Genomic DNA, 53,291 nt, shown 5'->3' with positions numbered 1-53,291 from the left:
GCCTTTTGGTTGATCCTATTCCAGAGCTCTAAGAAGGCTTCCTTTTCGAGATTCTTCCGGCGCACCTCTGGCATAACCGTCTTTCGGCCATTCCCGGTCATCCGGCGAAGCGCAGTTTCGTCAAATACGGTATCGACTAATGCCACGTACTCGGCGGCATGCTCTAGCAGGGTGTAGGGGAAGCTCGCCCAGATGGCCTGGGCTTCGCTCGATGCCTCCCCGATTTTGCCCGAAGCTCCTGCGGAAACGGCTTCAGCAATGGTTTCGCGGTTCTCGTGCCACTTCGTCGTGATGTGCCGCGCGGGATCGATAAAGCGCTCGCCAATCAGCCAGTATTCGAGCTCTGAGGCCTCGGCCTGCGTGACTTCTTGCGACCCCGTTGGCGTAGTGATCGACAGGGTCTGGAAATACGCCGCTGTCGCCTCGCGCTGCCGTCCCTTGAGCGCGTCGGCCATTTCGTCTTGGAGCGCCTTGGCGAAGTCATCATAGCTTTCTGAGGCGATGACGGTGAGAACATTGATCTGGTGCACGACACTCTTGTCGTCAGTGCGGTGGCCGTGTGCGTCGACGCTGATTCGCAGACCGCGACCAACTTCCTGCCGCTTGCCGATTTCATGGTCGGACTGCTTGAGCGTGCAGATCGTAAAGACGTTCGGGTTGTCCCAGCCCTCGCGCAATGCAGAGTGCGAAAAAATGAAACGCTTTGGTTCATCGAGCGACAGCAGGCGGCCCTTGTTCTTCAGGATCAGGTCGTAGGAAGACTCGTCCTTTGCCTCGCCCTTCTCGTCGCCCGTCTTGTTGATCTTCGGATCGGTCATGTGACCTTTCTTGTCGATCGAGAAATAGCCGTCGTGCACCTCATGTGGCTGGTCGCGCTTCACATAAGTCAGCCAGGCTTGGTCGGTCGTGTCGAGCTCTTTCATCTCGTCGAGCGCGCGCTGGTATTCTTCTTCGAACATTTGAGCGTAGAGGCCGTTCTCCTTCTCTCCATCTTCGCCATAGAGACGGTACTTCGCCACCTCGTCGATGAAAAACAGCGAGAGAACTTTGATTCCGCGTGCATGCAGCAGCCGCTCGCGCTCGAAGTGGGCGCGGATCGTCTCGCGGATTTGCACGCGGCGCACGGCGTTCTCGCTGGTGTCGCCAGTAACGCGACCTTCCTCCAACACCTCGCCATTGGTGAATTCGACCGTACGCTGCGTCACGTCGATGTTGGAAACGGTGTAGCCCGCATATTCGGCCAGCCCGCCGGACTTCTCCTCCAGCTTGTCGCCATCGCGCAGCCAGACAGGCTTGCGCTTCACCTGACCGCCCTTAAGGCCATGCTCGATCATCACCCTCGCTTCGGGCTTGCGACCATCGGTGAAGGTCCGAAAGTTCGACAGGTAGAGATAGCCGTCGAGCCCCGGCAGGCCCTTGGTCGTCACCCCCTTTACCTGGATCTTCTTCACCAGCTTGCGGTTGTAGGCGTCGAGCGCATCGAGCCGGTGGACGAGGTTGTAGCGGGTCCTGTGCGTCGCCGAGAAACGCAGCGCCAGCGGCGACTGGAAATGCGTCATCGCAGCCTGCGTCTTCGCGCCTTCCATCCGCTGCGGCTCGTCGAGGATCAGGATCGGGCGGTTGCCCGCGATCACGTCGATCGGGCGGCGGCTCTGGAAGCTGTCGGGCGTATCGAAAATGATCCGCCCTGCGCCGCGCCCGGTATCGCCTGCGCGCACATCGGCGGTGAAGGCCTGCGTGTTGATGATCATGCAGTGCAGCCCGCCATCCTCGCTGAACGAGGTGAGCTTGTTGAGCTGGCCGCTATTGTAAACGAAGTGCCGGATCTTGTGGCCGTAGAGTGAATGGAACCAACCCTCGGTATCCTCCAGCGTCTTCTTCACGCCTTCGCGGATCGCGATGCTCGGCACGATGATGATGAACTTCGACCAGCCATATTCGGCAAAGAGCCGGTACATGGTGTCGATATAGACATAAGTCTTGCCCGTGCCGGTCTCCATCTCGACGTCGAGATTGACCTGCGCAGCCTTGCTGGTCGCAAGCTCGCCAGTGGGCGGAAGGTGCTGCGCCATCTGCACGCTGCGGATATTTGCGAGCAGGTCCGCGTCGGAGAGTTTGAGCGGCGCGTTGCGCAGCCCTTCCTCGAACATGCTCGATTGCGCGGCGGCATCCTTGCCCGGATCGATCTGGTACTGCACGCCCTCGATGCGCGGTTGCCCGGCAAAGCAATCGACCACGGCCTGCGCGGCCTTGGCCTGATAATCGAGCGGCTTGAATATCTGCCTGGTCATGCGCTCAGAGCACCCTGACCTGGGTGTCGGGCGCGCGCTGCTGGAAGCGGCTGTGGACGTTTTCCTTGGTCGCGTCGTCCGCAAAGCCATCATCGCAGAAAAGGACGCGCAAGGGGGCAAGCTCGGCCATAGCGTCGGCCAGTTCGGTATCGACCCCGCCCTTCCCGCTGCTGCCGGGCTTGGCGAAGCAGGCGATCAGCGCAGCGCCTTTACCGCTTGCGTCTTCCGGCGCATCGACTAGCCAGACTTTGCGCCCTGCCAGCTCGCGCTGCTCAATCGGAAGGGTGATATCGACGCCCCAGCGCAGAAGCGCTCCGAAAAGCAAATCCTCCTCGCTACGGTCGTCCTTGATATGGCTGACCATGCCGAGGAGCGCATCCTGCGTTGCTTCCTTTGGCGTAACGCTGGTGTCGACGAAGTTGCCTCTGTCGGATCAGACGCATAGTAGTTCCTCAATGACGGACGTCTTGATTCACCATTAAACCGTACCGGACGTCTAGGGATTAGCAGGGAACCGGTTCCCTCAGCTTGCTCAATCGGTTCCCACGTGTTTCAAGATATGGGCCACCGTCTTGCGCGGATCTTTGACTGGGTGACCTGATTCTTCGAAGAGCAAATCCATCACGCGAACGAGATCATCAGTTGCCCGGGCAGTTATGCCATAGCCCACAATCTCAAGCTGCTTGGAAACCCTGAGTACAAAATCGGCGCGCGGACCTGGTATGTGTCGGCGGTCCCTCTCCAGACCGCCTTTTTGATATCCAGTAGAAAGCCTTACAAAAACCCGTAGGAATTTAGTCAGAAGCTCCGGCAGCCAAAGTTGGCGACCACCGAATGATACTCGACCGAACGAAAAAGCGGTCCATTGGGCGTTCTCAAGCTCGGTCAAGAATGCTTGTGACGTCTTTGTAAGGCGAGCCACCTCATCTTCCCACTTCGCGTCGCCATGTTCTTCTTGGATGCTCATCTGTTGCCGGAAGATATGCGCTGCTGCCTCAGTAACCCTCACATCAAGTTTAGGCCAACGGCGTTCAATTTCTTGCCGACCTCGGTCTGACAGCTGCCACTCATGCAGAGCTTTGGCACTCTCAGCCACGCAAGCGTCGCTCGCGCCTTGCCGCAAGGTTCACTACTTTTTGACCGGTGGGATCAACTGTGTCATCGAAGGAGATCAATGCACCGCCATTGCGAAGCTGATCAAGATAGTCGCTCCACCATTGATGCATATCGACTCGCTCGTTCCAATAGGTTCCGCGGCTGTACGTGCCACGGATTTGGTTACGGTCTGTGTGGGCGAGCGATCGCTCGATGGCGTCCTCGTTCCACTTGCCGCTCTCGTTTAACAGCGTCGAGGCGGTCGCGCGCCAACCATGGGCAGTCATCTCGTCCTTGGTATAACCCATCCGGCGAAGCGCTTGGTTCATGGTGTTCTCGCTCATCGGCCGTTTCCAAGTGTGAAACGCCGGAAACACAAACCCGGTTGGGCCGGTTAGCTGTGCAAGTTCGCGAAGGTAGGCGATCACTTGCCTCGAGAGCGGCACGAGGTGCGGTTTGCGCATCTTCATGCGCTCAGCCGGAATTCGCCACTTGGCATTCTCTAGGTCGAACTCTTGCCAGTCCGCCATGCGCAGTTCGCCTGGCCGGGCCATCACATGGGGCGCGATCTGCATCGCCAGCCGAGTGATCAAACTTCCCGGATACTCATCAATAGACCGGAGCAAGTCGGCAACCTGCTCGGGCTTTTGAAACGCCGCGTGATGTTTTGTCTTTGGGGTCCTGAGCGCACCTCTCAACACGGCTGCTGGATCGTTCTCAGCTCGCAAAGTGGCGACTGCGAACCGAAATACTCTGCTCACAAATGAGCGGCACCGCCGCGCCGTTTCATATTTACCTTGAGCCTCGATGCGCTTGAGCGCGGCTAGGACATCGGCCGGGCGGATCTGACCAACAGGAAGCGGCTGCAATGGTTTGAGTTGCTCCAAAAACCATAGGCTCTTGTCGATGGTGGTCTGGGCGCGCCCATCAGCTGCCATCTTTTCAATGAACTCGCGCGCTACAGAATTGAATGTGGTCTCTGCGGTGAGCGCTGCGACCAGTTTAGCTTGGCGGCGTTCGATCGCCGGATCGCGGCCGGCGCTGATAAGGGCTTTGGCTTCATCACGCAGTTTGCGCGCCTCGGCCAGCGAGACCTCGGGAAACCTACCAAAGGATTGGCGCTTCTCGACGCCATATAAACGGTATTTGAAGCGCCATAGCTTCGAGCCGCTTGGCATGACCTCGATATAAAGCCCACGCTCGTCAGCTCGTTTGTAAGATTTTTCTTTTGGCTTGAGCGCATTCAGCGCGACATTCGTGAAGGCCATGATCCAACTCCCTTGTCGGAGCCCAAGAAGAGTTTGGGATAACAGCCAGACCGGTTTTGGGGGCAGATCCGCTTCGACAGGTGGATTCCAAATTGCCCACTTGCCCCCAAGTTGCCCCCAAAACCGGTCTGGCTGTTATCGCATCTTGCTGGACATTCCGGGACTAACAATGGCTCAAGAATGGCAGAACTCTGCCGTTTTGTCGAGTTCTTATGGTCTATCTTGGAATGTTGTATTGGTGCCCAGAAGAGGACTCGAACCTCCACGCCCTTGCGAGCGCCGCCACCTGAAGACGGTGCGTCTACCAATTCCGCCATCTGGGCACCGGAGCAGGCTGGTCATCGGATGCCGCCTGCGTGGTAGGGGCGCGCAAGTAAGGCAGGCTTGGGCTTGAGTCAACGTGGCTTTTGCTCCTGCACTCTCGATTTATCCGTTGAACACCACTCCGGAAGCGAAGCGAAATGAGGTCCGCACGTAATCGGGGCATTGCCCGCAGCTGTGTGCCTGTGCATAGGACCGGGCGCACAACTCATTTCCATCCGCCAAAGTAGGTAGTCATGGCCAAGACCTCCCCCCTCGAAGGAAAGCTCGTCACCCTGATCGGTGGCAGCGGGTTTATCGGAACGCACGTGGCGCAGGATCTGCTCGAGTGCGGTGCGCGGGTGCGCATTGCTGCGCGCGAACCGGAGAAGGCCTTTTCGCTGAAGCCGCTGGCCAATTTAGGGCAGCTCCAGTTCGCTCGCTGCAACGCGATGGACAAGCGCAGCATCGAAGCCTGTGTCGAGGGGTCCGACGCGGTTGTCTATCTGATCGGCACATTCGAAGGTGACCAGCAAGCGCTGCAAGCCGATAGCGCTGGCCATGCCGCCAAATGCGCGCGCGACACCGGTGCGACGGGTTTCGTATACATCTCCGCCATCGGTGCCGAGCCTGAGGCCGCGACCGGATATTACCGCACAAAGGCCGATGGCGAACGGCAAGTGCTCGAGGCATTTCCAAAGGCAACCATCATCAGGCCGTCTGTGGTATTCGGCGAGGAAGCGGGACTTGTGCCCATGTTTGCCGATATGGTGCAGATGATGCCGCTCATGCCGGTTTTCGGCGCTGAATCGCAATTCCAGGTCGTATGGGTCGATGATGTGGCGGCGGGCATTGTCGCCGCACTCGAAGACCCGGCCAGGCATGGCGGCAAGGCGTACGAGGCAGCCGGGCCGGAGGCATTGTCGATGATGCAGATCAACGAGATGATCGCCGAGGCCCAAGGGCGCCAGCGGACTTTCTTCGCCATGCCCGATCCGCTTGCCAGGATCATCGCAGCCCTGCCGCTGACGCCGATCAATTCAGACCAGCTGGCCATGCTCGAGAGCGGCAGCACGGCCAGCAAGGGCACGCCGCAACTCGACAAGTTGGGAGTCGATCCCAAGCCGCTGTCGCTGTTCCTCGATCGCTGGATGGTGCGCTATCGCCGCCACGGCCGGTTCACGGAAACGCGCGCCTGAGAGATCGGCGCGCCCCGGCGTGACGCAATGGAAGAAAACTTCGCCGCGACGGGTGGCGGAATACGGGCAAGCGCGCCTATAGAGTAGGCAATCTCCGCCAGCCGAAACCAAGGGACCACGCCGCCATGCAATTCTTCGTCGACACCGCCGAAATCGCCGACATCAAGGAACTGGCTGCCACCGGTCTGCTGGACGGGGTGACGACCAATCCCAGCCTGATCGCCAAGTCGGGCAGGGACTTCATGGAAGTCACCAGGGAAATCTGCGAAATCGTGGATGGTCCGGTCAGCGCGGAAGTCGTCGCACTCGATCATGATACGATGATGAAAGAGGCCGAAGTCCTGCGCAAGATCGCGGACAATGTATGCATCAAGGTGCCGCTGACGGTTGACGGGCTGAAGACCTGCAACGCACTGACGGGTGATGGCACGATGGTGAATGTCACGCTGTGCTTTTCCGCAAACCAGGCGCTGCTTGCCGCCAAGGCCGGCGCAACTTTCGTTTCGCCTTTCGTGGGACGCCATGACGACAATGGCACTGACGGGATGGACCTGATCCGCGACATCCGCCTGATCTACGATAATTACGCCTTCGAAACCGAAATCCTCGTCGCCAGCGTGCGCCATGTGGTCCATGTACTCGAGAGTGCTCGCATCGGAGCCGATGTCATGACTGCGCCGCCAAAGGTCATCCATGACCTATTCAAGCACGTGCTGACCGACAAGGGCATCGAAGGTTTCCTCGCGGACTGGCAGAAGACCGGGCAATCGATCCTCTGATGGTCTGCCAGGCTGATGCACCCGCGTGGGCTCCGCGCATCCCCTTGGCGCCTTAGGCGCGGCCCGAGGGTCTTATCCAGACGGTCCTGGAATTCTTTGTCCAAATCCTGATGGCGCTATTCGGCGCCATCGGAACAGCACTGGCAATGTTCGGGCTGGCAGGGCTCCTGTGCGGCGGCGGCCTGCTGGGCGGCAACTGGTGCTGGCGATACTGGCGCGGCAAGCGTGCAAGCCGCAAGCCGCCCAAACGCTGACAGCTTGCGCGCTCAGCCCCCGGTTGCAGCCTCCGGTTGGTGCTCGGCAAGCCACTGGTCGCGCAGTTTGAACTTCTGGATCTTGCCCGAACCGGTAAGCGGCCATTCGCTGACCTGCTCCCAATAGGCCGGGCATTTCTGCGGCGAGATTTGCGATCGGCAATGCGCGCGCAAGGCTTCGGGGTCGAACTCCGCCCCGTCTGCCATGCGAACATAGGCTGCCACGGCCTCACCCAAGGTTTCGTCCGGCACGCCGAACACGGCACATTCGGCAACGTCTTCGTGCTCGAGCAGGATATTCTCGATCTCGGCAGGGAACAGGTTCTCGCCGCCGCGAATGATCATTTCTTTCACCCGGCCGGTGATCCGCACGAAGCCGCGATCGTCCATCGTGCCCAAATCGCCGGTGTGCAGCCAGCCTTCCGCATCTATCGCTTCTGCCGTCGCTTCGGGATTCTCGTGATAGCCGAGCATTGTCGCATAGCTGCGGGAGCGGATTTCGCCCACGGTGTCGCATGCCACGATTTCATCTGTGGCGGGGTCGAAGATTCCGACTTCGCAGCCGAGCGCAGGGCGACCGATCGAGGTGGTTATGTCTGCCATCGCATCCTCTGGCCGCGCGCTGGTGATCACCGGGCTGCTTTCGGTCTGTCCATAGGCGACGAGCGATTTTGCTCCCAATACGGCCTGGGCAGCCTTCGCCAGCTCGGGCGCGACCATTGCGCCGCCCATGCCGATGACTTTCATCGATGAAAGGTCGCGCGGATTGGCCTTCTGCATGGCAATCATCGCCACCGCCATCGTCGGCACGGCCAGCGTCCAGGTGACCTTCTCGCGCTCCATGATGTCGAGGGCGGCGTTGGGATCGAACAATGGTAGCGGAATGTATTTCGCGGCGGTCTGCAACGCGCCAAGCACGCCCATCGAGCAACCCATCGTGTGGAACAATGGCGTCAGGCCAATGGTTGACTGGCGGTCATCCAGATTGCCGGTCTTGGCGAAGATGCGGGCGTTATTGGTGATGTTCCGGTGCGAGAGGACGACGCCCTTGGGAAAGCCCGTGGTGCCGGAAGTGTACTGGATTTGCGCCGGATCGTTGGTTTCGACATCAGGCAGCGTGCCACTCGGGTCCGAGAACAATGCGTCCGGATCCTGCATGTCGATGACTTCGCGCAGTGCGGGGATTTCATCTGCGACTTCAGCCCCGATTGCGGCCATCGGGTTGCCACGCACCTCCTTGATAAGGAACAGGGCAACACTGCCCGATTGGCGCAGAACGTAGTCCAGTTCGCGCTTTTGGTAGGCCGGATTGACGGTGACGAGCGTAAGGCCGGCGAGCGCGCAGGCATATTCGACCAGCACCCACTCGGGAATATTCGGACCCCAAACGGCGATGCGTTCACCCGGCTGGAAGCGCGCGGCAAGTCCCTTGGCAAGCCGCTCGGCATCGGTGAGCAATTCGGCATAGGTCCAGCGACGCCCGGTGGTTCCATCCATCAGGCCTTCGACCAGCGCGTCCGCATCGGGATGGGCTTTAGCTTGTTCGCGCAGCAATCCGCCGATCGTCGTGTCGAGGATTTCCTCGTCAGCATACCAGTCGCAATGGGCCTTATCGAGGCGCCGCTCGGTCATAAGTCTCTCCGTAAGTGGCCAATCTCTGGAATCTTCGCCGGCCTGTTGTGGGGGCACTATACCCGGTTGTTGCGAGTGGCCAAGTGCGGAGGAAGAGAATCCGGCCACGCCGGGATTCCTGTCATCCATGGGATGCAAGAAAAGCCCCGCCAGCGAGTGGTTGGCGGGGCCAGGTGCTTGCGACCCGAGCAGGCTCGGGATGGACAAGTTTGGCCGGGCGGTCGCTCCCGGCGTTACAGGCCTCTTAGTCTTCTGGCTCTTGCATGATTGCCTGCACTGCCAGTTGCACGCGCTGGGCGACTGCCGGATCGTTGGTCGCGGCACTGCCGATGGCGGAATAGGTTTCCGGATCGAGCCCTTCATTGGCTATGATGATCTCGGCTTGCGCACGCTTGGCAAGATCATCCATCGCATCATCTGCCGTGAGCTCGCGCATCTGCAAGGCCGCCCGTGAAAAGGCATCTATCTGGCCATCGCTGAAGCTCGCATCTGCGGTGACGGATGGCTGTGCCGGTTCGGTCACCTGCGATGGCGGCACTTCATGCGTCTCGATCGGTTCGGGCACTGACATCGGCTCGGCACCATCCGCTGCGGGATCGGGCCCATCCTGCGCAAGGACACTTGTCGCAAGCAGGATTGTTCCGCTGCCACAAAGGGCAATCAGGGATTTCATTGTATGAGGCCTTCCAAAGACTGGCTTTACGCCCCCGGAAAGAATGCTGCGCCGCAAATGCCCGTGCGGCAATCGCCAAGCTGCTAAAATGCTTCAGCAAAAGGACGGCTCGAGAGAACCGTGCTGGATCCGCGATGAACCGCATCTAGGCTGCCGACTGGCGGGCGCGGCGCACTGCCAATTGCCACCCGGAGCACACAGTTCAGCGGCGCAAAGCGAATCACAACTCGCCCAGAAGGCCTTTCCAGAATGTCTTGGACGCAACCACGGCATCGGCATCGGACAGCTTTTCGTGGTTGACGCCGATCGCCGATTTCTCCCCGCCGGGCTTGTCTGAAAAATGCACCGTGACCTTGCTGCCATTGTCGAGATCGACGCGCCAGTAACGCCACTTGTCGCTTTTCGTGAGGCGCGGCTCCTCGCCTGTCACGGAACCTGCAAAATCGATCCGGTCGCCCACCAGCGCCTGCCATGCGGCAAGGGCAGCGTCCTTGTCGCCGGGGAAGGTCTTGGAGACATTTGCGGCAAAGCTCCCGGCGCAGGTCTGCCCGACCTCGCGCCGCCCGATCATCCGCTCATATCCGACCGTTACCATCTGCCGCCACCATGGGCTGAGATCCTCGTCCGCAAGCGAACGCACGATGGCTGCATGATCAAGGTCGGAAGCGCCGCGGGCATCGAGGGCGCGTTTCCAATGCGCCCAGTCATGCCCCGTGCCAGCCACGACGGCCTCTTCGCTCATACCTGGATCGGCCATGGCCTACAGCTCCGAATAGAGTGCCAACAAGGCAGTCCATGCCCGCTCGGCCTCCGCCTGGCTGTAAACCGGGCTGTCGAGCACGGTCCAGCCGTGGTCGCCAGAGTAAACTTCGACATCGACATCTGCTGCCGCCTCTGCAGCCGCGGCGCGCAGGGCTGTCTTCGCGTCTGGCGCCTGGGCATCGTCATCGCGGGCAATCGCGATCAGCACGTCTGCATCGTCCGCTAGTTGGTCCAGCAGGTTGACGGGTGCCATATCGCTATCGCCTACCAGACCGCCGCCGTGGAAACTTGCTGCCGCCTTGATCCGCTCTGGAACGGCGGCTGCGCAATAGATGGTCCAGCTACCGGTCATGCAATATCCCTGGTTGCCGATACCGCGCGTGCTGTCGACGGCATCCTGCGCATCGAGCCAGCCGACCGCGCTGCGAGCTGTGGCCATCACCGCTTCAGGCGCATTCACTTCGCGCCATGGGGTAACGCGGGCCCAGCCATCATTGGCGCGCCAATCGCTGAAATCTTCGAACTGCTGCCCTGCGACCGAGCGGTAATACGGATTGGCAACCAGGACAGCGTATCCCGATTCCGCCAGACGGCGCCCCATCTGGAGCTTGGCCGGGCGAAGGCCGGCAATATCGGGCCACAGGATTACACCGGGATGCGATCCGCTTGCAGGATGAATGAAAACCCCGTCCAGCGTGCCACCATCGGCTGCAAAGCTGACACCGGTTTCGACAAGCCCTGTGCTGTTGCCATCGGCGCTGGCCATCGGCGCACAAGCGACGACGGCTCCGGCCGCGCCCACCGCGCCCAGCTTTGCGAACTGTCGCCGGTCCAGCTGGTCCATCGCCGCAAGCTGTTGCTCATCACACATAGTCGAATTCCTTTCGCTGCCCGTCAATTCAGCGTGATAGCAGCCGCACCGACCGGCAGGCAAACCGCAACGCGGGTAAGAGGCGCAACGCTGCAAGCATCGCGCGAAATGTTCACCGGAGTGGACAGATGGTTTTCGTTTTCGACCAGCTTCGTGGTAATCTGCCAAACGGGCAGAGTGAGAAAGAGGAGGCGAAAATGCAACGCAGCGCAATCGTGTCGGCCGTCCTTGTGTTGACGGCTTGTTCAGCAGGGGAGCCAGAGGTGGCCGAGCCAGAGGAAGTAGCGGTAAGCGACTTCGTCACGGCCAACGGCTCGCCCCCCGGCGTGTACGAGTTTACCGGAGGGGACGGTTCTTCCTCGATTATCACGATCAACGCCGACGGAACGTTCTCGCAGATGACTCCCGAAGGGACACACGGGGCGGAAGGCTTTCTGGAAGTGATGGACGGAAGAACTTGCGCCCGCCTCGAGACGAGGGGTGCAGAACCCTTGTGTTACACCGAGACCGCACCTGCCGCGGACGGATCTTTCACGACTACTCCCGACGGTGGAGAGCCGATCGCAGTAAGGCCGCTTACGAATGCGGAAGTGAGTGCGTTGGAAGTCGGGACCCAAGCGGCAGAATAGACCCGAAAGGGGTTGGCCTCGATCGACCGCAAATCGCGAGTCGCGCAATTTCGGGCATTTCCGGCGCTCGATTTCACGTCTCGCACAAATATAAACCACTCTCACGCGAACGGAAATTTTCGAAAACAAAAAGTTTGCGACGTTAGTCGTTTCCAAATGGCATTTCGTAGAGAATGGCTAAAAAATGTCACAATCCGGACGTATTACTTCCCTCGCCTCTGGTGATCCGCAGACATCGGGGACGTGATCGACCTTGAATCGAACACGCCGAATTTTAAACGGGACGCGTTTGGCGCGAACATTCTGTGGCCGATCATCTTTTGACTAGAACGAAGGATGATCCAATGAAAACTCTACGTATCGCAACCATCGCACTTGCATCTGCAGGAATTGCACTATCGGCACCGCTTGCTGCCCAAGACCAAGACAGTTCGATCCTGGTCCAACCTTCATCCGAAACAACGGAATATGTTGCACGGGTCGCCGAGCAGCTCGATCAGAACCTCGCACGGGCACACATACCGTTCAGATCGCACGATAACGGCGTCGTCCGCGTGCGCTTTACCGCCAATGGCGCGGGCGAAGCGGAAGATGTGGAGATTGTCGGCCGGTCGCGCAGCCGTGACCTCGATCGCGCTGCACTCTGGGCGGTTAACCGGTTGAGCGACATCTCGCCGGACTTCGCCGGGCATTCCGAAGGCCAACTTATCCAGGCCAACATCATTTTTGCGAACACCGAACGGCAGGCTGAACGCATTGCCCGCAGGGTCGCCCGCGAAGATGCTGCGCAAATGGCATTGGCTCGGCAACGGGGGGAACCGCCGGTGCTGGCACTGACGATTAGCGGATCGGCACGCGCCCGCTAATCGGGCCTGACGAGCTTTGACGTCGTGCGAGACCTTGCTGCGGAGGGTCTTGCGCGGCGTCAAAGTGTGCCTGTTGTCTGTCGCCGCGAGAGCGGGATTGGTCGAACCGGCGTTCCATATCCCCACGTCCCTTGATATTGCCCGTATTTAGGGCAGTCTTGCTGGGCATATGGGAGTTTAGGAATGCCAAGCCGTTCAGAAGAAATCCGCGCGATGCTCAAGAAAGGGCCGCTGGACGAGAGCAATCCATCACTCAGGGTCAACCCGGAACCATCTTCGCCATTACCGACAAGCAGAACTGCCCCGGCAGGGTCGCGGATCAATTGTCCGATCTGCGACGAGGACATTTCGGCTCGCGCGCGCAAATGCCGTCATTGCGGTGAAACGCTCGACCCGGCGCTGCACCAGCGGGACATGATGCGGCAGGGCGCAGGCGTCCCGTACACCCGTACGAAAAGCAAAGTCGCCGCAGGCATTCTCGCAATCCTGCTCGGCGTTGTGGGGGTCCACAAATACTACCTCGGCCGGATCGGCCAGGGCATTCTTTACACGCTGTTTTTCTGGACCGGCATTCCAACGCTCCTCGGCATCATCGAAGGGATTATTTACTTGACGATGGACGACGAACGCTTCTGGACGAAATACGGCTGATCAGCGCCGTGTAAGCGCGGCTTCGCTTTCGGCCATCAGTTGCTGGATGATATCGGCGACGGGTTCTTCCTGCTTGACCATGCCGACGCTTTGTCCGGCCATCAGCGAACCGTTTTCGATATCGCCATCGATCACTGCACGGCGCAATGCCCCTGCCCAGTAATGTTCGATCTGAAGCTGTGCTTCGCCCATGTCGACTTCGCCTGCATCGAGCACGCCGGCGACTTCGCGCTGCTTGGCGGTGAATTCCTCGGTGCCCTTGTTCTTCAGCGCGCGTACGGGGATGACCGGCAGGCGCGGATCGACCTGAACGCTCGCTTCAGCGTCGCGCGCCTTGGCGCGGAAGAAGGCTTTCTTGAAATCGGGATGGGCGATGCTTTCGGTAGCGCAGGCAAAGCGAGTGCCAAGCTGCACGCCAGACGCGCCCATTTCCAGATAGCCCGCCATTGCCTCGCCGCGGCCAATGCCACCGGCGACGAATACCACGTGATCTTCGCTCAGCTCGGGCAGGAATTCCTGCGCCAGCACGCTGGTGGAAACCGGGCCAATATGTCCGCCAGCTTCCATGCCCTCGATCACCAGCGCATCGGCACCCGATCGCAATAGCTTCTTCGCCAGCGCCAGCGTGGGTGCGAAAACGATGACCTTGGCCCCGAAAGCCTTGATCGCCTCGACACTGCCTTTCGGCGGAATGCCGCCTGCCAGTACGACATGGGTCACTCCGTGCTTGCCGCAGACCGCAATCAGGTCGGTCAGGTCGGGATGCATGGTGATGAGGTTCACGCCGAACGGCTTGTCGGTCATCGCCTGGGTCGCGGCGATTTCTCCGTCGAGCAATTCGGGTGTCATCGCGCCGCAGGCGATCACGCCGAAGCCGCCGCCATTGCTGATTGCCGAAACGAGATTGCGCTCGGAAACCCAGCTCATCGCGCCGCACATTATGGCGTATTGCGTACCGAGAAATTCGCAGCCGCGCGCCATCAGCGCGGCAGTCTTGGGATAGGTGCTCATGCTGCGGCGCTTAGGGCGCAATCCGCCGCTCGGCAAGCATCAGCGCGCATAGGTGATCCGCACCTTGTCAGCCGAGGCCTTCGCCTTGCGCCGCGCCTCGTCGGTATCGCTTGCTGTCGCCAGCGCCACGCCCATCCGGCGGAAGGGGCGACTGGTGGGCTTGCCGAAAATGCGCAGGTCGGTGCCCGGCTCGCCTAGTGCCTCTGCCAATCCATCATAGCCAAGCGCATCGCTGTCGCGGTCCGCAAGCACTACTGCCGACGCCGAGGGGCGCGCGCGCAATTCTGCAGGAACCGGCAGGCCGAGGATGGCGCGGGCGTGAAGATCGAATTCGTTGAGGTTCTGGCTAACCAGCGTAACCATGCCGGTATCATGCGGGCGCGGGCTGAGTTCGGAGAAGATTACCTCGCCCCCCTTCACGAAGAATTCGACGCCGTACAGGCCAAATCCGCGCCCTGCCCCACCGAGGTTTTCTACCACTTTGCGCGCCATGTCCTGCGCCGCAACAAGCGCCGCGTCAGACATGGCCATGGGTTGCCAGCTTTCCTGGTAATCGCCGCGCTCCTGACGGTGGCCGATCGGCGGGCAGAAGGAAATGCCGGCCGCATGGCGGACGGTCAGCAGTGTAATCTCGTAATCGAAGTCGATAAACTGCTCGACAATCACGCGCAGGCGATCACCGCGCATGTTGGCTACGGCCATGTCCCACGCGCCCTCCAGTTCCGCTTCCGATGATACGGTCGACTGGCCCTTTCCGCTCGAAGACATGACCGGCTTGATCACGCAGGGAAAGCCAGTGTACGCCGCGCCTGCCCGCACTTCTTCCAGTGTTTGAGCATAGCGATAGCGCGAGGTCGTGAGGCCAAGCTCTTGCGCCGCAAGATCGCGGATCGCATCGCGGTTCATTGTCAGCTGGGTGGCTCGGGCGGACGGGACAATATTGAAACCTTCCGCTTCCAGCTCGGCCAGCACTTCGGTGCGGATCGCCTCGATTTCGGGCACGATATAGTCGGGCCGGTGCGCTTCGACGGCGCTGCGCAGCCGTTCTCCATCGAGCATCGAGAAAACTTCGCGCGCATCGGCCACCTGCATGGCTGGCGCGTCATCATAGGCATCGCAGGCGATGACATAGGCACCCAGCCGCTTGGCCGAGATCACGAATTCGCGGCCCAGCTCGCCCGAACCGAGGAGGAGGATCTTCGCGATATGGCTCATGGGGTTCTCTCCTCCCGTTTTCGATCGAGCTTGCCTATTCGGCAGCCGCGCCGATTTCGTCGGGAGCGTCGAGCCCGTAGGCCGTGTGCAGCACGCGCACCGCCAGTTCGGTCTCATCCTCGTCGATCAGCACGCTGACCTTGATTTCGGAGGTCGAGATGGCCTGCACGTTAATTCCGCGATCGGCCAGCGCCTTGAACATGGTGGCGGCAACGCCCGTATGGCTCTTCATGCCCATGCCGACCACGCTGATCTTGGCTACCTTGCTGTCAGTGATCACCCGGTTGAAACCGAGCGAACCCTTGCGGTCTTCCAGCAGGGCCTGGGCGCGCGCCAGTTCGGCCTGCGGCACGGTGAAGGTCACGTCGGTCTCACCCTTGTCGCGGCCTACGTTCTGGATGATCATGTCGACATTGATGCCGGCCTCGCCCAGCGGGGTGAAGATATCGGCAACCGCACCCGGCTTGTCGGGCACGCGGGTCAGCACGACGCGGGCCTCGTTCTTGTCATGCGCGATACCTGTAACCGATTGACGTTCCACTTGGCCTTCCTCCAGTAATTTCGCCATCTCCGCTTCGGAGACGATCATTGTGCCCGGCAAACTGTCCGCTGGCGGCGATTCATCATCGATGAAGGACGACAGAACCTGCACCGGCACATTATGTTTCATCGCCAGGCTGACAGAGCGTGTCTGCAGGACTTTCGCGCCCACCGATGCCAGCTCCAGCATTTCCTCGAAAGCGATATGCTTGATCTTACGCGCGCGCGCCACGATGCGCGGATCGGTCGTATAGACCCCGTCGACATCGGTATAGATATCGCAGCGATCCGCGCCGATTGCTGCGGCCACTGCAACTGCCGAAGTGTCCGACCCGCCGCGCCCCATGGTGGTGATGCGGTCCGAATCGCTGATCCCCTGGAAGCCGGGGATGATAGCGATTTCCCCGTCGTCCATGCTTTCAAGCAGGCGCTCTGCGTGGATTTCGCCGACGCGGGCATTGGCGTGGGCAGAGAAGGTCTTGAGCGGCAATTGCCAGCCAAGCCAGCTGCGCGCCTTGCAGCCCATGCTTTGCAGCGTGAGCGCCAGCAGGCCCGCAGTCACCTGTTCGCCGCTGGAAACCACCACGTCATATTCAGCCGGATCGTAGATCGCATTGGCCTCGCGGCAGAAATTCACCAGCCGGTCCGTCTCGCCCGCCATCGCGGAAACGACGACGGCGACCTGGTTGCCCCCGGCGGCCTGCGCTCTCACGATATTGGCCACACGGCGAATCCGCTCGGTGCCAGCCACCGATGTTCCGCCGAATTTCATTACAATGCGCGCCACTGCCGCCTCTTATCGGTATGGTTGAATGCCCCGCGCGCTGTTAGGGGTGCATCATGCCCGACGCAACTGTCACATCTGAAACCAGTTCCGCCACCATCCGTCCTGACGAGGCGGCGCATTTCGGCAGGTTGGCGCGCGACTGGTGGGACCCGAAGGGTTCCTCGGCCATGCTGCACAAGCTCAATCCGGTCCGGCTGGGCTTCCTGCGCGAAGCGATCGACATGCACTGGGGGGGCGATGTCGAGAGCGTGAAGCCGCTTTCCGGCAAGACTGCGCTGGACGTGGGTTGCGGAGCCGGCCTGCTGTGCGAGCCGCTGGCCCGCATGGGTGCGGACGTGACCGGCGTCGATGCCGCCCCTGAAAACACGCAGGTCGCCACGCTCCATGCCGAAGGAGCGGGTCTCGATATCCGCTATGTGCCGGGCGAGCTGGGATCGCTCGGACTTGGCCGGTTCGACCTTGTCACCTGCCTAGAAGTAATCGAACACGTTGCCGACAAGGCAGCATTCCTGCGCGAACTCGCCGGCCATCTCGCACCCGGCGGCCTGCTGGTCATGTCCACGCCCAACCGCACGCTGGCGAGCCGCGCGCTGCTGGTCGAAGGAGCGGAAGCGCTTGGCATGGTGCCCAAGGGCACGCATCACTGGGACGACTTCGTAACGCCGGAGGAACTGGAAGAATTGCTGGGTGCTGCCGGCCTTGCGGTCACGCAGACGAAGGGCATTGCCTTCTCACCATTCTCCGGCCTGCATATCAGCGATGATATGTCGCTGAACTACATCCTCACGGCGAGGTGCAAGTAACCGATTTGCAGACCGGTCCAGGCTAGAATGCTGCACCCCATGCTGCGCAGCAAAACGTTGTATTCACACGTAAACGTCTCAACAGAGTAGGTTTTCCCATTCGCTTTGGGTGAAGCCGACGAGCACCCGAGAACCATCATCGGTTTCGAGTACCGGTCGTTTGATCATGCTGGTATGCTCCTGCATCAGCGCGATCGCCTTGTCGCGGTCGATATCGGCCTTGTCGCTCTCGTCCACCTTGCGGAATGTTGTGCCGCGCCGATTGAGCAAGACCTCCCACCCGCAGCGGTCCGCCCAACGCTCCAGATTGTCCGCAGCAACGCCTTGCTTCTTGTAGTCGTGAAAGCTGTATTCCAGCCCCTGGCCATCCATCCATTTGCGCGCTTTTTTCACCGTGTCGCAATTGGGAATTCCGTACATCGTGATCTTGTTCATCGGGTTTCCAATCTATCCTGACGCCCGCGGCAATCGGGAACAATGCGCAGCCGTTTGCCTTCCCTTAGCAAAGGAGTTTTGCATGACCTACTACCTCGCAACGACGCTCGACATGCCATTCGAAGAGGCGGTGACCAAGACCGAAGAAGCGCTAGGACATGAAGGGTTTGGCGTCATCAGCCGGATCGACATCCAGCAAACCTTGAAAAAGAAGATCAATGTCGATTTTCATCCCTACACCATCCTCGGCGCATGCAATCCCGCTTTGGCGCATGAAGCGCTGCAGATCGAAGACAAGGTCGGCACGATGCTACCTTGCAATGTCGTGGTGCAGAGCCGGAAGGACGGTCAGACCGAAGTGGCGGCGATTGATCCGGTGGTGTCAATGAAGGGCATCGAAAATCCGCGCCTTACGGAAGCGGCAGAAGAGGTGAGAAGTCGGCTGGAACGTGTCATCGCCGCGCTGAAATAATCTGGGCGAAGACCCCGCGGTCAGTCGGGACGGGCAGAAACGAACTTACGGATCTGGGGATCATCACAGGCGTAGAGGGTATATTCGTCATACCAGCTCTCCCGCCCCTTCGCCTGTGCCACCAGGTGTTCCGCTTGCCGTCCCCACCTACGTGCCGATTGCTCATCCTGCCACTCGGACAGGGCAACGGCCTCGCCATCGTCTGACGTGAAGCTCTTGAAAGCAAGAAAGCCGGGCTGCTCGCGTGCCAGTTGTTCCATGCGATCCGCCTGCCGGTCATAGGCGGCAGTATCAATCCCGGCACATTTGCGATTGCGAAAGACCACCAGATACATGCAGCCCCCTATCCCAGATTGGCGTCGGCTATGGCGACAGCCAAGGCATCAGCCGCATCGGCCCCCTCGATCGGCGCGCCGGGCAGCAATACTTTCAGCATGGCTTGCACCTGCGTCTTGTCAGCGCCGCCGGTGCCAACGACAGCCTTCTTCACCAGCCGAGCGGCGTGCTCGCGCACTTCCAGATTGGCTGCACCACAAGCCGCAAGCACCGCACCGCGGGCCTGCGCCAGCTTCAGCGTTGATTGCGGGTTCTTGTTGGCGAACACCTCTTCAGCCGCCGCGCGGTCTGGCGCGTAGGTTGCAATGACCGCCGCAATCGCTGCGTGCAGGTGATCGAGCCGCTGCGCCATCGGTGCCTTGGCGTCGGTTTTGACCTGCCCGTTTGCAATATGGCTGATGCGCGATCCCTCGGTGCGGATGAGGCCCCAGCCGGTGCAACTGAGCGAAGGATCGAGGCCGAGGATCAGCATGGCGCCGCGCTCAAAACCTGATCCCCATTCGCGGGCCGAATTGCACCATTAGCAGGTACAGGCCGACAGTTACCGCGCAACCAATCGCCAGCGCCAGCCAGAATGGCAGGCCGCTGCGCAGCATTATCGGGATGAGCAGGAACATCGGCAGGCTCGGCAAGACGAACCAGAAGGTCGCCTCGCTATGGCGCGCCATATTCTCCGTGTCGGGCCGCGCGTGCCACAGGAAGATCATGCCAAGGATGGACACGAGTGGCAGGCTGGCGACCAACGCTGCCATCGTCGGCAGGCGCTTGCCGATTTCGGCAATGGCCGCGATCATCGCCCCGGCGAGCAGCGCCTTGGCGACGAGGCTCCACATCAGCCTTCCAACTTCTCCATGACGTCGTCGGAAATCTCGTAATTGCCCCAAACGGTCTGCACGTCGTCATCATCGTCGAGCACGTCGATCAGCTTAAGCAGCGTGCTGGCATTCTTTTCGTCCATGTCGACGGTAATGTTGGGCTTCCACGCCAGCTTGACCGTTTCGGCCTCGCCCAGCGCCTTTTCCAGGTCGGCGGCGACCTGGTGGAGATCGTCTGCTGCGGTCCAGATCGTGTGGCCGTCATCGGAACTTTCGATATCTTCCGCGCCGGCTTCCATCGCGGCTTCGAGCACCTTGTCCTCGTCCCCGACAGCTGCCGGATATTCGATCAGGCCGAGCCGTTCGAACCCGTGCTGGACCGAACCTTCGGTGCCGAGGTTGCCGCCATGCTTGCTGAAGGCTGTGCGCACGGCGGTTGCGGTGCGGTTGCGGTTGTCTGTCAGCGTCTCGACGATGATCGCGCTGCCACCGGGGCCGTATCCTTCGTAGCGGACCTCTTCGTAATTCTCGTCATCACCCGCGGTTGCCTTGTCGATCGCGCGCTGGATGTTGTCCTTGGGCATCGACTGCGCCTTGGCGGTGTTGACCGCCAGCCGCAGGCGCGGGTTCATGTCAGGATCGGGCGTTCCCATCTTCGCTGCCACGGTGATTTCGCGGCTGAGCTTTGAAAACAGATTGGACCGCTTTTTATCCTGCGCACCCTTGCGGTGCATGATGTTCTTGAATTTGGAATGGCCTGCCATGGGTGTCGCTGATCTCGAAATTTGCTGTAAAGGTGGCCCTTACCGCAGCATTGCGTGTGGTAGCAACCCGGAGGGAAGTCGATTCTGCACGGACTGGATCACGTCAACATCAGCACTGGCGACATGCGCCAGACGCTGGCGTTTTTCGAAGAGATGCTCGGGCTTCGCGCCGAGGCTGCGCCGCAGCAGGATCCGGCCCTGAACAGCTGGCTCTATGACAGCACGGGAAACGATCTCGTCCACGTCAACTTGCGCGAGCATCCGGCGCAGGATGGCCCGATCAACCACATCGCCTTTTCGTGCTCGGGCTATGACGACATGCGCCAGCGATTGACGCAGGCCGGACTCGCTATCACCGAACTCGATAATCGCAAGACGATGGGTGTCAGGCAGATTTTCCTGCGCGGACCCGAAGGTGCGCGGATCGAACTCCACTTCCGCGGCGACTAGGCCCGCACCAAGGCGAGCCCGCGAACCTTACCCCATGCCGAGCGCGGCCTTGTAGGTGTCGAGGATCATTTCCATTTCGCTGCGGTCGTTGTTGTCCATCTTCCGCAGGCGCACGATCTGGCGCATGATCTTGGTATCATAGCCAACCGCTTTCGCTTCCGAATAGACATCGCGAATATCGTCGGCGATGCCCTTCTTCTCTTCTTCGAGGCGTTCGATGCGCTCGATCAGCAGGCGCAGGCGGTCGTCGGTGGCTTCGGCCATTTCGTCAAAAACTCCGGATGATGTGAGAATCGGTTGGCCGCTCGTTAGCGCAGCCATCATGGTGCGCAAACAGGTAGCGAGAAATATTCCCTAGCGCAGGTCCGCCCGGTTGCGCGTCAGGCTTTCGGCCATGCGGTCGAGCTGCTCCTGCGTCGCTTCGCTCTGGCGCGTCGCTTTCCACTCATCCATCGACATTCCATGGATCAGCTCGCGCGCGGCTGCCTTGTCGCCTTCATATCCGGCATCGCGGATCCAGTCGGCAAGGCAGTTCCGGCAAAATCCGGACAGTCCCATAAGGTCGATATTCTGTGCATCGTGGCGGTGGCGAAGATGCCGCACAAGCCGGCGAAATGCTGCGGCGGCGACCGCGTCGGGCAATTCTTCGAGCGGGTCCTGATCGTCGTGCATACGATTGTGTCCTTGTTTTGTAGCAGGAGATTGCCATAGGCCATGCGCATGGCACAGCGAAACAAAGTGAAGCTCAAACCACGCGACCGCAAGGTCAAGATCCTCGCAACGACAGGCCCCGCCACTGCGGACCCCGATGTGCTGCGCCGCCTGTTCCTGGCGGGGGTAGATGCCTTCCGTGTCAACATGAGCCATGGTGAACACGCCGTCCATGCCGAGACATTCGCCAATATCCGTGCGCTGGAGCAGGAATACGGCCGCCCGATTGCGGTCTTGGCCGATCTGCAGGGGCCAAAGCTGCGCGTTGGCAAGTTCGCCGATGGCCGCGCCACCATTCCGCACGGGTCCAGCTTCACCTTCGACCGGTCAAGCGAGCCAGGCGATGCTACGCGCGTCGAATTGCCGCATCCTGAAATTTTCGAAGTGATCGAGGAAGGCCAGCGCCTGCTGGTCAATGACGGCAAGATGCGCTTCCGCGTGAAATCGGTGAGTAGTGATACGATTATTTGCAAGACCGAAGTCGGCGGCGTGATTTCCGATCGCAAGGGTGTGAACGTCCCCGATGCCGAAATCCCCATACCCGCGCTGACCGAAAAGGACCGCAAGGACCTGGCCTTCGCGCTCGAAAATGGCGCGGACTGGATCGGCCTGTCCTTCGTGCAGCGCCCCGAAGACCTTGCCGAGGCCCGCAAGCTGATGGGCGGAAAGGGTGCCTTGTGCGCCAAGATCGAGAAACCGTCGGCTGTGCGCCGCCTCGCCGAAATCATCGACCAGTCGGACGGCATCATGGTCGCGCGCGGCGATTTGGGTGTTGAGCTGGAGCCGCAGGAAGTTCCGCCGCTTCAGAAAAAGATCGTCAACGCCACGCGCCTGACGGGTAAGCCGGTGATCGTGGCGACGCAAATGCTCGAATCGATGATCGAGAGCCCGGCCCCTACGCGCGCCGAAGTCTCCGACGTTGCCAATGCCGTTTATGATGGGGCGGATGCCGTCATGCTCAGCGCCGAAACGGCTGCAGGCGACTGGCCTGAAGAGGCCGTGCTGATGATGGACAGCATCGCCCGCCAGGTCGAGAAGGATGAAGGCTATACGCAGCGCGTGCGCATGCTCGAAACTCCTCCCGATGCCACGACTGCCGATGCGCTGGCCCATGCCTGCATGACCATTGCCGACACGGTGAAGATCAGCGCGATCGCGGTGTTCACATTCTCCGGCAGCAGTGCGCGGCGCGTGTCACGTGAGCGCCCGGCGGTGCCCGTCATGGCGTTGACGCCCAGCATGGAAGTTGCCCGCCGGGTCGCGCTGCTGTGGGGTACGCACCCGGTCGCAACGCGCGATATTGGCAGCTTCGAAGAAATGGTCGCCAAGGGCAAGCGCATGGCGCTGCGGCACGGTTTCGGCGGATCGGACAGCCAGCTGGCCGTGATGGCGGGTGTTCCCTTCGGCCAGTCCGGCGCGACGAACCTGGTGCATGTGGTGAGCGTGCAAGGCGACGAGCTCGAAGGCTACGACTGAGGAATGATCGGTGGCGGCGCGTCAGCCTCCACTTCCTCCTGCACCACCTCCGCCTGCGCTTCCTCCTCCTGGATTGGCACTTCGTCCGACCAGCATTTTTCGAGCACCGTCAGCGTCCCCTCGACCCAGTTGGCGAGCGGGGTGTCCATGTTGGAGCTGAACGAGATATCGCTGCTGGTGTAGCTGTCGTAATGGGCACCGGCGCGCAATTCGTACCGTATACCGTCCAGTGTCAGGATCGTCGAACCATCCGGGCGAACCGGAATGCCGGGCACGTAAATCCTGGGCGGTGCGATTTGGGTCGCAGCCACCACCGCATCGCGCGCAGCCGGGCAGCGCCTTGTATCGGTCCAAGTGATGATGTTGCCGCCTTCGCTCTCAACCGTCCGGCGAAACCAGAACTGCAGCCGTCCCTGTCCACGCAGCACCCCTATCTCGACACTTTCGGGATCGCCAACCATCGATGGCGCGCGCACGAAAGCGAGGAAGGGTGTGAAATCCTGTGCTGCAAGCAACACGGCGAGTGAAGCAAAAGAGGCAAGCATATCCGGAGGATAGCGCAAGCGCCCTCGCATGGCGAGGGCCACGTTACAGACCGCGATTGTTGAAAATGGAGCGGGCGAGGCGATTCGAACGCCCGACCCCAACCTTGGCAAGGTTGTGCTCTACCCCTGAGCTACGCCCGCTCACTGGCGCTCATCCGGAAGGTGCTTCCGAATGGGGAGCGGCGCGGTTAGCACCGGCTTACACACCCTGCAAGAGGGAATCTTGCCGAATTCGTGCGCCCACCTCGCAATCTCGCTTCATCGCGCCTTCCCCCTTCACAAACCGCACAATAACGCCACATTGGGCACATAGGCGCGAGCAAGACGAACAGGAGCATTATCTTGGCCAGCATGGGACTAAATATCGACGAACAGAAAGCGGTTGAACGCTTCCGCCAGACGGTGGTGGAGCCGAGCCAGACCAAGCTGGTGATTGTCGATTTCTGGGCCGAATGGTGCGGGCCGTGCAAGGCGCTCACTCCGATCCTCGAAAAAGTCGCCGCCGAATATGCCGACAAGGGCGTGGTGCTGGCGAAGATCGATGTCGATTCCGAGAAATTTATTGCCGGCCAGTTTCAGGTCCAGTCGATCCCGACGGTCTATGCGATGTTCCAGGGCCAGCCGGTTGCCGATCTGACCCCGGCGCGCACCGAATCGCAGCTCAAGGCTGCACTCGACCAATTGCTTGAAAAACTGCCGATCCAGGCGGGTGCCGGCGGACCTGATGACCAGCTCGCGCAGATGGAAGCACAGGTGGGTGAAATGATCGCCATGGGCGAGCAATTGCTGGCTGCGGGCGAAAACGACAAGGCCGTCGAACTCTACAGCCAGATTTCCGAAAACGCTCCGCCGCAAATCGCGCACAAGCCCGAGGTGCAGGCGGGACTGATCCGCGCGCTGGCCTCCACCGGGCGCACCAAAGACGCGCAGGCCGCTTTCGATGCCCTGCCGGAGGAGTTGCAGGAAGATGCGCTGGTGAAGCAGGCGCATACCGCGCTCGAGCTTGCCGGATCGCAGGTCGACGCGGGCGAACTCCAGACGCTGCGCGCCGCCGCTGCCGAACGTCCCGCCGATACCGACGCCCAGCTTGCATTTGCCGAAGCCGCCTTCGCCGCCGGTGAGCGCGACGAGGCGGCCGATATCCTGCTGCGCGCCATCGAAGGCGCCAAGAGCGTAGAGGGCGAGGAAGGCGATGAGGCTGCCAAGGCCAAGCTGCTGCAGATGTTTGAAGCGGTGGGAATGGAAGACCCGTGGGTATCCGCCCAGCGCCGCAAGCTCAGCCTGATCCTGTTCGGATGAGCAGCAAGCGCATCTCCATCTTCCCGCTGACCGGGGCGATCCTGTTTCCCGGCCTGCAATTGCCGCTGCACATTTTCGAGCCGCGGTACCGGGCAATGGTGGGCGATGCGCTGGCGCGTGACCGGCTGATCGGGATGATCCAGCCGACCGAACCGGCCGACGATGCTCCGCTTTACCAGGTCGGCTGCATCGGCAAGATCAACGATGTCGAAACGAGCGAGGACGGGCGCTACAATATCGTCCTGCAGGGCGAGGCACGCTTCCGGGTGAAGCGTGAACTCGAAGTCACGACGCCGTTCCGCCAGGTCGAAGCCGAACTGATCCAGGAACCGCGAGAGGAGTATCTCTCGCTCGGCGAACGTGCCAGTTTCGAATATGAAGCGCGCAAATTCGCCGATGCGCAGGGCTATGCGATCGATTGGGATTCAGTTGCCCAGCTCGACGATGTGACGCTCATTAACGGGGTAAGCCAGATCGCGCCATTCGACGCTGCCGCAAAGCAGGGACTGCTGGAATCGCCAAACCTGCGCGAACGGTGCGACCTGCTGGTGAGCCTGCTCGAATTCTTCGGCAAGGGCGACCCGGACGAAGGCCACGTCACGTTGCAGTGATTTTCATAAAGACGCATCCGCGACTTCGAAAACTGGAGCAAGATTCGGTGCCGGGCAAGCACCGACAGAGCGCGACTGCGCGACCGCAGGTGCCCTGTAGCGGAGCGTAGGGAATAGCACCGAGGACGCTCGCTCGGATGGGCGAGCGCAAGACTAGACGTTAAAACTACCGCGCAGTCCGTCGATCACATATTGCGCCGCGAGCGCGGCCAGCAAGACACCGAGCAAACGCGTGATCACCGCCTCCACTCGCGCACCGAGCAGGCGGATCAGCGGTCCGGCTGCGATCAGCGCGAGCATAGTGAGCAGCAACACCGCGCCCAACGCGCCGAGCACCACCAGCGTTTCTTCCAGACCTTCAGCTTCGTTCTGTAGCAGCATGATCGCGGCGATCGCGCCGGGTCCGGCGAGCATCGGCATGGCCATGGGGAAGACAGAGACGTCTTCCACTTCGGGCGTTGCGGCGACCCTTTCGGCACGCTCCTCGCGCCGCTGGGTGCGCTTTTCGAAAACCATTTCCCATGCGATCCAGAACAGCATCAGGCCGCCGGCAATGCGGAAGCTATCGAGTTCGATATGCAGCGCGCCGAGCAAATCCTGCCCGAACAGCGCAAACACCAGCAAAATTATCGCCGCGATAAAGCACGCGCGGATCGCCATGTTGCGCGCCTGCGCCGGTGCGGCGCCTTTGGTCAGCCCGGCATAGATCGGTGCGCATCCGGGCGGGTCGATCACGACAAACAGCGTGATGAAAGCGGAAAGAAACAGTTCGAGCATGGCTTAATCGCTCCTGGGCGGCACGACGAATTCCGCGGCCTGTTGCCACTCGCCCCCGCGCCACCAATCCACTGTGACTGCCCGCGTTCCATCAGCGAGCTGCACCCACTGCCATGTCATCGTTCCATCATCCGATTGAGCTGATCCGCTGCGGGTGCCTTGTGACAGCTCGGGCCTTGTGAATCCATAGAACGCACCGGTGCGCGGACAATCGGCGACGCGCCCTTCGATGGACCCCATTCCGGGCACCAGGATGAATTCCTCCCCTTCGGGCACGTCCGGCCCGGCTTCAGGCTCGGGTTGCGGGTCGTCGAGCGCGCCGATGTCATAGGTCCATTTGTAGTCGCGGTCGGATTGCAGCTCCCATACGGTAACGTACGAGCCCACATCTCCGCTTTGTACCTGCATCCGCCCGAACGTTACCGCCAACGTGCCATCGCAGCTTGTCCAGATGGTGTTGGGCGTCCAGGCGGTCGATGTTTCCGGGTCTTCAAGATTCGCTGTGAATACCTCGATAGGCACCGGACCGTTCCGACCATGAATCACGGCATCGGAAGCGGCGTATGCGCGAAAGGCAGTCCACTGCCCCTCGTCGCGCGCCATGCGGGCAAAGGCGATGTCGGCAGCAGCTACCCGGCCCGGATCACCGATAGTCCCGATCCGGTCGAGCGTACGCTCGGCCGCGCGGCCTTGCTGGGCGTGGCGCTGTTGCTGCGGCGAAGCGCATGCGGAAAGCAGTACAGCGAGCGCAGCCGATGCAATAAGATGTCTACCAGTCATGGCGCGCCCCTGCGCTCAAGCCCGGCTTTTGTCAAAGCGAGGCTGTGGCAACATCGCTGAGGATGAATATCAAGGCGTTCAGAGCAAGGATGAGCACGATCGGCGAGAAATCGATGGCTCCGGTGTCGGGCAGGATCTTGCGGATCGGGCGCAGGACCGGATCGAGCAGGGAATTGATCGAGCGATAGACCTGCATCAGGAACTGGTTGCTCGGGCTGACCACGTTGAAAGCGAACAGCAGCCCGATAACGAATTGAATGATCACGAGAAAGATGATCGCATTCGCAATCATGGCAACAATATTGATGAGGGCGAGCACGCCTGTCTCCTAAGAATTCGTGTAATGATCAGTGTATCACTTGGGTAATACGGGTCAAGCTGCGCCGTCACCATTGCTGACGAGCGTACCTGCACCTCGGCTGGTGAAGAATTCCAGCAGCATCGCATGGGGAACGCGCCCGTCGAGCACCACGGCAGCCTCGCAGCCGGCTTCCACCGCATCGACGCAGGTCTGCAATTTGGGAATCATGCCGCCGCTGACCGTGCCATCTTCTCGCAATGCGGCGATATCGGAAGGCTTGAGGTCCGTCAGCAGCTTGCCCTGCTTGTCGAGCACGCCCGCGACATCGGTCAGTAGGAACAGCCGCGCAGCCCCCAGCGCCGCCGCCAGTGCGCCCGCCATCGTATCGGCGTTGATGTTGTATGTGTGCCCCTCCCCGTCGCTGGCAATAGGGGCGACGATGGGGATCATCCCGGCATCGCTGGCGGTCTTGAGGATCGTGGTGTCGACATGCTTTGGCTCTCCGACAAATCCAAGATCCACCGCCTGTTCGATCTGGCTGTCGGGGTCTTTCACGGTGCGGCTAACCTTTTCGGCGAGTACCATCTTGCCGTCCTTGCCGGACAATCCCATGCCCTTGCCGCCCGCCTGGTTGATCCAGCCGACGAGTTCCTTGTTGATCGCGCCGGACAAGACCATTTCGGCAACCTCGGCGGTGGCCTTGTCAGTAACCCGCAGGCCGTCGACAAAAGTGCTTTCAACGCCCAGCTTCTTCAGCATCGCGCCGATCTGCGGACCGCCGCCATGGACGACCACCGGATTGATGCCAACCGCCTTCAGCAGCACGATATCTTCGGCAAAATCGCGCGCCGCCTCGGGATCGCCCATGGCATGGCCGCCATACTTCACCACGAAACTGCGCCCGGCATATCGTTGGAAATAAGGCAGTGCCTCGATCAGCGTCTCGGCCTTGGACAGCATCCTGTCGTCTGCAGGGGCGGAATAGGTGTGCTCGTTCATGACGCGGGCAATAAGCGGCAAGTGCGCGAAGGGCCAGTTTTTCCTTTATTGCCGAAGCACCAAAACTTAACTGGCTGGTAACCAAGCACCGATTATGCTCCGCTCGACCGGCCCGTAAGGGCCTTATTTGGGGGGAAGGCCATTGCGTGCCCCGACAGACACGAACGATTCCAGTCACGGCGGCCGACGCACGACCAAAAGGCGCAAGGAGCAAGTTCCGTTCAAAGCTCCAGATCGCCGCGAGGATGAGCGTCGCAGCGGCGACGAGCGCCGGCAAAACCCGCGCGTCCCGCTCGACTGACGGACTTAGCCATCCGCCACACGCCGCCGCGATGGCTGGTCTTTGTCGCGCGCTTGCGGCAAGACTGCGGGTATGAAACGCAAGCAATACGAAGACCTGCTCGAACCGCTCGAGCTTGAACTGGTCGCCATGGCGCGCTGGGCGAAAGCTACCGGTGAACGCATCTGCGTGCTCCTCGAAGGGCGCGATACCGCAGGCAAGGGCGGTACGATCAAGGCCATTTCACAGCGGCTCAACCCGCGCCAGTGCCGCGTGGTGGCGCTCCCCAAACCCAGCGATGTCGAACGTTCGCAATGGTATTTCCAGCGCTATGTCCCGCACCTGCCGGCCGCAGGCGAAATCGTGCTGTTCGACCGCAGTTGGTACAACCGCGCGGGCGTGGAAAAAGTCATGGGGTTTGCGTCTGACAAGCAGGTGACCAAATTCCTGCACGAAGTCCCGACTTTCGAGAAACTGCTGGTGGAAGACGGGATCAGGCTGTTCAAATATTGGCTCAGCGCCGATCAGGCGAGCCAGGAAGAGCGATTTTCCGAAAGGCTGGAAGATCCGCTCAAGCGTTGGAAACTTTCCCCAATAGACGTCAAGGCCCGCACCCGCTTTGCCGAATATACCGAAGCGCGCGAGGCCATGTTCGCTGCAACCCACACCGAACACGCGCCTTGGACGGTGGTCGATTACAATGACCAGAAGCATGGACGCCTTACGCTGATCCGCGACCTGCTCGATCGGCTGCCCGACACCCATGTGCCGACCGAAGATCTCGACTGGCCCGACCTTGGGCACCCGCCACTCGGCGAAGAATTCGACCTCATCAAGCCCATTGCGCCTTTCCCGCTGGAGGATTGAGCGCTGGTCGAACACGCCAGATTCGACCGTGGCTGGCAGCGCAAGCGGCGCTGGCGCCGGTGGTGGAAGCGCTGGAGCTGGGCGCTGCTGTTAATCGCGTTTCTCGGCGGCAGCTGGGCAATCAGGCAGGCGGGGCTGGTCGATGGAGAATGGCAGGAGGTAACGCGCCAGTTCCCGATTTGCGGATCGGCCACGCGCGCTTCGGGATGCGTCATCGACGGCGATACCCTCGCGATCGGCGAACGCCGCATCCGCTTTACTGGCTTCGACGCGCCTGAACTCAATGGAGCGTGCGAGGCAGAACGTACCAAGGCAAGCGAGGCACGGGGCGCACTTTCCCGCTGGCTCAGCGCCGCACCTTTCGAAATGGAAGCCGCAGAAGATGGGCCTTTCGACCAATACGGTCGTGAGCTGCGCGCGGCCCGGCGTGGTGATGAATATCTCGCTGATGTCATGATCGAGGGCGGTTTGGCACGCGACAATGGCTGGGGCGCTGGCAAAGCCGACTGGTGCTAGAGGCGAAAAGGCAGGCTGGCGAGGACTTCGGCATCGCGGCCGCGCGGACTTGTCTTCGCAAGAGCCTCGTCCCGGCGCCGCAGCAGGTTCTCGATGTCGTCGCGGCACGCCGCCATTGCGCAGGTAAGCCAGCGACCGACATGTACAATCCCCTTGGCATCGCCTGCCTGCGACATGTCGATGCCATCCAACCGCGCGATGATTGCCTCGGCGGGAAGGAGGTACTCCTCCGTCACCCACTGGTTGGTCGCGATCCAGTGCGTGGGCAGGCCGTCGGTATCGAAGCATAGCGCGGCGACGTGGACCACCCTGGCCGCACCGTCCTTGTTGGGCACAGCGAGCGGTTCCATGCCTGCGAAAGCGGAAAGCGGCAGGAACATGTGAAAATGTCCATGCTCCTTCGGGCCGCGCTCCTCGGGGGGATGTGCGTGGTAGAACCACCGCGCGCGGCTGTCCGGGTCGATCGCATCGCCTTCGGGGTAGTGCGACCACTGGGTAAAGTCTTTTGGCGGCGCGGGCAGGACGCGTTCGACCAGCGACCTGCCTTCGCCCGCCATCGCTTCGCTGATCGCGAGCAACTCTGCAAGCGCGGCGTCACGGTCACTCGGCAGCGGCACAACAGCCCGCGTGATCCTCATCGCCGTAAGCAGCACAACAGCCGGCCTTTTCGGCCGCAGCGGCGCAGCAGCCCCCGTGCTCGGCTCCTTCTGCATAGGCCGCACAACAGGCACCGCAGATCGCATCGCATGCGCTCAGGGCCGGAGCGGCCAGCGCGAGGCCGCCGGCGACTTTCAGGAATTTGGTAAGGTTAGTCTCGGGCATCGTCTCTCTCCTCCGTCACTCTGGTGGTGCTCCTGAATTCGCTTCACCTGGCGGATCAGTTACCCAGTCGGCATGGCGCTGCGGGTTTTGCGTGCTAGGTATGCTGCATGACAGCTTACCGCACCCTCACCCCCCTCACCGCCACGCCGCTGGTTCTTGCCCTTGCAGCCTGTGCCAGCACCCCGTCAGTGCCAGCCCTGCCCGCGCCGCAGGAGGCGTTCTGGGAGGCGCTTTCCAGCCATTGCGGTGAAGCCTACGAGGGCGCGCTGGAGAGCGAGGATGCGCGCGATGCGGACTGGGCGGGCAAGCGCATGATCGCGCATTGGGCCGAGTGTTCGGACACACGCATTGCCATTGCCTTCCATGTCGAGGACGCAGGGCAGCCGGACGGCTGGAACCGCAGCCGCACCTGGCTTGTGACCCGCACCAGCGAGGGCCTGCGCCTCAAGCACGATCACCGGCACGAGGACGGGCACGAGGACGCCGTGACCCAATATGGCGGCGACACGCTTTCGACCGGCAGCCGCCGCGTGCAGGATTTCCCGGTCGATGCCTACTCGATCGCCCTGTTCGAACGCGACGGCCTCGATCTCTCGCTCACCAATGTGTGGCGGCTGGAGGTGGACCCGGCTGACGAGCGGGGCGGGCGTTTCACCTACCAGCTCACCCGCCGCAACGATCCGACGCGCCTGTTCCGCGTGTCATTCGATGCCAGCGACCCGATCGCCCCGCCACCGCCCGCCTGGGGCTGGTGAGGACAAGGAGGACCACGCATGACCGACGCTCCACCCACTCCGCCCGCGCCACCGCCCGCCAGTTCGGGTGTCACAATGCAGCGCACCTTCATTGTCGCCCTGCTCTACCTGCTCAACATCTTCCTGGGCTTCTCGGTCTTTATCGGCGTGATCCTTGCCTATATCTGGCGCGGCGAAGGCAATACGCAGGAGTGGGAGCGCAGCCATTACACCTACCTCATCCGCACCTTCTGGATCGGGCTTGGCGCGATGATCGGCTTCTGCCTGATGCTTGTTGCCACGATCATCATCCTTGCTGCGGCAGAGGCAGAGCGTGGCGGCCACTGGGATACTTCCTTCGCGATTGGGGCGATGTTCATCGGCATGGCGCTGTTCTTCCTCACCGCGATCTGGTTCTGCATCCGCAGCATCCTGTCGATGGTGAAATCGGGCAATCGCGAGCCGATGCCCCGCCCCAACACCTGGCTGTTCTGAGCGCCGAACAGCAGGCCGCGATTCGCCCAAGCGGATCGCCGCCGCCGCGCTATTATGGAGCACATGGAGCACAGTCCTGGTGCGGAAATCGCTAGCTCCCCAAAAGGCGGCAGAAATGGCGCAAATGCGCGGGATGACGAGCGTGTGGAACATCGACCCGACAGGGCCAGATGCGCACCGATGTAGGAAAGGGACAGGTGGCATAGCCCCCGAACGCCAACGGCCGCCCCTGTAACAAGGGCGGCCGCCGATCTGCGCCTGCAAGGGCGCGTCTATGCGAAGAGCCTATCTGCTCTGATCGCTGTGCGAGTCACGATCGAACTTTTCGCCGGGCTGTTGCGACTTCTTGCCGCCCTGCTGCTCCTGCTGCCTGTCACGATCGCTGCGCCCGGCGCCGCCCTGCTGGGGCTTGCCGGATTTCGACTGTTTCTTGTCCATGACAAATTTCCTTCGAAAATGTGGCACGGAACCATACCGGCCACGCAATACAAACGCCGGTCACGCGAAGCCGTGCCAAGCCTTGCGCCAATCGGAGTGAAATTCGCGCCGGAATTAAGGTGGTCAAGGGCGAGCGCTGGCAAGGCAAGGGCGGGTGCTAACGGGCAGCAATTCGTGCTATAAGGCCCGGTGTTGGCAAGGGGGGTGCGACATGAACAAGCAGCAGATGCTCGAGAAAATCGACGCGATTTACGATGCGCGCGTGCGCGGCGACGTGCCGGGAATGTGCGCCTGTATGGCCGAGGGCGCGACCTTCCGCTTTGCCGGGGAAAGCGCGATGGAGGACGGGTTCCGGGCGCAAGACGCGATTGCCTTTACAGAGGCGGTGCGCGCGCTCGACAATGGTATCGCGATGACCCGCGTTGACCGCCAGAACGCGCTGGCCGAAGGCAATCAGCTCGCCGGCCTGTGGAAATGCACCGTGCAATTCCCCGGCCGAGAGGCCTTCACGACCGAGATCTTCAACCTGTGGAGCTTCGACGATGACGGCCAGATCACCGACCTGACCGAATTCGTCGACACCGCGAAACTGAAGAGCGAGATGGCGGCTGTGGCCGATCAGGCCAAAAGCCCCGTCGCATGACTAGCTAGGTCTTGCGAGCCGGACAGATTTGTGAATTCTCCGCAACATGGGGCGACGTAAATCCAACGTACTTCCGTTCCGGAAACCGTTTCGCGCGGTGCCGCTGCGCCGTGTCGTGAACACACCGGGAGGAAGCACGCGACTTGCGGGGTTGTGGCACGCGCTGGTGCGCTGGCGGCTGCGCATTTTGCTCGCGGTATTTCTTGTCCTTGTGGCGGCGGATTCGTTTCGCGGGGGAGCAGTGGCGCATTGGGGATTTGCGCCGTGGACGCCGGAGCCGACCGCGAGCGATCCGGAGGCGGCGTGGTTCCAGCTATGCGTTGGACCGGTGCGCTATACCTGTGTCGTGGATGGCGACACGATCTGGTATCATGGCGAGAAGATCCGCGTGCTCGATATCGACGCGCCCGAAGTCTCGTCGCCGGAATGCAGGCGCGAGGCCGAGCTTGGCGAGCGTGCGACGCTCGCGCTGCGCGATGTGCTGAACGAAGGCCCATTCTCGCTCAGCCGCGACGGCTTCGAACCCAACCGCGACCGCTTCGGCCGCCAACTGCGCCGCGTCACCCGCGAAGGCGAGCCGATTGCCGAACGCCTGATCGGGCTGGGTCTGGCTGTGCGCTACCGCGCTGCGGGGCCGGGGTGGTGTGACGACTAATCTATAAGTAGAGTTTCAGCTAAGCAATTGTTCTGATGCCCAGAGGCTCGTCCGCAGCTCTCTTCAAATCTGGCTTAAGCGACATCTCCGAGATAAAGTCGCCAATTCCTTCGGCGGCCGTCTTCTTCACGTGGACAACTTCAACACGTACGCTAATACTTCCATCCGTTTTATTGGTACTCCAGCGACCGAGGTTCGTTAAAAATGATGCTTGCGCCCCTGGCTCCAGGATGACGATTTTGCCTCGGCGCTTGGTAGAAATCCATGATCTGAGTAGCGCGTTCATATGAGCATCTTGGAAGGAATAGCCGATAATTCCCATCGTAGTCGTCTTTTGAGCTATACGTTGAAACTCATGCCGCAGATTTAAGTACGGCCCGTTCGGATCAAGTTTGTCAGACTGTCCGCCGAATATGAGTGCTCTTTTAAAGTTACTCTTCTGTTCTGGATCAATTTCCACGTCATCACCATGCGAAAACCAATTAATTGATCCATGTATCTTTATGAACTTTATGGTTTCTGGAGAAAATCGTATCGTTTTTCGATCTCTCCATCTCCCTAATCCATAGTCGTATTTATACCCATTTGAGTCACAATTTTTCTCAAAGAGCAAATCGTAGTTTAGCGTTGCAACGACATCTGATTGCTGAGCGCAATATTCGGTGAGTTTCGATAAGTATTCATGATTATATTTGTCTGGGCTCAAACATTCCGCCAATGCGCGAACGTAAACCTCCAAGCTCATTTTTGGAGAATTAGATTCGATGGATTGACGAAATTCATTCAAAATATCGTCAAGTCGCCATCCATCTAGTTTTATGCTTGGTCCACGAGGGGAGCGATGGTCTATCTGTATTAATCCGTTTAGTTTTTGTTTAATCTTGGATGTATCTAAGCTGGGGCGCGCGAGTCCATCATCCCATGACGTAACAAATTCGTTGAGGGGGTCGTCTTCCCTCCGCGAAAATCGTTTCAATGCATCATAGACTTCTTCGACATTGACCTTGGCAAATGGACTCTGCCCGAGTCTCGCATTTCTTGTCAGAATCTTGGCGACAACGAATCCATAAAGCTGAGCTTCTGACGTTCCGCGAAACCTTTGCAGTTTGTCATAAATTTTTTCAGTCAGATTGATAGCTGTCGGGATTCCTGCGTCTACCGAAACACCAGCGCCCAGAAGCAGGCTTGAGCCGGCCAACTTTTATCTCACTCCGCAGCTTGCGTAGTATCGTCCCCGAACATGTCCGGACCCTCGTCCACAGCTTCTTCCTCGTTGGCGGCCTTGGCGTTCTGGCGCTTGTCGAAGCTTGACCACACGTCGTTCCAATTGCCCTTGGTGGCGGCCTTGGAATATTCGGTGGCGCGGGTTTCGAAGAAGTTGGCGTGCTCCACGCCGTTGAGCAGCGGGGCGAGCCAGGGGAGCGGGTGGTCTTCGACCATGTAGATGTTCGGCAGGCCAAGCTGGCTCAGCCGCCAGTCGGCGATGTAGCGGATATACTTCTTGATTTCCTTCGCCGTCATGCCGGGCACGGGGCCCTGCTCGAACGCGAGATCGATGAAGGCATCTTCCAGCCGCACCGTCTTCTGGCACATGTCCATGATGTCTTCCTTCACCGACTTGGTGAGGCAGTCACGCTCGGCACAGAAGGCGTGGAACAGGCGGGTGATGCCTTCGCAGTGCAGGCTTTCATCGCGCACCGACCAGCTGACGATCTGGCCCATGCCCTTCATCTTGTTGAAGCGCGGGAAGTTCATCAGCATGGCGAAGCTGGCGAACAGCTGCAGCCCTTCGGTAAAGCCGCCGAACATCGCCAGCGTGCGGGCAATATCCTCGTCATTGTCGACGCCGAATTCCTGGAGGTAGTCGTGCTTGTCCTTCATTTCCTCATATTCGAGGAACATGCCGTATTCGCTTTCGGGCATGCCGATGGTGTCGAGCAGGTGGGAATAGGCGGCGATGTGCACCGTCTCCATGTTGGAGAAGGCGGCCAGCATCATCTTTACCTCGGTCGGCTTGAACACGCGGCCGTATTTTTCGTGGTAGCAATCCTGCACCTCGACATCGGCCTGCGTGAAGAAGCGGAAGATCTGGGTGAGCAAATTGCGCTCATGATCGGTGAGGTTCTGCGCCCAGTCGCGGCAGTCCTCTCCCAAGGGAACTTCCTCGGGCATCCAGTGGACCTGCTGCTGCCGCTTCCAGAACTCGTAGGCCCACGGATATTCAAAGGGCTTGTAGGTCTTGCGGGCTTCGAGCAACGACATCTGGTATCTCCGGCGGTAAGTGCGAACAACCTATATAGGGAATCATACCACTGATTCGATAGCAAGCATGCACTTTGGGTCGGGGATAAAAGCCGGTAAGTTGTGGGTAGCGCGCGTCGCGGGTCCGCAACGCCGGAAAACGCGGCTTTTGCAGCCTATTTCTGGCCCTTGTCCATCCGCCGGGAGATTTCCAGCGCGATCAGGATCGGGGTCGCCCACAGCCAGGTCAGCAGCGCTGCTTCGCGCCAGCCGCCGCCATCCTGCGGCAGGCGGGCCGAGCAGCTGTAGATCTCGAGCAGATTGTCGGGCTGGCAGGTGGAGGGCCAATAGGCGCCCGAATAGAGGTAAAAGCCGAGCGCAATCCACGCGACCTGCGCGACATACAGCACGAAATAGCGCGAGACTTTCACCTCGCCATGCCCGTGATGCGTCGGAAATCGTTTGTGCAGTCGGCTCGCCATGGGACCTGCCATACGACACGAATGGTTAGGGAAGCCTTACCGTGGGACGCCTTGCAGGGAGAAACGGGCTTGCGTCAGCGGCGTCAACCGCGCCGTTTTTTCGAACCGAAAACGCTTCCGCCGCCCAGAACCGTTACGCCGAGAAAGAAGCCGAAATCGTACCAGCCGCCGGTGTTTGGCACGGCATAGACCGCGATATTCTCGCTGAACAGCGATCCGACCCAGGCGAAGGGGAAGATGAAACCGTGCCACAGCCCCCACCAGAAACCGGGAAATGGATGCCCCTGTTGCACCGCGCCATCCATCTGGCTGGCGCAGCCCGACAAAACCAGCAGCAGAGCGAGTCCCAAGGCGGTGCGTGCCATCATGTCCGAAATCCTCCGACCGGTTTCGGCGCAGGATGGGCAGGAAAGCGCGGCTTGGCAAGGCCGCGAAGTGCCTTCAGCAGAATCGTTGTCGTCCGTCGCCGATTATCGGTGTGAAGGTGCCGGGCGCGCCTTCGTCAGAGAAGTCGAAAACATGACTGTTGCGAAAGCTATTGTAGTCTTCCTCGTCGAGCGGCACGTCAAAGGTCACGCCGCATTCGCCATCGGCGCACCATTTGACATGCGCCTTGTAGGGACCGCGATCGGCGATGATTACCTGCAGGCTCGAGCCGGGTGGCAGCGTTGTCTCGCCAATTGCAAAGCGGCAGCCCCCGACCGACAGGTCGAGCAGGCGTACCGACACCGGCTCGCCTTGGCCGGTGAAATAGCGTCCCGGGACAGTCAGGACCTTACGGGGTTTCTTCCGCGTCTGCATGACCGTGTCGATAACAGCCACTGGTTTAGGAGCGGTAAATCAGCCCGTCGGACGGATGTAGATTGCGAATGCCATCATGAGCAGCATGGTGAGACCCATGATCAGGAACTTGCGGCCGCCGGGCACATCACCGCTGCGCATGAGCGTTGCCCCGCGCCACGCATTCAATATCGCCAGAATGCCGACCACGACGATGGCGGAGATGAAAAGCGTGTCCCGGTCCATATGCAATTTCCCTCGTTGAGCCGCCCCTGTTCACCCGGCGCGTGTGATCGGCAAGCCTTGGCGCCAGATGCAGCAAGGCGACGATCCATCACTCGATGAACCGCCGCCCTGCAATCACTCAGCCAGACCGGATGGTTACTGACAAGCCAGACATTCGTCGTAGTCGGTCGTCGGCAGCTCGTATTTCGCCACTTCGCCGGTGTTGTCCGCTTCCACGCCGCCGGCAAAGCCTGCGCGCTGCACGCTCTTGGAACGCAGGTAATAGAGCGACTTGATGCCCTTTTCCCATGCCTGGAAGTGCAGCATCGCCAGGTCCCACTTGTCGACATCGGCAGGGATGAACAGGTTCAATGACTGCGCCTGATCGATGAAGGGCGCGCGGTCGGCGGCGAATTCGAGCAGCCAGCGCTGGTCGATTTCGAAGCTGGTCTTGAACGCGGCCTTTTCCTCGACCGACAGGAAATCGAGATGCTGGACGCTCCCATCCTTTTCGAGGATCGAGTTCCAGATCGTGTTCGAATTCTTGCTCTTCTTGTCGAGGATCTTCTCGAGATAGGGGTTCTTCACGATGAAGCTGCCCGACAAGGTCTTGTGCGTGTAGATATTCGCCGGGATCGGTTCGATACACGCGCTGGTGCCGCCGCAGATGATGCTGATCGAGGCGGTCGGAGCGATCGCCATCTTGCAGCTGAACCGCTCCATCGCGCCCATTTCCTCGGCATCGGGGCACGGCCCGCGTTCCTTGGCGAGCATCATGCTGGCCTCGTTCGCCTTGGCATTGATGTGCTTGAACATCTTGAGGTTCCATACCTTCGCCATGGGGCTTTCGAAACCGATACCCTTGGACTGGAGGAAGGAGTGGAAACCCATCACGCCCATGCCGACGCTGCGTTCACGCTCGGCGGAATATTTGGCGCGGGCCATCTCGTCGGGCGCGCGGTCGATATAATCCTGCAGCACATTGTCGAGGAAGCGCATGACGTCCTCGATGAACTGCTTGTCGCCTTCCCACTCTTCCCACTTTTCGAGGTTGAGCGAAGACAGGCAGCACACGGCAGTGCGATCATTGCCGAGGTGGTCGATACCGGTCGGCAGGGTGATCTCGCTGCACAGGTTGGAGGTCGAAACCTTCAGCCCCAGGTCGCGATGATGCTTGGGCATCATGCGGTTCACCGTGTCGGCAAAGACGATGTAGGGCTCACCCGTTGCGAGGCGCGTTTCGACCAGTTTCTGGAACAGCGAGCGCGCATTCACTTTGCCGCGAACGCTGCCATCCTTGGGCGATTTGAGCTCGAATTCCTCGCCAGCGCGCACCGCTTCCATGAAGTCGTCGGTCAGCAGCACGCCGTGGTGCAGGTTCAGCGCCTTGCGGTTGAAGTCGCCCGATGGTTTGCGGATTTCGAGGAATTCCTCGATTTCCGGGTGGTGCACGTCGATGTAGCAGGCGGCCGAGCCGCGGCGCAGCGAACCTTGCGAGATTGCCAGCGTCAGGCTGTCCATCACGCGCACGAAGGGAATAATGCCGCTGGTCTTGCCGTTCAGGCCGACCGGCTCGCCAATGCCGCGAACATTGCCCCAATAGGTGCCGATGCCGCCGCCCTTGGAGGCCAGCCAGACATTCTCGTTCCACGTGCCGACAATGCCATCGAGGCTGTCGGACACCGAATTGAGATAGCAGGAGATCGGCAGGCCGCGCGTGGTGCCGCCGTTCGACAGGACGGGCGTTGCGGGCATGAACCACAGGTTCGAGATATAATCATACAGCCGCTGCGCGTGTTCGGCATCATCGGCATAGGCGTCCGCGACGCGGGCGAACAGGTCCTGGTAGCTTTCACCCGGCAGCAGGTAGCGGTCTTCCAGCGTTTCCTTGCCGAAAGCGGTCAAATTGGCATCGCGCTCTGCATCGGTTTTCACGTCGAAGCGGCGCGGCTGGATGGTTTTGGAATCGCTGTCCGCCTTGGACGCAGCGCGCGTGGCCTCGGCCAGCGCCTCTGCCGTCGCTCCGGCTATTTCGGCAGCGATCAGTTCGTCGGTACCGGCGTCTTTCTTGTCCATGCTTACTGCCTCTTTGCGCGCCTTTTTGGGCGGGCTTTTCGTGTTTTCCGGGGCATCTCCCGCGACATTATCTTCCAGACCCATCGCCGCATCATCTCCGTTCCGAAATTCCATTAGCCCCGTTTCCCGTCCGTCTTTGCGGAGGATGTACAGGTTCAATGCCTGCCATCTCTCCAATGTTCCATTTGTGTTCGACTCGGCAGGCCACTGCCTATCTAGTCGTTCACAGCGATTTTCTCACCCGTCTGGAGGCAAAAACTTGTCCCCCGTCTTGTCCACCCGTCGTCCACGCCTATTCCACCGGCCGTCCCCGAAATGCTCCACAATCGCAGCGAATCCGACCCCGTCGCGCGAAATGCACGCTGTAGGCCAAAATCTAGGTCTTGTGGGTGCCCCCGGCATTACGACCACAACCCATAGTGAATCAGCGCGGACTCGCACGCAAGAGGGTTAAAAAGAATTTACCGAGTCAAGAGACGATATCGCAAGGGTGTATGAACCACACAACACGCCGCGACGCGCGGATTTCCCATGACTCGCGCAATGCGCAAGAGGCAAAATCAATCTGCGGAAAAAAATCTGTGCGGTTTCACAAAAGTGGATCAAACGGGGTGAGCATTGAATCAAAAGAATCAGGCCGCGCAATTTGCTTGCGAATTGTCCACCAGAGGGGCCGCTGCGTTGGATCACGGGCGCAATTGCGCTAGAGAATCGGCCCGACGGATTTCACTGGGAACGGGTGCACCATGATCGCTTTCCTCAAGGCCATACCCTTCGGCATATTCCTGACCGTGGTGGTCGCGCTGTTCATGGGCTCGGGCGGCGCGACCGGCGGAATGCTTAACATCTTCAAGGTCGATGTGGACTACGCTCCCCTGATGCTCGATTTCAGCTTCTACTGGAGCTGGATGCTGTTCCTTGGCGGAACCTTCCTCGCCTTCGTCTTCGTGCTGATGATGGGGGATTGAGGGGTCTGGGCGCGCTAGGGCACCAGCACCGTATCCACCGCGACCTGATCGGTTTCCGGATAGTCGAGCGTGTAGTGCAGCCCGCGGCTTTCGTGGCGGTGTAGGGCGCTGCTCACGATAAGGTCGGCGCATTGGTGGAGGTTGCGCAATTCGATCAGGTCGGTGGTGACGCGGAACGCGCCGTAATAGTCCTCGATCTCCTTGCCGAGCAGGTCGATCCTGTTGCCCGCGCGCTCGAGCCGTTTGGTGGTGCGCACGATGCCGACATAGTTCCACATCATGCGCCGGATCTCGGTCCAGTTCTGCTTGATGACGACCTCTTCATCCGAATCGGTCACGCGGCTTTCGTCCCATTCGCGCACCGGCGGCGGCGCTTCGAACCCGTCCCAATGGGCGAGGATATCGCGTGCTGCCGCTTCGCCGAAGACGAAGCATTCGAGCAGCGAGTTCGACGCCAGCCGGTTCGCCCCGTGCAGCCCGCTTTCGGTGACTTCACCCGCCGCATAAAGCCCCGGCAGGTCGGTGCGACCATCGAGGTCGATCACCACGCCGCCGCAGGTGTAATGCTGCGCGGGCACGACCGGGATCGGACCCTTGGTCATGTCGATGCCCAGCCCCATCAGCTTTTCATAGATGGTGGGGAAATGCTGCTTCACGAATTCCGGCTCTTCGTGGCTGATATCGAGATGCACGTAGTCGAGGCCGTAGCGCTTGATCTGGTCGTCGATGGCGCGTGCCACCACGTCGCGCGGGGCCAGCTCCATGCGCTCCCGGTCATATTCTTCCATGAAGCGATGGCCGGTCTCGGGGTGGAACAGCCGCCCGCCCTCGCCGCGCACGGCTTCGGTGATGAGGAAATTCTTGACGTCGAGATTATACAGGCAGGTCGGGTGGAACTGCATCATTTCCATGTTGGAAACGCGCGCGCCTGCCCGCCATGCCATCGCAATCCCGTCGCCCGTCGCGCCGCGCGGTGCGGTGGAGAACTGGTAGACGCGGCCTGCGCCGCCCGCCGCCATGATCGTGGCCTTCGCGGTATAGGCCTCCACCTTGCCGGTCGCGGTATCGAGGGCATAGGCACCCCACACACGGCCTGATCCTGAATATTTGACCTCGTGCCGCCCGGTGATGAGATCGACGCAGGTGCGATCGGGCAGCAGGGTGATGTTGGGGCTTTCCTCCGCCGCCTTGAGCAGCGCGGCCTGCACCGCCCAGCCGGTGGCATCATCGACATGGACGATCCGGCGATGCGAATGGCCGCCCTCTCGGGTGAGGTGGAGGTCGCCGCTCTCGCGGTTGAACGGCACGCCCAGCTCGCACAAACGGTCAATCGCGCGCGGCGCGCCCTCGATAACGAATTCCACCGTCTCGCGGTCGTTCAGCCCGGCGCCCGCCACCATCGTATCGCGAACGTGGTTCTCGAACGTGTCGCCCGCATCGAGCACAGCAGCGATTCCGCCCTGTGCCCATGCGGTCGAGCCGCTTCGCAGCGTACCTTTGGCGAGGACGAGCACCTTGCAAGTCTCCGCCAGCGTCAGCGCAGCCGTCAGCCCCGCCGCGCCGGAGCCGATGATCAGGACGTCATATTTATGGCTGTCAGGCAATTGTCGCTACGCCCCCTCGGCAGGTGCAGTCAGTTGCACGAAGACATCTTCCAGATCGGCTTCCCGCGTGGTTACATCCTCGATGCCATAGCCGTGCTGCTGGATCAGCGCGAGCACCTGCCCAGCACTCGCAGCGTCACGGTTGTAGGTCACTTCGAGCACGCGGTTGTCGATCACTTCGGCCTTGGTGAAGGCTTCTTCCATGATCGGCCCGCCCAGATCCTTGTCGAGCGAGACGCGAACGATCTTCTCGCGCGCCATGTCGACCAGTTCGCGGGTGGTCTTGTTGGCGATCAACTCGCCGTGGTTGATGATAGCGATCCGTTCGCACAACTGCTCGGCTTCCTCGAGGTAGTGCGTGGTCAGAACGACGGTCACGCCCTCGGCATTCATCTCTCCCACCAGGTCCCACAACTGGCGGCGCAATTCGACATCGACGCCGGCGGTCGGTTCATCCAGCACGAGGATCGGCGGCGAATGGACCATGGCCTTGGCGATCAGCAGCCGCCGCTTCATCCCGCCCGAGAGCGTGCGGGCATAGGCATTGCGCTTGTCTTCCAGCCGCACCGCTTTCAGCAGCGCTTCGGATCGCCTGAGCGCCTTGGAAATGCCGTACATGCCGCCCTGGTTCTCGAGCACTTCGAAAGGCGTGAAAAACGGGTCGAACACGATTTCCTGCGGCACGATGCCTATATTCAGCTTCGCATTGCGATGGTCGCTGTCGATATCATGGCCCCAAATATTCACGCTGCCGCCGGTCTTGTTGACCAGCCCCGCCATGATATTGATCAGCGTCGACTTGCCCGCGCCATTGGGGCCGAGCAGGCCGAAAACCTGCCCTTGCGGCACATCGAAGCTGACACCTTTCAACGCCTCCTTTGCAGGGGACTTCTTGTTCCCGGCATAGGTTTTGCGAAGATCGCGTATCTCGATTGCTGATTGCGTCATCGCCGCGCTCTTAGGGGCTTTTCCCGTGCCTCGTAAAGCGATAGGAGCACGCCTTATGGATCAAGCACCCGAAACCACAATCGTCGATACCCCGCGCGTCTGGTGCGATGGCGCCGGAGACATTCGCGGCGGCGAGAACTACAAGCCGGTCAGCCTGGGCCATCCGCGCGTGTGGATGCAGATTGACGAGAAAGGCTATGTCGATTGCGGCTATTGCGACCGCCGTTTTGTTCTGGAAGGCGGCCCGGCGGACGACGGGAACGTGCCCGACGCTGCTGCGTAGGGGCGCTTCACCCCATTTTGTCAGCCTGTGTTCAGTGAAATTGTGCTAGATGCCTTGGTCAGGAGAAACACCATGAAAAAGCTTCTAGCCGCATCTGCCGCCACGATCGTGCTGGCCATGTCGTCCCCCGCGCTCGCGCAGGACCGAGCCGAACGCGCCGAGAATGCCTTTGCCGAACTGGTAGAGGGCCGCGTCGCAGGCGAGCCTACCACCTGCATCAGCACCTTTATCTCCCACCGCCTGCGCGTAGTCGAGAATGTCGGCCTCGCCTATGAACGCGGTGATACGCTGTGGGTCGCACGGGCACGCAACCCGCAGAACCTGACCAATTGGGACATTCCCATTATCGAACGTTATGGCAGCCAGCTTTGCCGCCACGACGTGACGCGCACGATCGACCGCAGCACCGGGATTTTCTCGGGCGTGCTCTTCCTCGATGACTGGGTACCCTACACCGAAGCCGAAGACTTCGAAGGCTGATCCGGCGTGGGCCTGGCGCCAAGGCGCTGGGCCGCCGAGATCCTGTATTTCTGGTTTCACGAACTGTCCCCGCGCGATTGGTGGGGCGGATCTGACAAGCTCGACACCACGTGTGCCAAGCGCTTCCAGCCCGAGCTGGAGGCGCTTCGCACATCTCCTCCCGAAACATTCCTGACCGACCCGCGCGGCGCGCTCGCCGCCGTGCTGCTGTTCGACCAGATGCCGCGCAACATCTATCGCGGCACGCCGCGTGCTTTCGCGCTCGATCCGCTCGCCCGGTCGATTGCGCATGGCGCTCTTGATGCAGGCTTCAATGCGGCTCTCCCGCGCCGCTGGTCGCAATTCCTCGCCATGCCGCTGATGCACAGCGAAGACATTGCAGACCATCGCCGCTCGCTGGAGGTCTTCCGCCGCATCAATGGGGGCCGCAATCTGGGTTTCGCCCGCAGCCACCACCGGATGATCGCACGCTTCGGCCGCTATCCGCATCGTAACCGCATATTGGGCCGCGACATGACGCGCGCCGAGCAGCGCGCGATCGATGCCGGATTTGCGTGGTAATCAGCCTTTGGGCTTCAGCAGCTTTTCAGGCCGCATCCGCTTCGCTTCGTCGAACAGGCCATAGGTCTTGTTGACGTAATTCGACACGTCGATGATCGAATTGAGGTAGCCATCTAGCTCTTCGGTCATTTCCTGTTCGACCAGGCGCACGCGGGCAGAGGGATTTTCGGTCTCGAAAGAGACATAGAACCACGGCTCTCCGCGGGTCAGCTTCAGCGGCTTGGTAATATCATACCACTCGAACGCCCATGCCATCGGTCGCGGCCAGATATGGATCGGAAATCGTCCGCCCATTGCAACGCCCGGGCGCGGTGTGGGGAACCAGTGAAGATAAGGCTCGGTCTGCACGACATAACAGGGCTGATCTGCCACGAAGACATAGGGCGCGGTGAATTGCAGGATCGGCCGTTCAGGGTGGCGCCACTCGTTGGGCGGCTGCAATTGCAGCAGGTTCGCGCGGCCCTGCGGACGCATTCCGGATTGCTCCCCCTTGCCATCGGTCAGCTGCAGCTGGCCCTGCGCATTTTTTGTGAATGCCAGCTCCAGATCGACCGGACACGGCACCACAAAATGCCGCCGGTCGAAGTCGATGGCGGCAGGACATGCCTGGATCGACTTGGCGCTCGCAGCCTTGCTGTCGGATCGGCTGAAGGTCTTGGGCGGCGCCCAGATCGACTTGGCCTTGACGTCCCATTTGACAGTCCAGCCAACCGTGACCGTGCGCGGCTTGCCCCGCGCCTCTGCCTCGGCTCCGCCTGCATCCTCGGCAAAGTAATTGTCCCAGCTCATTCGCGTTCCTCTAGCATGGCGTAATATTCACATAGGTCGCTGACCGGACACACATCGCACTTTGGCGCGCGTGACCGGCAAATCCGCTTGCCGAACTGGATGAGCCAGAAGTGACCATCGTGCAAGGCCCAGTCCGGAGAGCGTTCTTCCAATTGCTGCGCGGTTTTTTCGGCCGTTCTAGCATCGGTCAGCCCGATGCGGTTGCACACGCGGTGGACGTGGGTGTCGACCGCAATCACATCCGCGCCGAAGGTAAAGCTCATCACGATATCGGCACATTTTCGGCCGATGCCGGGCAGGCTGAGCAAGCCTTCGCGTGTGTCGGGCACGACCCCGCCGTGCTGGGCCAGCAACGCCTCGCAAAACTTGCGGATATTGCGCGCCTTGTTGTTGTAGAGCCCGCTTGGCTTGATCGCGGCGGCTACTTGCGCGTCGGTCAGCTCGAGCATGGTTTCGGGCGTTGTGGCGAGCGCGAACAGCGCCTTGCTCGCCTTAGCAGTATTGGCATCGCGCGACTGGGCTGACAACATGCATGAGATACAACTACGGAAGGCATCGGGCTGGCCCTTTGGTCCCTTTGCATCCCGCGTTCGCCCCGGCATCGCTGCAGAGAGCCGCCGATAGACTTCTTCCACTTGATCAAGGGCCAGCATTACTGATCAGCGGTCGGCAGCGCGCACGGTTCCGGTCTTGCATAGTGCCTGCGCCGGGCACTCCTCACACAGGAGCGTCGACGGGCGACAATATTCCTGCCCCACCTTCTTCATCAGCAGGTGATGTTCGTCGAAATCGGCTCCGTTCCATTCGGGCGGCATTGCGGGCATGATCGCGGTAAAAGCGCGGCTGGTGTCTGCCTTGGGCGGGACTAGCCCCATGCGCTGCAGGATGCGCGTGTGGTGACCGTCAAGCACGATGGCGCGCCGGTCGAGCGTGCTGGCATTCATGACCCCTGCCGCAATCTTGCGCCCCACGCCGGGAAGCTGCTCGAGCCAGTCGATCGCGTCGCCCGTAGCCATTGGCTCGAGATGCGAAAGGTCGACCTGCCCGCGTCGCCCGGCCAGATCCTGCAGGCAGGACTTGAGCCGTTTTGCGGCCATGTTGGGATAGGTCTGCGTGACAAGGGCCGCCTGCAATTTGTCAAGCGGCGCCTCGGCAACCTTCTCCCAACTGCCGTAGCTTTGCAGCAATTGATCGGTGGTGGCGTTTGAGATTTCGGACTTCGTGCGCGCACCTATCACGCCCTGCACCAAGACCCATTCGGGCCTGCGTCTGGCTTCCGCGGCCCGCTCTATGCGACCGAAGCGCTGGATCAGCAGCGGCTGGAGGCGGCGCAAGATCTCGGTGCGCGGGTCGGGGCCGAGGGGTAATTGCATGAAAGCCGCTATCGCGCGGAGTTCCCCGTGCGACAACGGCTTTCAAAGTCGGAATAGACGATCGGCGACTTAGTTGTCGTCGTCGCGCAACTGCCCGCGAATTGCGCCGTTCGGGAATTCGGCAGTGTGGACATTCACGTAGAATGCGCCGGGTGCGGCCTCGAGGAATTCCTGCGTCCATTCGCTGGCATCGGTACAGCCGGTGTAATCGCCGGTATTGTCACGGCGCAGCGTGAAGACCACCGGACCATCGACGCCTGCTGCACCGCGATGGATATGGGCTGCAGTAATCGGGCCGATGCCGCGCACATCGTTGATGTCCCAGCAGACCTGACCGAGTTCGTCAGAAATCGATATTTCCGCTGTGCCATACCCGTCGGTGTCTCCGCCGCCGACTTCGGCAGCGCCGGTCAGCGTGGCGTAATAGGTTTCCGCGATTTCTTCTGCGACCGCCTCTTCAAGCGTGGCGCAGCCTGCTAGTGCAAGCGATGCCGCGGCGGTGGCGGCGAGCGATAATCCATGTTTCACAATATTCTCTCCTCAATTTCATCAACTTCCCTGTGGGACCTCAACGAAGCAGACGCGCTGGATGTTCCCGGGGAGGGTTCCAACGCTTATGGTGTGGGGAGAGGATCGAGCACGGCATCGGCCGCTTGGTAGTCGACGTATCCTTGTGCTCCGCCGCCGTAGAATGTCGCCTGGTCAGGATCATTGTACGGGCCGCCCTTGGCGATACGTTCGGGCAGGTCGGGGTTGGCAATGAATTGCCGCCCGAAGGCCACTGCATCGGCACGGTCGTCTTCGATCCAGCGCGCGGCATCTTCGGGCGACAGATTGCCGTTGGCAATGAACGCACCGTCGAAACGGGTGCGCATGTCCTTTAGAATGGCATCGCCATCGCTCTGATTGCCGCTTTCGCCGCCATGATCGGTTGCCCGCACCACGTGGAGATAGGCAAGCCCGCGGCCTGACAGCAGCGCGGCAGCGGCAGGATAGGTTTCTTCGGGCCTGGCATCCGCGCTGCCGCCCGCGCCGCCAATCGGCGTCAGACGAACGCCAACGCGGCCTGCGGGAAGCTCCTGCGTCACGGCATCGATGACCATGCCGAGGAAGCGCAAGCGGTTCTCAAGGCTGCCGCCGAATTCATCGGTGCGCGAGTTGACGCCGGATCGCATAAACTGGTCGATCAGGTAGCCATTGGCTGCATGCACTTCGACCCCGTCGAACCCGGCTTTGGCCGCCTGCCGTGCAGCGTGGCGGTAGTCCTCGATCACGGCGTCGATTTCCTCGCGGGTCAATGCGCGTGCCTCGACATGCGGCACCAAGGGACCATCGGGATGCTTGTCACCGACAAATGCCTCGCCAGCGGGCGTCCACGCGCTCGAAGAAACAGGTGCGCCGCCATCGGGCTGGAACACCGGATGGCTGACCGCGCCGACATGCCATAGCTGGCAGAAAATCCGTCCGCCGGCATTGTGCACGGCATCGGTAACCAGTTTCCAGCTTTCGACCTGCGCATCGCTGTGTATGCCGGGCGTCCAGGCGTACCCTTGCCCTTGTTGGCTGATCTGCGTGGCCTCTGACACGATCAGCCCGGCACCAGCGCGCTGGGCATAATAGAGCGCGTGCAGGGCGGTCTGCGTATTGCCGTCAGCCTCGGATCGGCTGCGCGTCAGCGGTGCCATCCAGATGCGGTTGGGAAATGTGATCGTGCCTGCCGTGAGCGGCTGGAACAATGTTGCGGTGTCGGTCGGATTGTCGCTTCGTGCCATGTCGTATTGTCCTTGTATGCGGCGCAATGCCTTTGCACCGGTCAATGGACAGATGGTGTTGGCGTTCCGCTGCAGCGCACAAGGATTAGTTTACGCAGGTCAAGTTTGCGTGCGGGCCAAGTTGGCGGAAGGCCCGGCGACAACTCCGTACTATTCCCATTCAATCGTTCCGGGCGGCTTGCTCGTGTAGTCATAGACCACGCGGTTGATGCCTTGCACTTCGTTGACAATGCGCGTCGCGCATTGCGTCAGGAAACTGGCATCGAAGGGATAGACATCGGCGGTCATGCCATCGGTGCTGGTCACCGCGCGCAACCCGCAGACGCTGTCGTAGGTGCGGCTGTCGCCCATCACGCCAACGGTCTTGACCGGCAGCAGCACGGCAAAGGCCTGCCAGATAGCATCATACAGGCCCGCGTTGCGGATTTCCTCGAGGTAGATAGCGTCGGCCTTGCGCAAAATGTCGCAGCGTTCCTTGGTCACTTCGCCGGGGATGCGGATGGCAAGACCGGGGCCGGGGAACGGATGGCGGCCGACGAAGATATCGGGCAGGCCCAGCTCGCGTCCCAGGTCGCGCACCTCGTCCTTGAACAATTCGCGCAAGGGTTCGACCAATTGCATGTTCATGCGTTCGGGCAGGCCGCCGACATTGTGATGGCTCTTGATCGTGACGCTCGGCCCGCCGGTGAAGGACACTGATTCGATCACGTCGGGATAGAGCGTTCCCTGCGCGAGGAAATCGGCACCGCCGATCTTCTTCGCCTCGGCTTCGAACAGGTCGATGAAGGCCTTGCCGATGAACTTGCGCTTCTTTTCCGGATCGGTCTCGCCCGCGAGGCCGGACAGGAACATTTCCTCCGCATCCACATGCACCAGAGGGATGTTGTAATGGTCGCGGAACAGGGTGACGACCTGCTCGGCCTCGTTCATGCGCATCAGCCCGTGATCGACGAAAACGCAGGTGAGTTGCTCGCCGATAGCCTCGTGGATCAGCACCGCCGCCACGGCGGAATCGACGCCGCCCGAAAGGCCGCAGATGACCTTGCCATCGCCCACCTGTTCGCGGATTTCGGCGATCTTGGTCTTGCGGAACTCGGCCATCGACCAGTCGCCCGCCAGCCCGCAGACATGGCGCACGAAATTGGCGAGCAGCTTCGCGCCATCGGGCGTGTGATAGACTTCGGGGTGGAACTGCGTGCCGTAATATTTGCGGCTTTCGTCCGCGATCACCGCGAAGGGCGCACCATCGCTGGTGGCGACAATATCGAAGCCATCGGCAAACTGCGTGACCTTGTCACCATGGCTCATCCAGACCTGGTGACGCTCGCCCACTTTCCACAAACCGTCGAACAGCGCGCATTCTTCGGTAACGGTGAGGAAAGCGCGGCCGAACTCGCCGCCATCACCCGTTTCGTGGCCGGGACGCACTTCGCCGCCAAGCTGGTGCGTCATGACCTGCTGACCGTAACAGATGCCAAGGATCGGCAATCCGCTTTCGAACAATATGTCCGGAGCGCGCGGGCTGCCTTCTTCGGGCACGCTGGCAGGCGATCCCGAGAGGATGATGCCCTTGGGGCTCATCCGCTTGAACGCTTCTTCGGCCATGCTGAACGGCGCGATTTCGGAATAGACGCCGGCCTCGCGCACGCGGCGCGCTATCAGCTGCGTTACCTGGCTGCCGAAATCGACGATAAGGATGGAATCGGGGAGATGGTCTGGCTGCATAAGGGGCGCTTAGATGGGCAGGGCCGCGCCTGTCCAGCATCGCATGGTCGCTGGCACTATCTGTTAACCGTTTGCTGCTAGCATCGCACACGACACCCGGTCTGCCCGGATTCAGGAAAGGCCAGTAGATGGCACGGATTATCATTGCTGATGACGACGAGTTCTTTGTCGATCTGGTGCGCGCTGCGCTTGAACCGCTTGGCCATGCTGTGGGAGCCTTGAGTGATGGCGACAATGTCAGTGCCGTGGTCAACAGAAAGCAGCCCGACCTGTTGATCCTCGACTGCTCCATGCCGGGCAAAACCGGGATTGCTGTTCTGCGCGAAGTGCGCGCTTCGAAGACTTACCGCGTCCCGGTCATCATGATTACGGGACGCACCTCTCATGCTGATGAAGACATCGGCTATCAGGCGGGCGCCGACGATTATATGCGCAAGCCGGTAGACCCGGATAACCTTGTTGTTCGCGTGGAAGCCCTGCTGCCTGAACCCCTGCGTCGCGCTGGCTGATATCCACGCATGACAAACGATCCGGGCTTGGCAGTGGCAGCTCGCAGCGAAGCCACGCCAACCTACCCAAAGGGTGCGATCATCCTTGCGCTGATCGCCATCGCGCTGGTCAGCTTTGGCGGTGTCGCGGTCAATTTGCTTGTGGGTGAGCGATTGAAGATCATCACCAATTCGCAAATCGAAGTCCTTCAATCGGTTCAGGAAATTTCCTTCATCAATACCCAGAAAGAGGAAGTGATCGACATTGCGTTGGTCGATGGCGACCTGCGCCGGCTTGAACAGGCGTTAATTCTGCAGGGAAACCTGCGCACCACGCTTTCACGCCTGGAACGTGCCATTCGGCTTCCCGAAAACCGCATTGCTTTCCGCGATGCATTTAATGTTGAGAGCGAACTTCGCGCGGCCGAGGAGCAGCAGGCCTTGTTGATTGCGGCTGGGCGCTTGCAGGATGCGCGCGCGCTGGACCTCGACCCGCAGCGCCGAGCCTTCATGCATCAGATCGAGCAGATCAAACAGCGTTCACAGCATTATGTTGCGGAGAGCGGTGGGCACATCGATTTCTGGCTGCAGCTCAACTTGATGGTCAATCTTTTCGCGAGCCTTCTGGTCGGTGCCACCCTGTTCCTGATGATCAGGCGAACACGAGTCTGGGCGCGGCAGCTAACCCGCATGGAACGCGAGGCCCGCGTTGCAGCGCAAGCCAAGGCAGACTTCCTCGCAACGATGAGCCATGAAATCCGTACGCCGCTGAACGGCGTGATCGGGTTTGCCGACTTGTTGCTCGATGATAGCGAACTGACAGTAGAACAGCGGCGGCAAGTTGGCCAGATTCAGGGTGCAGGCTCCATGCTTCTGGCCGTGGTCAATGACATTCTCGACTTCTCGCGCCTGGACGCAGAGAAACTGGAACTCGATATCGCGCCTCTCGCGTTTGAGGGCCTGTTAGACGACTGCATCTCGATAGTCGGTCAGATGGCGCGGGAGAAAAACCTGCTGATGTCACTCGATGTGGATCCGGCGCTGGCTGACCGCTATCTGGGTGACGCCGACCGATTGCGACAGGTCGTGCTCAACCTGCTGAGCAATGCTATCAAGTTTACCCCTGCAGGGGGCGTCAGCCTATCCGCGAAGGTCGCCGACAGCGTCGGCGAGCGCGACCGGGTGATCATAGAGGTTGCCGATACAGGTATCGGTATTGCAGCTGACAGGATCGAGCAATTGTTCCAGCCCTTCACGCAGGCCGACAGCGGCATTTCGAAAAGATTTGGCGGCAGCGGACTGGGCCTGAGTATTTGCCGCCGGCTGATCGACCTGATGGATGGTACGATCACGTTGAAAAGCGATCCGGGCTGCGGATCGACTTTTACCATCAGCCTCAGCATGGTCCGCTGCGATGATGCGGTCGCGGAGCAACCCGAACATGGCGCGGCGGAACCTGGTGCGCGCATTCTTGTGGTCGAAGACTTGCCCATGAACCGCGAGATCGCGCTGGGAATGCTGGCGCGCAGTGGACACTCGGTCGAAGTCACCGATAGCGGTGAGAATGCGATTGCCATGCTGCGTGATGGTGCTTTTGAACTGGTGCTGATGGATATCCAGATGGCCGGCATGGATGGTGTCGAGACAGCCAAGCGGGTGCGCGCCCTGCCAGGCGCTGCGGGCCGCGTGCCGATCCTTGCAATGACCGCAAATATCCTGCCGCAACAGGTTCGCAGCTATCTCGACGCGGGGATGAATGGCCATGTGGCCAAGCCCTTACGCCAAGGGCATCTCGACAAGGCGATTGCCGATGCCCTCGGTGCCAGTCAGGCCCGGGCAGAAGTGGTCGATCTCACGCAGAGCTCCGATGGGTTTGACGAAGCGGCATTTGACCGGATCGCAGCGATCTTGCCCCTACCCAAGCTTGAAACGCATCTCGCTACATTATCCGCCTTGACGCGGGAAATTGCCAAAGGCCAACTGCCAGAGGCTGAAACACAAGCGGGCGTACATAAGATAGGTTCGCAGGCAGGCGCGCTAGGCCTGTTCCGCCTTGCGACCGCTGCTCGTCAGTTGGAGGACTGCTTGTTTAATTCGCTGCCAAGCGATCTGGCTCGTGCCAGGTTTGCGGAGGCAGCGGGTGATACCGATCTTTTCGCACGACCGCGTCTGGAAGCTCGCCTTGCAGCGTGATAACCCGCAGGCAGTTTTACCAACGCGCGCAATTCGCTTGAAAATTTCAGACCGTCACAGTTCGAAATTTAACAACACCTGACGACTTCTTCGCAATTGCACAATTGATTGCTGCAATGCACAAGAGGCTAGCGGTTGCATGTCGCGCCGCGGAGCGAAAGGCCTTACGCCCATGACCGATGTCGTCACACGGATCAAAGCCGGAATGCTGAGCTTTATCGAAACGATGGGGAGCTACGACAGCTCCACCTACTGAAGCGAACCGGCGCCGTTGCGAAATACGCAACACTTGTCGAATATTTCACAATTGTAGTATTTTGGAATAGTCTCCACATGGGCGGGGAAAGCGCGGTCGGGCAAATCTGCCCCTCGCGCCAGCACCACGAAAAACCAACAGGACACCGACCATGCGCAATCTCGCCGCCAATTTTCTCGCCTCCATTGCAGCAGTTTCGA

General features: G+C 60.7%; 65 protein-coding genes and 2 tRNA genes (1 of these 67 running past the window's edge). 24 read left to right on the top strand and 43 right to left on the bottom strand.

Going from position 1 to position 53,291, the window contains the following annotated elements; genetic code table 11:
- The 5 genes from AAC850_RS09735 to AAC850_RS09715 form a co-directional block, all read right to left on the bottom strand.
- Positions 1-2,291, bottom strand: partial view of a DEAD/DEAH box helicase family protein gene (locus AAC850_RS09735; protein ID WP_340588539.1) — the 5' portion only. Its footprint begins 133 nt before the window's first position; 2,291 of the gene's 2,424 nt are visible here — the first part of the coding sequence; it begins with the start codon at positions 2,289-2,291; its stop codon lies beyond the left edge, outside the window.
- Positions 2,292-2,295: 4 nt separating this feature from the next.
- Positions 2,296-2,655 (bottom strand): hypothetical protein, encoded by a 360-nt coding sequence (locus AAC850_RS09730; RefSeq protein WP_340588538.1) that lies wholly within the window; start codon positions 2,653-2,655, stop codon positions 2,296-2,298.
- Between the two features lie 168 nt (positions 2,656-2,823).
- A complete protein-coding gene (locus AAC850_RS09725; RefSeq protein ID WP_340588537.1) occupies positions 2,824-3,387 on the bottom strand; it encodes a hypothetical protein in 564 nt (187 codons plus the stop codon).
- On the bottom strand, positions 3,380-4,654 hold the full coding sequence (locus AAC850_RS09720) for a tyrosine-type recombinase/integrase (RefSeq protein ID WP_340588536.1): 1,275 nt from the start codon (positions 4,652-4,654) through the stop codon (positions 3,380-3,382). Before AAC850_RS09720 ends, AAC850_RS09725 begins: the two co-directional genes overlap by 8 nt.
- Positions 4,655-4,890: 236 nt before the next feature.
- Positions 4,891-4,977: transfer RNA gene (locus tag AAC850_RS09715), tRNA-Leu, on the bottom strand.
- Between the two features lie 234 nt (positions 4,978-5,211).
- Here AAC850_RS09715 and AAC850_RS09710 point away from each other — a divergent pair.
- The 3 genes from AAC850_RS09710 (at position 5,212) to AAC850_RS09700 (ending at position 7,186) form a co-directional block, all read left to right on the top strand.
- A complete protein-coding gene (locus AAC850_RS09710; RefSeq protein ID WP_340588535.1) occupies positions 5,212-6,153 on the top strand; it encodes a complex I NDUFA9 subunit family protein in 942 nt (313 codons plus the stop codon).
- A gap of 125 nt (positions 6,154-6,278) precedes the next feature.
- Entirely contained in the window at positions 6,279-6,932 is a 654-nt protein-coding gene (gene fsa, locus AAC850_RS09705; RefSeq protein WP_340588534.1) for a fructose-6-phosphate aldolase, read from the top strand.
- Positions 6,933-7,042: 110 nt separating this feature from the next.
- The gene (locus AAC850_RS09700) at positions 7,043-7,186 is read left to right on the top strand and encodes a hypothetical protein (RefSeq protein ID WP_340588533.1); all 144 of its coding nucleotides are present in this window, start codon (positions 7,043-7,045) and stop codon (positions 7,184-7,186) included.
- 12 nt (positions 7,187-7,198) lie between these two features.
- Here AAC850_RS09700 and AAC850_RS09695 read toward each other — a convergent pair whose 3' ends face one another.
- The 4 genes from AAC850_RS09695 to AAC850_RS09680 all read right to left on the bottom strand — a co-directional run bounded on the left by AAC850_RS09695 (position 7,199) and on the right by AAC850_RS09680 (position 11,124).
- A complete protein-coding gene (locus AAC850_RS09695; RefSeq protein ID WP_340588532.1) occupies positions 7,199-8,818 on the bottom strand; it encodes an AMP-binding protein in 1,620 nt (539 codons plus the stop codon).
- A gap of 244 nt (positions 8,819-9,062) precedes the next feature.
- The gene (locus AAC850_RS09690; protein WP_340588531.1) at positions 9,063-9,491 is read right to left on the bottom strand and encodes a DUF4168 domain-containing protein; all 429 of its coding nucleotides are present in this window, start codon (positions 9,489-9,491) and stop codon (positions 9,063-9,065) included.
- 220 nt (positions 9,492-9,711) lie between these two features.
- Positions 9,712-10,248, bottom strand: coding sequence for a hypothetical protein (locus tag AAC850_RS09685; protein WP_340588530.1), 537 nt, complete (start codon positions 10,246-10,248; stop codon positions 9,712-9,714).
- Positions 10,249-10,251: 3 nt separating this feature from the next.
- Entirely contained in the window at positions 10,252-11,124 is an 873-nt protein-coding gene (locus AAC850_RS09680; protein WP_340588529.1) for a dienelactone hydrolase family protein, read from the bottom strand.
- Positions 11,125-11,321: 197 nt separating this feature from the next.
- On the opposite strand from AAC850_RS09680, the gene AAC850_RS09675 reads away from it, so the two are divergent.
- From AAC850_RS09675 to AAC850_RS09665, 3 genes are all read left to right on the top strand, one after another.
- A complete protein-coding gene (locus AAC850_RS09675; RefSeq protein WP_340588528.1) occupies positions 11,322-11,753 on the top strand; it encodes a hypothetical protein in 432 nt (143 codons plus the stop codon).
- 344 nt (positions 11,754-12,097) lie between these two features.
- Positions 12,098-12,619 carry an energy transducer TonB family protein gene (locus AAC850_RS09670; RefSeq protein WP_340588527.1) on the top strand — a complete coding sequence of 174 codons (522 nt, stop codon included), beginning with the start codon at positions 12,098-12,100 and terminating at the stop codon, positions 12,617-12,619.
- Between the two features lie 183 nt (positions 12,620-12,802).
- A complete protein-coding gene (locus tag AAC850_RS09665) occupies positions 12,803-13,270 on the top strand; it encodes an NINE protein (RefSeq protein WP_340588526.1) in 468 nt (155 codons plus the stop codon).
- Here the strand turns inward: AAC850_RS09665 and AAC850_RS09660 are convergent, their stop codons facing one another.
- The 3 genes from AAC850_RS09660 to AAC850_RS09650 are packed head-to-tail and all read right to left on the bottom strand — an operon-like array spanning position 13,271 to position 16,823.
- A complete protein-coding gene (locus tag AAC850_RS09660; protein WP_340588525.1) occupies positions 13,271-14,281 on the bottom strand; it encodes an NAD(P)H-dependent flavin oxidoreductase in 1,011 nt (336 codons plus the stop codon).
- Between the two features lie 39 nt (positions 14,282-14,320).
- A complete protein-coding gene (gene purT, locus AAC850_RS09655) occupies positions 14,321-15,496 on the bottom strand; it encodes a formate-dependent phosphoribosylglycinamide formyltransferase (protein WP_340588524.1) in 1,176 nt (391 codons plus the stop codon).
- A gap of 34 nt (positions 15,497-15,530) precedes the next feature.
- The gene (locus tag AAC850_RS09650; protein WP_340588523.1) at positions 15,531-16,823 is read right to left on the bottom strand and encodes an aspartate kinase; all 1,293 of its coding nucleotides are present in this window, start codon (positions 16,821-16,823) and stop codon (positions 15,531-15,533) included.
- A gap of 53 nt (positions 16,824-16,876) precedes the next feature.
- Between AAC850_RS09650 and ubiG the strand changes: the two genes are divergently transcribed.
- On the top strand, positions 16,877-17,626 hold the full coding sequence (gene ubiG / locus AAC850_RS09645; RefSeq protein WP_340588522.1) for a bifunctional 2-polyprenyl-6-hydroxyphenol methylase/3-demethylubiquinol 3-O-methyltransferase UbiG: 750 nt from the start codon (positions 16,877-16,879) through the stop codon (positions 17,624-17,626).
- A 78-nt stretch (positions 17,627-17,704) separates the two neighbouring features.
- On the opposite strand, the gene AAC850_RS09640 is transcribed toward ubiG, so the two are convergent.
- A complete protein-coding gene (locus AAC850_RS09640) occupies positions 17,705-18,061 on the bottom strand; it encodes an ArsC family reductase (protein ID WP_340588521.1) in 357 nt (118 codons plus the stop codon).
- A gap of 82 nt (positions 18,062-18,143) precedes the next feature.
- On the opposite strand from AAC850_RS09640, the gene AAC850_RS09635 reads away from it, so the two are divergent.
- Positions 18,144-18,533, top strand: a complete 390-nt coding sequence (locus AAC850_RS09635) for a DUF302 domain-containing protein (RefSeq protein ID WP_340588520.1) — start codon at positions 18,144-18,146, stop codon at positions 18,531-18,533.
- A gap of 20 nt (positions 18,534-18,553) precedes the next feature.
- On the opposite strand, the gene AAC850_RS09630 is transcribed toward AAC850_RS09635, so the two are convergent.
- The 4 genes from AAC850_RS09630 to AAC850_RS09615 are packed head-to-tail and all read right to left on the bottom strand — an operon-like array spanning position 18,554 to position 20,448.
- Entirely contained in the window at positions 18,554-18,868 is a 315-nt protein-coding gene (locus tag AAC850_RS09630; protein WP_340588519.1) for an antibiotic biosynthesis monooxygenase family protein, read from the bottom strand.
- Between the two features lie 8 nt (positions 18,869-18,876).
- Positions 18,877-19,341, bottom strand: coding sequence for a crossover junction endodeoxyribonuclease RuvC (gene ruvC, locus AAC850_RS09625; RefSeq protein ID WP_340588518.1), 465 nt, complete (start codon positions 19,339-19,341; stop codon positions 18,877-18,879).
- 10 nt (positions 19,342-19,351) lie between these two features.
- Positions 19,352-19,702 carry a DUF3147 family protein gene (locus AAC850_RS09620; RefSeq protein ID WP_340588517.1) on the bottom strand — a complete coding sequence of 117 codons (351 nt, stop codon included), beginning with the start codon at positions 19,700-19,702 and terminating at the stop codon, positions 19,352-19,354.
- On the bottom strand, positions 19,702-20,448 hold the full coding sequence (locus AAC850_RS09615) for a YebC/PmpR family DNA-binding transcriptional regulator (protein ID WP_340588516.1): 747 nt from the start codon (positions 20,446-20,448) through the stop codon (positions 19,702-19,704). Before AAC850_RS09615 ends, AAC850_RS09620 begins: the two co-directional genes overlap by 1 nt.
- Before the next feature lie 81 nt (positions 20,449-20,529).
- Here AAC850_RS09615 and AAC850_RS09610 point away from each other — a divergent pair, with 81 nt between their 5' ends.
- Entirely contained in the window at positions 20,530-20,898 is a 369-nt protein-coding gene (locus tag AAC850_RS09610) for a VOC family protein (protein WP_340588560.1), read from the top strand.
- A 27-nt stretch (positions 20,899-20,925) separates the two neighbouring features.
- Here AAC850_RS09610 and AAC850_RS09605 read toward each other — a convergent pair whose 3' ends face one another.
- On the bottom strand, positions 20,926-21,162 hold the full coding sequence (locus AAC850_RS09605; protein ID WP_340588515.1) for a DUF2312 domain-containing protein: 237 nt from the start codon (positions 21,160-21,162) through the stop codon (positions 20,926-20,928).
- 90 nt (positions 21,163-21,252) lie between these two features.
- Positions 21,253-21,570, bottom strand: coding sequence for a DUF1244 domain-containing protein (locus AAC850_RS09600; protein ID WP_340588514.1), 318 nt, complete (start codon positions 21,568-21,570; stop codon positions 21,253-21,255).
- Positions 21,571-21,636: 66 nt separating this feature from the next.
- Here AAC850_RS09600 and pyk point away from each other — a divergent pair, with 66 nt between their 5' ends.
- Positions 21,637-23,085 carry a pyruvate kinase gene (gene pyk / locus AAC850_RS09595; RefSeq protein WP_422723190.1) on the top strand — a complete coding sequence of 483 codons (1,449 nt, stop codon included), beginning with the start codon at positions 21,637-21,639 and terminating at the stop codon, positions 23,083-23,085.
- Here the strand turns inward: pyk and AAC850_RS09590 are convergent.
- Both AAC850_RS09590 and AAC850_RS09585 read right to left on the bottom strand, forming a co-directional pair.
- Complete coding sequence (locus tag AAC850_RS09590) at positions 23,076-23,630, bottom strand: hypothetical protein (protein WP_340588512.1); 555 nt, start codon at positions 23,628-23,630, stop codon at positions 23,076-23,078. The two genes, pyk and AAC850_RS09590, sit on opposite strands and share 10 nt — an antisense overlap.
- Positions 23,631-23,696: 66 nt before the next feature.
- Positions 23,697-23,771: transfer RNA gene (locus AAC850_RS09585), tRNA-Gly, on the bottom strand.
- 210 nt (positions 23,772-23,981) lie between these two features.
- Here AAC850_RS09585 and AAC850_RS09580 point away from each other — a divergent pair.
- The gene (locus AAC850_RS09580; protein WP_340588559.1) at positions 23,982-24,929 is read left to right on the top strand and encodes a tetratricopeptide repeat protein; all 948 of its coding nucleotides are present in this window, start codon (positions 23,982-23,984) and stop codon (positions 24,927-24,929) included.
- Positions 24,926-25,540, top strand: coding sequence for an LON peptidase substrate-binding domain-containing protein (locus AAC850_RS09575; protein WP_340588511.1), 615 nt, complete (start codon positions 24,926-24,928; stop codon positions 25,538-25,540). The genes AAC850_RS09580 and AAC850_RS09575 overlap by 4 nt, the downstream gene beginning before the upstream one ends.
- A gap of 153 nt (positions 25,541-25,693) precedes the next feature.
- Here the strand turns inward: AAC850_RS09575 and AAC850_RS09570 are convergent, their stop codons facing one another.
- Genes AAC850_RS09570 through argB form a run of 4 tightly spaced genes read right to left on the bottom strand, consistent with a single transcriptional unit; the run spans position 25,694 to position 28,397 of the window.
- On the bottom strand, positions 25,694-26,317 hold the full coding sequence (locus AAC850_RS09570) for a MarC family protein (protein WP_340588509.1): 624 nt from the start codon (positions 26,315-26,317) through the stop codon (positions 25,694-25,696).
- Positions 26,318-26,320: 3 nt separating this feature from the next.
- The gene (locus tag AAC850_RS09565) at positions 26,321-27,097 is read right to left on the bottom strand and encodes a hypothetical protein (protein ID WP_340588508.1); all 777 of its coding nucleotides are present in this window, start codon (positions 27,095-27,097) and stop codon (positions 26,321-26,323) included.
- A gap of 31 nt (positions 27,098-27,128) precedes the next feature.
- Positions 27,129-27,416, bottom strand: a complete 288-nt coding sequence (locus tag AAC850_RS09560; RefSeq protein WP_340588507.1) for a YggT family protein — start codon at positions 27,414-27,416, stop codon at positions 27,129-27,131.
- A 54-nt stretch (positions 27,417-27,470) separates the two neighbouring features.
- Positions 27,471-28,397: an acetylglutamate kinase gene (gene argB / locus AAC850_RS09555; RefSeq protein ID WP_340588506.1), complete on the bottom strand. Its 927-nt coding sequence runs from the start codon at positions 28,395-28,397 to the stop codon at positions 27,471-27,473.
- Positions 28,398-28,770: 373 nt separating this feature from the next.
- Between argB and ppk2 the strand changes: the two genes are divergently transcribed.
- Complete coding sequence (gene ppk2 / locus AAC850_RS09550; protein WP_340588505.1) at positions 28,771-29,544, top strand: polyphosphate kinase 2; 774 nt, start codon at positions 28,771-28,773, stop codon at positions 29,542-29,544.
- Between the two features lie 366 nt (positions 29,545-29,910).
- Positions 29,911-30,060 carry a hypothetical protein gene (locus AAC850_RS09545; protein ID WP_340588504.1) on the top strand — a complete coding sequence of 50 codons (150 nt, stop codon included), beginning with the start codon at positions 29,911-29,913 and terminating at the stop codon, positions 30,058-30,060.
- On the opposite strand, the gene AAC850_RS09540 is transcribed toward AAC850_RS09545, so the two are convergent.
- Together AAC850_RS09540 and AAC850_RS09535 are read right to left on the bottom strand one after the other, a co-directional pair.
- A complete protein-coding gene (locus AAC850_RS09540; RefSeq protein ID WP_340588503.1) occupies positions 30,057-30,698 on the bottom strand; it encodes a DUF6969 family protein in 642 nt (213 codons plus the stop codon). The two genes, AAC850_RS09545 and AAC850_RS09540, sit on opposite strands and share 4 nt — an antisense overlap.
- Positions 30,661-30,882, bottom strand: coding sequence for a hypothetical protein (locus tag AAC850_RS09535; RefSeq protein ID WP_340588502.1), 222 nt, complete (start codon positions 30,880-30,882; stop codon positions 30,661-30,663). The genes AAC850_RS09540 and AAC850_RS09535 overlap by 38 nt, the downstream gene beginning before the upstream one ends.
- A gap of 107 nt (positions 30,883-30,989) precedes the next feature.
- Here AAC850_RS09535 and AAC850_RS09530 point away from each other — a divergent pair, with 107 nt between their 5' ends.
- Both AAC850_RS09530 and AAC850_RS09525 read left to right on the top strand, forming a co-directional pair.
- Positions 30,990-31,637, top strand: a complete 648-nt coding sequence (locus tag AAC850_RS09530; RefSeq protein WP_340588501.1) for a hypothetical protein — start codon at positions 30,990-30,992, stop codon at positions 31,635-31,637.
- Between the two features lie 18 nt (positions 31,638-31,655).
- Complete coding sequence (locus AAC850_RS09525) at positions 31,656-32,111, top strand: DUF4870 family protein (protein WP_340588500.1); 456 nt, start codon at positions 31,656-31,658, stop codon at positions 32,109-32,111.
- A 285-nt stretch (positions 32,112-32,396) separates the two neighbouring features.
- On the opposite strand, the gene AAC850_RS09520 is transcribed toward AAC850_RS09525, so the two are convergent.
- On the bottom strand, positions 32,397-32,549 hold the full coding sequence (locus tag AAC850_RS09520) for a hypothetical protein (RefSeq protein ID WP_340588499.1): 153 nt from the start codon (positions 32,547-32,549) through the stop codon (positions 32,397-32,399).
- 211 nt (positions 32,550-32,760) lie between these two features.
- On the opposite strand from AAC850_RS09520, the gene AAC850_RS09515 reads away from it, so the two are divergent.
- Positions 32,761-33,192 (top strand): nuclear transport factor 2 family protein, encoded by a 432-nt coding sequence (locus tag AAC850_RS09515; protein WP_340588498.1) that lies wholly within the window; start codon positions 32,761-32,763, stop codon positions 33,190-33,192.
- A gap of 46 nt (positions 33,193-33,238) precedes the next feature.
- A complete protein-coding gene (locus tag AAC850_RS09510) occupies positions 33,239-33,847 on the top strand; it encodes a thermonuclease family protein (RefSeq protein WP_340588497.1) in 609 nt (202 codons plus the stop codon).
- 19 nt (positions 33,848-33,866) lie between these two features.
- Here the strand turns inward: AAC850_RS09510 and AAC850_RS09505 are convergent, their stop codons facing one another.
- The 7 genes from AAC850_RS09505 to AAC850_RS09475 all read right to left on the bottom strand — a co-directional run bounded on the left by AAC850_RS09505 (position 33,867) and on the right by AAC850_RS09475 (position 39,765).
- A complete protein-coding gene (locus tag AAC850_RS09505; RefSeq protein WP_340588496.1) occupies positions 33,867-35,045 on the bottom strand; it encodes an SIR2 family protein in 1,179 nt (392 codons plus the stop codon).
- Between the two features lie 8 nt (positions 35,046-35,053).
- On the bottom strand, positions 35,054-36,109 hold the full coding sequence (locus AAC850_RS09500) for a ribonucleotide-diphosphate reductase subunit beta (RefSeq protein ID WP_340588495.1): 1,056 nt from the start codon (positions 36,107-36,109) through the stop codon (positions 35,054-35,056).
- Positions 36,110-36,264: 155 nt separating this feature from the next.
- Positions 36,265-36,570 (bottom strand): hypothetical protein, encoded by a 306-nt coding sequence (locus AAC850_RS09495; protein WP_340588494.1) that lies wholly within the window; start codon positions 36,568-36,570, stop codon positions 36,265-36,267.
- 83 nt (positions 36,571-36,653) lie between these two features.
- Positions 36,654-36,938 carry a hypothetical protein gene (locus AAC850_RS09490; RefSeq protein ID WP_340588493.1) on the bottom strand — a complete coding sequence of 95 codons (285 nt, stop codon included), beginning with the start codon at positions 36,936-36,938 and terminating at the stop codon, positions 36,654-36,656.
- Between the two features lie 73 nt (positions 36,939-37,011).
- Positions 37,012-37,392, bottom strand: coding sequence for a PilZ domain-containing protein (locus AAC850_RS09485; RefSeq protein ID WP_340588492.1), 381 nt, complete (start codon positions 37,390-37,392; stop codon positions 37,012-37,014).
- Positions 37,393-37,410: 18 nt separating this feature from the next.
- Complete coding sequence (locus tag AAC850_RS09480; protein WP_340588491.1) at positions 37,411-37,596, bottom strand: hypothetical protein; 186 nt, start codon at positions 37,594-37,596, stop codon at positions 37,411-37,413.
- 135 nt (positions 37,597-37,731) lie between these two features.
- A complete protein-coding gene (locus tag AAC850_RS09475; protein ID WP_340588490.1) occupies positions 37,732-39,765 on the bottom strand; it encodes a ribonucleoside-diphosphate reductase subunit alpha in 2,034 nt (677 codons plus the stop codon).
- Between the two features lie 632 nt (positions 39,766-40,397).
- Between AAC850_RS09475 and AAC850_RS09470 the strand changes: the two genes are divergently transcribed.
- Complete coding sequence (locus AAC850_RS09470; RefSeq protein WP_340588489.1) at positions 40,398-40,619, top strand: hypothetical protein; 222 nt, start codon at positions 40,398-40,400, stop codon at positions 40,617-40,619.
- Positions 40,620-40,633: 14 nt separating this feature from the next.
- Here the strand turns inward: AAC850_RS09470 and nadB are convergent, their stop codons facing one another.
- Positions 40,634-42,223: an L-aspartate oxidase gene (nadB, locus tag AAC850_RS09465; protein ID WP_340588488.1), complete on the bottom strand. Its 1,590-nt coding sequence runs from the start codon at positions 42,221-42,223 to the stop codon at positions 40,634-40,636.
- Positions 42,224-42,229: 6 nt separating this feature from the next.
- Positions 42,230-43,171, bottom strand: coding sequence for an ABC transporter ATP-binding protein (locus AAC850_RS09460; protein ID WP_340588487.1), 942 nt, complete (start codon positions 43,169-43,171; stop codon positions 42,230-42,232).
- 55 nt (positions 43,172-43,226) lie between these two features.
- On the opposite strand from AAC850_RS09460, the gene AAC850_RS09455 reads away from it, so the two are divergent.
- The 3 genes from AAC850_RS09455 to AAC850_RS09445 all read left to right on the top strand — a co-directional run bounded on the left by AAC850_RS09455 (position 43,227) and on the right by AAC850_RS09445 (position 44,495).
- Positions 43,227-43,454, top strand: coding sequence for a zinc-finger domain-containing protein (locus tag AAC850_RS09455; protein ID WP_340588486.1), 228 nt, complete (start codon positions 43,227-43,229; stop codon positions 43,452-43,454).
- Between the two features lie 72 nt (positions 43,455-43,526).
- A complete protein-coding gene (locus AAC850_RS09450; RefSeq protein ID WP_340588485.1) occupies positions 43,527-43,934 on the top strand; it encodes a DUF2059 domain-containing protein in 408 nt (135 codons plus the stop codon).
- Between the two features lie 6 nt (positions 43,935-43,940).
- The gene (locus tag AAC850_RS09445; protein WP_340588484.1) at positions 43,941-44,495 is read left to right on the top strand and encodes a DUF924 family protein; all 555 of its coding nucleotides are present in this window, start codon (positions 43,941-43,943) and stop codon (positions 44,493-44,495) included.
- Here AAC850_RS09445 and AAC850_RS09440 read toward each other — a convergent pair whose 3' ends face one another.
- The 6 genes from AAC850_RS09440 to guaA form a co-directional block, all read right to left on the bottom strand.
- Positions 44,496-45,284: a hypothetical protein gene (locus AAC850_RS09440; RefSeq protein WP_340588483.1), complete on the bottom strand. Its 789-nt coding sequence runs from the start codon at positions 45,282-45,284 to the stop codon at positions 44,496-44,498.
- Positions 45,281-45,937, bottom strand: coding sequence for an endonuclease III domain-containing protein (locus tag AAC850_RS09435; protein WP_340588482.1), 657 nt, complete (start codon positions 45,935-45,937; stop codon positions 45,281-45,283). Before AAC850_RS09435 ends, AAC850_RS09440 begins: the two co-directional genes overlap by 4 nt.
- Positions 45,938-45,943: 6 nt before the next feature.
- Positions 45,944-46,657, bottom strand: a complete 714-nt coding sequence (locus AAC850_RS09430) for an endonuclease III domain-containing protein (protein WP_340588481.1) — start codon at positions 46,655-46,657, stop codon at positions 45,944-45,946.
- Positions 46,658-46,726: 69 nt separating this feature from the next.
- On the bottom strand, positions 46,727-47,185 hold the full coding sequence (locus AAC850_RS09425; RefSeq protein ID WP_340588480.1) for a CHRD domain-containing protein: 459 nt from the start codon (positions 47,183-47,185) through the stop codon (positions 46,727-46,729).
- 86 nt (positions 47,186-47,271) lie between these two features.
- A complete protein-coding gene (locus AAC850_RS09420) occupies positions 47,272-48,429 on the bottom strand; it encodes an alkene reductase (protein ID WP_340588479.1) in 1,158 nt (385 codons plus the stop codon).
- A 150-nt stretch (positions 48,430-48,579) separates the two neighbouring features.
- Positions 48,580-50,154 carry a glutamine-hydrolyzing GMP synthase gene (gene guaA, locus AAC850_RS09415; protein ID WP_340588478.1) on the bottom strand — a complete coding sequence of 525 codons (1,575 nt, stop codon included), beginning with the start codon at positions 50,152-50,154 and terminating at the stop codon, positions 48,580-48,582.
- Positions 50,155-50,282: 128 nt separating this feature from the next.
- On the opposite strand from guaA, the gene AAC850_RS09410 reads away from it, so the two are divergent.
- Both AAC850_RS09410 and AAC850_RS09405 read left to right on the top strand, forming a co-directional pair.
- The gene (locus AAC850_RS09410) at positions 50,283-50,663 is read left to right on the top strand and encodes a response regulator transcription factor (protein WP_340588477.1); all 381 of its coding nucleotides are present in this window, start codon (positions 50,283-50,285) and stop codon (positions 50,661-50,663) included.
- 9 nt (positions 50,664-50,672) lie between these two features.
- On the top strand, positions 50,673-52,835 hold the full coding sequence (locus AAC850_RS09405) for an ATP-binding protein (protein WP_340588476.1): 2,163 nt from the start codon (positions 50,673-50,675) through the stop codon (positions 52,833-52,835).
- Positions 52,836-53,291: the final 456 nt, after the last annotated feature.

The organism is Erythrobacter alti (assembly GCF_037996805.1).
In the GTDB taxonomy this organism is placed as follows: domain Bacteria; phylum Pseudomonadota; class Alphaproteobacteria; order Sphingomonadales; family Sphingomonadaceae; genus Alteraurantiacibacter; species Alteraurantiacibacter alti.
This window is presented reverse-complemented; position numbering and strand designations above follow the sequence as displayed.

What these genes read in the sequence shown, in the direction of transcription:
- AAC850_RS09730 (WP_340588538.1), bottom strand. Translation starts at nt 2,655, where the DNA reads ATGGTCAGCCATATCAAGGACGACCGTAGCGAGGAGGATTTGCTTTTC.
- AAC850_RS09720 (WP_340588536.1), bottom strand. Translation starts at nt 4,654, where the DNA reads ATGGCCTTCACGAATGTCGCGCTGAATGCGCTCAAGCCAAAAGAAAAA.
- AAC850_RS09710 (WP_340588535.1), top strand. Translation starts at nt 5,212, where the DNA reads ATGGCCAAGACCTCCCCCCTCGAAGGAAAGCTCGTCACCCTGATCGGT.
- fsa (WP_340588534.1), top strand. Translation starts at nt 6,279, where the DNA reads ATGCAATTCTTCGTCGACACCGCCGAAATCGCCGACATCAAGGAACTG.
- AAC850_RS09700 (WP_340588533.1), top strand. Translation starts at nt 7,043, where the DNA reads ATGGCGCTATTCGGCGCCATCGGAACAGCACTGGCAATGTTCGGGCTG.
- AAC850_RS09695 (WP_340588532.1), bottom strand. Translation starts at nt 8,818, where the DNA reads ATGACCGAGCGGCGCCTCGATAAGGCCCATTGCGACTGGTATGCTGAC.
- AAC850_RS09690 (WP_340588531.1), bottom strand. Translation starts at nt 9,491, where the DNA reads ATGAAATCCCTGATTGCCCTTTGTGGCAGCGGAACAATCCTGCTTGCG.
- AAC850_RS09685 (WP_340588530.1), bottom strand. Translation starts at nt 10,248, where the DNA reads ATGGCCGATCCAGGTATGAGCGAAGAGGCCGTCGTGGCTGGCACGGGG.
- AAC850_RS09680 (WP_340588529.1), bottom strand. Translation starts at nt 11,124, where the DNA reads ATGTGTGATGAGCAACAGCTTGCGGCGATGGACCAGCTGGACCGGCGA.
- AAC850_RS09675 (WP_340588528.1), top strand. Translation starts at nt 11,322, where the DNA reads ATGCAACGCAGCGCAATCGTGTCGGCCGTCCTTGTGTTGACGGCTTGT.
- AAC850_RS09670 (WP_340588527.1), top strand. Translation starts at nt 12,098, where the DNA reads ATGAAAACTCTACGTATCGCAACCATCGCACTTGCATCTGCAGGAATT.
- AAC850_RS09665 (WP_340588526.1), top strand. Translation starts at nt 12,803, where the DNA reads ATGCCAAGCCGTTCAGAAGAAATCCGCGCGATGCTCAAGAAAGGGCCG.
- AAC850_RS09660 (WP_340588525.1), bottom strand. Translation starts at nt 14,281, where the DNA reads ATGAGCACCTATCCCAAGACTGCCGCGCTGATGGCGCGCGGCTGCGAA.
- purT (WP_340588524.1), bottom strand. Translation starts at nt 15,496, where the DNA reads ATGAGCCATATCGCGAAGATCCTCCTCCTCGGTTCGGGCGAGCTGGGC.
- ubiG (WP_340588522.1), top strand. Translation starts at nt 16,877, where the DNA reads ATGCCCGACGCAACTGTCACATCTGAAACCAGTTCCGCCACCATCCGT.
- AAC850_RS09640 (WP_340588521.1), bottom strand. Translation starts at nt 18,061, where the DNA reads ATGAACAAGATCACGATGTACGGAATTCCCAATTGCGACACGGTGAAA.
- AAC850_RS09635 (WP_340588520.1), top strand. Translation starts at nt 18,144, where the DNA reads ATGACCTACTACCTCGCAACGACGCTCGACATGCCATTCGAAGAGGCG.
- AAC850_RS09630 (WP_340588519.1), bottom strand. Translation starts at nt 18,868, where the DNA reads ATGTATCTGGTGGTCTTTCGCAATCGCAAATGTGCCGGGATTGATACT.
- ruvC (WP_340588518.1), bottom strand. Translation starts at nt 19,341, where the DNA reads ATGCTGATCCTCGGCCTCGATCCTTCGCTCAGTTGCACCGGCTGGGGC.
- AAC850_RS09620 (WP_340588517.1), bottom strand. Translation starts at nt 19,702, where the DNA reads ATGTGGAGCCTCGTCGCCAAGGCGCTGCTCGCCGGGGCGATGATCGCG.
- AAC850_RS09615 (WP_340588516.1), bottom strand. Translation starts at nt 20,448, where the DNA reads ATGGCAGGCCATTCCAAATTCAAGAACATCATGCACCGCAAGGGTGCG.
- AAC850_RS09605 (WP_340588515.1), bottom strand. Translation starts at nt 21,162, where the DNA reads ATGGCCGAAGCCACCGACGACCGCCTGCGCCTGCTGATCGAGCGCATC.
- AAC850_RS09600 (WP_340588514.1), bottom strand. Translation starts at nt 21,570, where the DNA reads ATGCACGACGATCAGGACCCGCTCGAAGAATTGCCCGACGCGGTCGCC.
- AAC850_RS09590 (WP_340588512.1), bottom strand. Translation starts at nt 23,630, where the DNA reads ATGCTTGCCTCTTTTGCTTCACTCGCCGTGTTGCTTGCAGCACAGGAT.
- AAC850_RS09580 (WP_340588559.1), top strand. Translation starts at nt 23,982, where the DNA reads ATGGGACTAAATATCGACGAACAGAAAGCGGTTGAACGCTTCCGCCAG.
- AAC850_RS09575 (WP_340588511.1), top strand. Translation starts at nt 24,926, where the DNA reads ATGAGCAGCAAGCGCATCTCCATCTTCCCGCTGACCGGGGCGATCCTG.
- AAC850_RS09570 (WP_340588509.1), bottom strand. Translation starts at nt 26,317, where the DNA reads ATGCTCGAACTGTTTCTTTCCGCTTTCATCACGCTGTTTGTCGTGATC.
- AAC850_RS09565 (WP_340588508.1), bottom strand. Translation starts at nt 27,097, where the DNA reads ATGACTGGTAGACATCTTATTGCATCGGCTGCGCTCGCTGTACTGCTT.
- argB (WP_340588506.1), bottom strand. Translation starts at nt 28,397, where the DNA reads ATGAACGAGCACACCTATTCCGCCCCTGCAGACGACAGGATGCTGTCC.
- ppk2 (WP_340588505.1), top strand. Translation starts at nt 28,771, where the DNA reads ATGAAACGCAAGCAATACGAAGACCTGCTCGAACCGCTCGAGCTTGAA.
- AAC850_RS09545 (WP_340588504.1), top strand. Translation starts at nt 29,911, where the DNA reads ATGGAAGCCGCAGAAGATGGGCCTTTCGACCAATACGGTCGTGAGCTG.
- AAC850_RS09540 (WP_340588503.1), bottom strand. Translation starts at nt 30,698, where the DNA reads ATGAGGATCACGCGGGCTGTTGTGCCGCTGCCGAGTGACCGTGACGCC.
- AAC850_RS09535 (WP_340588502.1), bottom strand. Translation starts at nt 30,882, where the DNA reads ATGCCCGAGACTAACCTTACCAAATTCCTGAAAGTCGCCGGCGGCCTC.
- AAC850_RS09530 (WP_340588501.1), top strand. Translation starts at nt 30,990, where the DNA reads ATGACAGCTTACCGCACCCTCACCCCCCTCACCGCCACGCCGCTGGTT.
- AAC850_RS09525 (WP_340588500.1), top strand. Translation starts at nt 31,656, where the DNA reads ATGACCGACGCTCCACCCACTCCGCCCGCGCCACCGCCCGCCAGTTCG.
- AAC850_RS09520 (WP_340588499.1), bottom strand. Translation starts at nt 32,549, where the DNA reads ATGGACAAGAAACAGTCGAAATCCGGCAAGCCCCAGCAGGGCGGCGCC.
- AAC850_RS09515 (WP_340588498.1), top strand. Translation starts at nt 32,761, where the DNA reads ATGAACAAGCAGCAGATGCTCGAGAAAATCGACGCGATTTACGATGCG.
- AAC850_RS09510 (WP_340588497.1), top strand. Translation starts at nt 33,239, where the DNA reads ATGGGGCGACGTAAATCCAACGTACTTCCGTTCCGGAAACCGTTTCGC.
- AAC850_RS09500 (WP_340588495.1), bottom strand. Translation starts at nt 36,109, where the DNA reads ATGTCGTTGCTCGAAGCCCGCAAGACCTACAAGCCCTTTGAATATCCG.
- AAC850_RS09495 (WP_340588494.1), bottom strand. Translation starts at nt 36,570, where the DNA reads ATGGCGAGCCGACTGCACAAACGATTTCCGACGCATCACGGGCATGGC.
- AAC850_RS09490 (WP_340588493.1), bottom strand. Translation starts at nt 36,938, where the DNA reads ATGATGGCACGCACCGCCTTGGGACTCGCTCTGCTGCTGGTTTTGTCG.
- AAC850_RS09480 (WP_340588491.1), bottom strand. Translation starts at nt 37,596, where the DNA reads ATGGACCGGGACACGCTTTTCATCTCCGCCATCGTCGTGGTCGGCATT.
- AAC850_RS09475 (WP_340588490.1), bottom strand. Translation starts at nt 39,765, where the DNA reads ATGGAATTTCGGAACGGAGATGATGCGGCGATGGGTCTGGAAGATAAT.
- AAC850_RS09470 (WP_340588489.1), top strand. Translation starts at nt 40,398, where the DNA reads ATGATCGCTTTCCTCAAGGCCATACCCTTCGGCATATTCCTGACCGTG.
- AAC850_RS09460 (WP_340588487.1), bottom strand. Translation starts at nt 43,171, where the DNA reads ATGACGCAATCAGCAATCGAGATACGCGATCTTCGCAAAACCTATGCC.
- AAC850_RS09455 (WP_340588486.1), top strand. Translation starts at nt 43,227, where the DNA reads ATGGATCAAGCACCCGAAACCACAATCGTCGATACCCCGCGCGTCTGG.
- AAC850_RS09450 (WP_340588485.1), top strand. Translation starts at nt 43,527, where the DNA reads ATGAAAAAGCTTCTAGCCGCATCTGCCGCCACGATCGTGCTGGCCATG.
- AAC850_RS09440 (WP_340588483.1), bottom strand. Translation starts at nt 45,284, where the DNA reads ATGAGCTGGGACAATTACTTTGCCGAGGATGCAGGCGGAGCCGAGGCA.
- AAC850_RS09435 (WP_340588482.1), bottom strand. Translation starts at nt 45,937, where the DNA reads ATGCTGGCCCTTGATCAAGTGGAAGAAGTCTATCGGCGGCTCTCTGCA.
- AAC850_RS09430 (WP_340588481.1), bottom strand. Translation starts at nt 46,657, where the DNA reads ATGCAATTACCCCTCGGCCCCGACCCGCGCACCGAGATCTTGCGCCGC.
- AAC850_RS09420 (WP_340588479.1), bottom strand. Translation starts at nt 48,429, where the DNA reads ATGGCACGAAGCGACAATCCGACCGACACCGCAACATTGTTCCAGCCG.
- guaA (WP_340588478.1), bottom strand. Translation starts at nt 50,154, where the DNA reads ATGCAGCCAGACCATCTCCCCGATTCCATCCTTATCGTCGATTTCGGC.
- AAC850_RS09410 (WP_340588477.1), top strand. Translation starts at nt 50,283, where the DNA reads ATGGCACGGATTATCATTGCTGATGACGACGAGTTCTTTGTCGATCTG.
- AAC850_RS09405 (WP_340588476.1), top strand. Translation starts at nt 50,673, where the DNA reads ATGACAAACGATCCGGGCTTGGCAGTGGCAGCTCGCAGCGAAGCCACG.